We start from the raw sequence: 43,752 nt of genomic DNA, 5'->3' as shown, positions 1-43,752 counted from the left end.
GAACTATCACCTAAAAGAAGATACATCCTGAATTCCCGACGAATTATATCAAGGTCGGGGGATCAATATCCAAACCGGAATAAAGTGCTTTTTGCTTCTTTGTTACCTCACCAATGCGAAGCGTGCAACCTTGTTGTTCAAAACATTCAATCGTATCCCCTTTATATGGCCGATCCTGGTGGTAATCCCAGGACACTATAGCGGTATGGTAGTTCAATTCATAGTTGGACTGATAGTTGGCACGGGTTCGCATCGTATCTCTTACCGGGTCCAGTTCCTTCCTGACCCATTTGAGAGAAATTTTCGTTCCCATGAGAAACTTCAGGTGGTTCCGGTACAAGGCGTTGATGTTTGCTTCACTGTAGAAACCGCGATCCATAACCAGTTTAACAGTGCCGTATTTCAGAAAATCCATGTCGGCAATCAGATTTTTGACTGTTTTGACATCGGGAATATTTCCCGGAAGTTTCCGGTAATAAAAAGGCAGTCGGGACTGTTCTCCGAAAAGTAACGCAAGGTTGATTTGCGGGAGGGGGTCATGATCCTTATTCACACCATATTTAACCTGTATTAACGATTTTGAATAGGAAGATATGGAGGTTGTGTCATAGGCAAGATATTCCTTCTCAATACGCCGTTTCCCTTGTTGTGCAAAAAACTGTTCCTTTGCATCTGAAGTAATGGAAGCAAAGAGTTCACTGCTTCTCTGAGAGGGTATATTTTTACCAAAGGGATGTTTATGGGTGGCCGCCCACTTTGGAAAACGGCTGAGTGGATTTCGGTCCTCAAGAATCAGATAATACGCAAGTGACAGAATCTGCCGGTATGTATCCGGAAAGCACCTTTTCAGGTCATCCGTGATGCCAAGTTTCTTACCAATCGCATCAAATAGATAGGTTGCTCCGTAAAAATGATGCCGTGATTCTGTGGCCGGAACAGGGCCAGGCTTTGGTTTAAGAAGTTCCGGCTGATTCGATTCCAGGTGCTTCTTAGAAAAAATGATTTCACCGGTTAGTGGATCCAGCTTACCCACACACTTCCGATCACAGATACACATCTGTTTTTCTTTGTTCCAATGGCCGGTGGATTCATAAACATAAGTAGTCCCATTTTTCTTGTTCTTCAGATAAACATAGGTCATAATAGCCCTCCAATCCTTGATATAAAAGTCCGGGAATGCAGGTAACAACTATTTAATAATTGCATACAGCATAATATAATGTTCACAATTAAATGTCACTGAGTTTATGTTTTGTTTAAGATATGAAGGCTTCTGCAATTTTTTCAGGCTTAAATTCATTGCAAGGCAATGCTGTTTTTGGATAATTCTTAATGTTATTAATTGCATTAACTATACTTTCTGCTTCATTGTTACATATAATATATCGATTAAATGATTCTAAGTACTCCCTTATTTCATTCATATTATCTCCATCAAGCAAAATTAATATAGGCTTGTTTGTTGCTGCATAGTGATACACTTTACCCGGTATTTGTGTGCCACCTCTATTTAACATACAAACTAGTAAATCCGCTTCTCTTTCAAACCTACTAATATCACCCCTTGGATAAACTTTAATGTTATCTGTTTCTTCTAACACGATGTCTGAATTCCCAACAATGTTTACAATTATACTGTCTTTCATGAGCTTTCCGGCTTTGTACAGCGGAAAAATATTTCTTACCCTGTTAGTATACGCACCAAAATAACCTATTGTAAACTTCATATTTTGAGTTTCATCATATAATTTTTCTTGAATATACGGAGTTGGCAAGAAAATCATCTTTTGTGCTAATTTTGGAAATGCCTTTTTTTGTTTTTTCAAAGTAAAAGGTGAAACATAAATAATCTTGTCGGCTGATTTTAAAAGATCATTTTCTACTTTCTTGATAACCCATTGAGGATAAATTGATTTATTGGTTATATCCAATGCCATCGGATCACCCCAATATTGAATCCACTTTTTATACTTCAAACCTTGTTCAAATAATTGTTTCGCTGCTATATGAGCAGTTTTGGGATCTGAGGATGATATCACAACATCGTAATATTTAGTTTTTAAAAGGTTAATATCAACTCTTTTGGCCATCGAATATGTGTAATCGTATAATGAAAACTTGTGATATGTTTTTCTAAGAATATTTTCTATGCCTATTTTCACATTCTTGCTTTTATCTTTTTTTGAAGTTATAGAATCGTATCTAGTATTTTCTTTTGTCCTGATTATCCTTACATTCTCAAGGAAATCATAACATTTTCCTATAACATGGCACTCACTAATTGGAATCGTAAGAAAATCGACATGATGTCCCAAAGTTAACAAGCCTTTGGTTAGTGCTAAAGTCCTAATCATTGATGAACTTAGTCCTTCCACTGGGGATAGTTTTATTATTAGTATATTCATATTATTCACCTACCTACCTACCTATTTACTTAATTAATAAATAAAAACCAGCTACAAAAATTAAAACACCTGTAACGCCTACAAAGTAATTAATCCTTTGACCTTTTTCTGTTTCAAAAAACTCTCTAAACATAAGAATTACCATAAATGGATATAACATTATAAAATGTCTGAAAGTAAATGTTGTTATAACGATACCTACTAATGTAGTTGCAAAAGAAATAAAAATTTTATCAACTCTTTTTATGTTTTTGAATAAATATGGTAACATATAAATTTGGCCTATTACACCAAAACCAATTATTACTTGAAAAAATACCGTAACATTTTCAAAAATTCCACCAATTTTTAGTATAGTAATCGGAATCGGTGAAATAAGACCATATCCTAATCTCGCTAAAATTCCGAATGGAAATAAAGACATTGAAAAAACAATATTTGATAAGCCATCACTTAGTTCCATTTTATGAATAAAATATTTCTCATTGAACACTAAAATCAAGTCCCATATATTATAATAATTTATTAAAATGAATGCTAGAAAAACTAAAAAAATGAAAAGAATGGAATTTTTTTTTGAAAGAATATTGTCCTTCAACACCACACAAGTTAATATAATTGCGATAAGGAAAACCATACTTTCATTTCTTAACCAATATGAAATATATCCGAGTATTAGCGTTAATGCTATTGCTTTAATTAAACTGAAACCACCTTTTGACTTTGCATCAAAATAATTATCCCAAACAAATAAAACAGAAAAGAGTATGAGGCTAATTAACGTATCTCTAAATACATGTATACTAATATACTGTGAATTTGGAAATAACGCTATCACATATAACACAATTAAATTCTGTTTTGATGTAAACTGGTATTTCCTTTCAAAATACCTAAACACTAATATACTTAGAGCTAATAAAAAATATATGTTCAGTACCCTAAAGGCAATTGTATGATACTCACCAAACACATTTGACAATCGCATAACCCATGATAATATCCATATAAACCCTATTGAATTACTGTATGTAAATTGTGGATCTAAAATAATTTGTTCTGGCATCATGTAATGGTTCGCAATTACGTATTTTGAATAATGCTCAAAAGCTAAATCATCTGATCCTCCGCCAAAATATGGGATACCAAATTGATACATATATCCATAGTAGGCAGTCAAAATTAATATAACTGATATGATAAATATTAACGAAAGACAATAGAATAATTTATCGTTACCTTTTGGGACTAAGGAAACTACTAAAAATACTCCTATGAGGCCTACAGCAACTATGCTTGTCGTTTTAAATACAAGGCTTAATATTAATAAAACTGATATATTTATAAATAAAAACTGTTTCATCTTAAACCCCCTTTTCGTAATTTCTTAAACACTTTCTGAACTAAACAATCTGCAGCTTTTATATTGCCTATGTAAATCCCATATTCATACCTTTCACTTATCATATCCATTATTCATTTTTTCAATATTATGATATATTTCAATATATGTTTGAATTATATTATCCCAATCAAACTTATTACATAATTTTATACATTTATTTGATTGATTATCATAACTGTTTATTATATCAACTACCTTATTCGCTATATCATCAGCATCAAAACAATCCACACTATAACCAACTTCACCTTCTTCAAATTGACCATCAAAACCTTGCCCTCTTGTGTAAACGACTGGTAAACCCTGACTCATTGCCTCAGCATACACTAAGCCAAATGTTTCAGTTATAGATGGCATAATAAAAATATCATTATCTCGATATATCTGAATAAGTTCTTCCTTTGTTACTGGCTGAATATAGTTTATAAATGGCAAATCTTTTATTTGATCAAATATAAACTTATCCACAATCTTTCCAATTATTGTAAATATAATCTCATAGCCTTTATTCCTCAGAGTTTCGACCGCTTTTACTGTCATACCTATATTTTTACGCTTGCTTATTCCTCCCACATAAATTAACTTCAAAGCTTTATTATTTTCTAAATATTTCGTACAACCTTTATTTGTAAGCCAAAAATGATCTATTCCATTTGAAATAATTTCTGATTTGGCTAACAACTCTTTTCTTAATTTTCGAGGAATATACTTCTGGTTTAAAAAATCTTTATATGGTTCAGACAAGAAAATTATCTTATCAGCCTCTTGTAAAATTTTCAATCCCAGTCGTCTTAAATGAACCATATATTTGAAAAATATATTCAAGTCAGTATCCCTCACGGCAACAACATACGGCACTCCGAATTTTTCTTTTATTTTCATTGCTATAAAACCATTTGAAAATAGGGAGTGTGCGTGGAGGCAGTCAAAATCTTCAAGATTTATACATTGTTTAATATCTCTTAAAATCTTATAATGCTTAATATGAAAAATATACCTGTCAAATTTACCATAACATTCAGATATTTGAACATCATCTTCAATACCATATTGACATTCTTCTCTTGGTACATAATTCATTGTTAATGGAACATAAGTTTCCGATTCAATTCCCTGCTTGTGTAACGCACTTTGGAGTTGTTTATGAACTGATGAACTAAAATAATAGGAATTAATATTTAGTATCTTCATAACCTAATCTCTACTATACAAATCTCTTGTATAGACCTTATCTTTAACATCTTTTATATCCTCAACCATTCTATTTGCAACAATAATATCCGATATCTTTTTAAACTCATTGAAGTTTTTTATGACTCTTGAATTATAGTACTTATCTTCATGTAGTGCAGGCTCGAACACTACAACTTCAATACCCTTAGCTTTAATTCTCTTCATGACGCCTTGAATAGCAGATTGTCGAAAGTTATCCGAATCCATTTTCATGGTGAGTCTATAAATGCCCACAATCTTGGGCTTTCTCTTAATAATCATATCCGCAATATGGTCTTTTCGTGTTCTATTTGCTTCAACTATGGCAGACATAATATTCTGTGGTACGTCTGCATAGTTCGCAAGAAGCTGCTTGGTATCCTTTGGCAAACAATATCCCCCGTAACCAAACGAGGGGTTATTATAGTATGTTCCTATTCTGGGGTCTAGACTTACCCCCTCAATGATATGTTGAGTATTCAAAACTCTGACTTCAGCGTACGAATCTAATTCATTAAAATAGGCGACTCTTAATGCAAGGTACGTGTTAGCAAAGAGTTTGATAGCCTCCGCTTCTGTTGAATTGGTAAATAGGATTGGGATATCCTTCTTGATAGCTCCCGCTGCTAATAAATCTGCAAAGATCTTTGCCCTTTCAGACTGCTCTCCGACAACAATTCTCGATGGGTAAAGATTGTCATAAAGTGCTTTACCTTCTCTTAAAAATTCTGGGGAGAAGATAATGTTTTCTGTTGCAAATTTTTCTTTAACTTTCTCTGTGTAACCTACGGGAACTGTAGACTTAATTACCATTATTGCATGTGGATTAATTGATATTACATTATCTATAACTGATTCTACTGTATTCGTGTCAAAACAGTTTTTTTCAGGATCATAATTCGTTGGTGTTGATATAATGACGTATTCAGCATCCTTAAATGCAACGTATTTATTATCTGTTGCTTTTAGTGCTAAGTCTTTTGAGGTTAAATACTTCTCGATTTCAGTATCAATAATTGGCGATTTTTTATTATTAATCATATCAACTTTATCTTGATTTATATCCATAGCAATGACTTCATTGTGTTGCGCTAAAAGAACAGCGTTAGATAACCCTACATAACCTGTTCCAGCTATTGTAATTTTCATATCAATTACCTCTCTTATATTATCTTGTACTCTCTGCTTTTTCCCAGAAAAATTTGGCTTTTCCAGTAAATATTCTATATACACCAACCCATTGAGCAATAATAGTAACTGTGTAGTAGTAAATTAATGTAAAATACTTGTTCTTGGACTTTGTAATTGTCTTAACCAACGCTAATAAATAAAATATTACTTGTTCTACAAAGGTCAATATGAAAACCATTTGTATTTGAATATGTTTAAGATCCTAATATCCGGTAAGATTGTTGGCAGGGAAATCTGGTTGGTGGAATCCGCCGAGCATGCCAGTACCTTGATGCAAAAAACCCGTTTATCCGAAAAACATACCGGACAGACACCATTAGTGCTTCCTTCAGACAATGGCAGTCCCATGAAAGGCGCAACCCTTTTGGAAACATTGTATCAACTGGAAATTACCGGTTCCAGAAACCGAACCCTTGTCAGTAATGATAATGCCTATGCCGAATCGATTTTCAGAACCTGCAAATATTGCCCGAATTACCCCTACAAAGGGTTTTTGGACATCAGCGAAGCCAGACAATGGGTATTGAAATTCGTCCACGGGTACAATCATGAACAACATCACAGTGATCTTAATTTCCTTACCCCCAATCAACGACACACCGGCATGGATACCGTAATTTTTGAAAATCGGCAACGTGTTTATGAACAAGCAAAGGAAAAAAATCCGAATCGTTGGACACGACAGTGCCGGAAATGGGAACTTGATGTCAAAGTTTTTCTTAATCCTGTAAAAACAGAAGAGCAAGATTTAATGGATATTTCGATCGCATGAGTTTGCAACATGTATCGTAAAAAAAATTGGAAATGATGACAACTATCTTGGCAAACACCGACTTCGATGATATGTCAGATACTCATTTATTAAAACATAGAGCCCATAAAACCTGGCAGGTGTTGTCCTTCAGCGCCCTGTCTAATTAGTGAATAGCGTTGAAACATCCTGCTTTATAGCGCACTCTGCTACCAGAATTGCAAAAAACCTAGCTCTTCAGATTACTCTCTGACCACAATTATTGATTGGTAGAACTTGTCATAAAAACTTTTACTTCTCCTAAGAACTCTGGTGAATATGATATTCCTGTATTGAATTCATTTTTAAAGATTCTATACAGGTCACTATGGCTTGAGATTTAATTAAGATTCTGTTGATCCTTACTTTACGCCTAAATTCATCATCTTTACTTCTCTACCTTTGATAGCTTTTAAATCAAGATTTTCCTTCCACAGGTGGTAAGCTCTAGCTCAGTACTGCCTCTGAAAACAGAATAAAATGACTCAAACATTACAAAATTCTCTTTTACTTTTGGAGTTGGTAAATAATTATTTTTTTAAGAGCCATCATTAACCCTATACAACAATTGATTCAATCTGTTGACTCACTTGTTACAAATTATATGCTTCTAGTACATCTGCTATTCTCTTACATGCAAATCCATCACCATAAGGATTGCTTGCATGGCTCATTTTTTCATACTCATTTTCATCCTCTAATAATAATTTAAAAGTATTATAAATAACCTCTTCTTCAGTTCCCACTAATTCTAGTGTTCCAGCTTCTATTCCTTCAGGTCGCTCTGTTGTATCACGCATAACAAGTACCGGCTTTCCCAAACTCGGAGCTTCTTCCTGTATACCACCGCTATCAGTCAGGATCAAAAACGACTTTGCCAGGAAATTATGAAAATCAAGTACATCTAAAGGCTCTATAATTCTGATTCTCTCGCAATCACCAAGTATTCCTTTTGCAGCGTCTCTTACCACTGGATTCATATGTATCGGATATATTACCTTAATATCTGGCGTTTCATCCACTATTCTTTTTATTGCCCTAAACATATTATGAAGAGGTTCCCCAAGGTTTTCTCTCCTGTGAGCGGTTAGCATGATAAGTCTGCTATCAGATGCCCATATAAGCTGCTCATGGTTATAATCATCTCTAACAGTAGTTTTTAGCGCATCAATTGCGGTATTACCAGTTACATAAATTGTTTCTGAGTTTTTTCCTTCATTAACAAGATTTTGCTTTGATAATTTGGTAGGAGCAAAATTAAATTGTGCTACAATTCCTACAGCTTGACGGTTAAATTCTTCTGGGTATGGAGAATTGATATTATAAGTTCTAAGTCCTGCTTCTACATGTCCAACCGGTATCTGGAGATAAAAGCAAGCCAGTGCTGTTACAAATGTAGTTGATGTATCTCCATGCACTAGCACTACATCTGGTTTTACTTCCTCTAGTACTGCTTTTATTTTTTTAAGGATATTTATGGTTACATCAAATAATGTCTGCTTTGCTTGCATAATGGATAGATCATAATCTGGAACCACATCAAACGCAACCAATACTTGATCTAACATTTCTCTATGTTGACCTGTAACACAAACAATTGTATTTAATTTCTCCCTGGTTTTTAGTTCTTTTACCAGAGGGCACATTTTAATTGCCTCTGGTCTTGTTCCAAATACTACCAAAACATTTTTCTTCAATTTTATTTACCCTCTTATTTTATAATTTATATGCACCATCAAAAGTACATATATTTCTAGTATCAAGAACCAATTTATCTTTTATTAACTCCATATTTTTTTTAATATGATCATGTGCCACCATAATAATAATAATTTCTATTTCATTAATAAAATCCTCAAAATTCATAAACTGATGATCTACAATTCTTTCTTTGATAAATGGATCAAATACTTTAACTCCGAAGGCCAAATGCTCATCCATTCGTTCTAATAGTTGTAATGTTGGGCTTTCTCTTATGTCATCAACGTTTTCTTTATAAGTTAATCCATACAACCCCACTTTTGAAATATCTTTAATGTCATGTTCTCTCATGATATCCCTGATTCTTCTCAAAACATGTGTTGGCATGGCATCATTTGTCTTTCTTGCCATTAATATCATATTGGTTAAATCAGGATAATCCCCTACTAAAAACCAGGGGTCTACTGAAATACAATGACCGCCCACTCCTGGACCCGGTTGTAAAATATTTACGCGTGGATGCATATTTGCAGTCTTAATGATTTCATAGACATCCATATTATCAGATCTGCAAATCTTGGCCAATTCATTAGCGAATGCAATATTAATATCTCGGTATGTATTTTCAATAACCTTTGACATTTCAGCTGTCCTAATATCCGTCACAACAATTTCTTCCTTGCAGAAATTCGAGTATAATTCTTTTACTCTCTCACCAATTACCATATCATCTGCTCCAATAGTCCTTGAATTGTGCTCAAGTTCATATATCATATTCCCTGGTATAATTCTTTCAGGGGCATGGACTAAATGAACATCTTGACCTATGACAAATCCTCTTTTTTCTACTTCTGGTCGTACAAATCTGTCGATAGAGCCTGGTGATATCGTTGATTCAATAATTAATACTGCACCTTTTTCACAAACACCTAGAATACTGTTTACTGCAGATTTTACATATTTAGGATCAAGTTTTTTACTTACTTTGATATAAGGCGTTGGGACTGAAATAATATATGTATCTGTCTTTTGATACTCTGTGGTAAATTCGATGTCATTAGAAAGAGCCTCTTCAAAGAGCTGCCCTAACCCCTGTTCCTCAAAAGTTAATTCACTCTTTTGTAGTGAATTAACTAATTTTTCATTGTAGTCTGTTCCCACTACCTTAATGCCACTTTTTGCAAACATTAAAGCTGTAGGCAAACCAATGTAGCCTAATCCAACTATATTAATCATTCTTTTACCCTCTTTTCTTAATCAAAATCAATAATTATCATATTGTCCTGTCCTTTCCTGTCCTTTAACCAAAGAATACCTGCTCTAACTTGTCAGTCAGCACTTGAACTCGGTGATTTTCATTTATAAATGCACGACCATTTTCCCCAAACTTCGCTCGCTGACTTTCTGGCATTTGATATACTTCTTCAATACGTTGTGCCAGCTCTTGTGAATTAAAAGGTTCAATAACATATCCTGCCCCAGAAGTTGCTACAGCATCATCCTTATACAAAAAACCATATATCGTGCAAGCACCAGAATACAGATATTCATTTACTTTATTTTTTGATACCCCATACTGATAGGTTTCTTCATGGTCTTCAATTGCTAAATGGGCCAGACAAATTTTACTGGCTTTAAGTAATGCAGGTATGCTTTCCTTACTTATTCGCGAACCGATATAAACATTATCAAGCTTATTTTCTTTGGCATAGGCTTCCATTCCGTCCTTCTCTTGACCACTTCCGACAAACAACATTTTAATTGGACAACCTTTTTCTTTTAGTAGCTTAGCTACCTCTAACATCATATAAACGCCTTCATATTTCATATAGTATCCAGTAAAAACACAGGTAAAAGAATCTTTCATGAAGGTTCTAATTTCTTCAGGCACCTGGCTTTTTTTTGTTTCTGCATCTCTATCAAATCGTTCACAGTCCATAGGCTGTCCTATAAGAAAAGTTTTTTTCTTGCTAAACCCTAGTTTATCACAGATATATCTATCTCCATATGCCATGGAATATATAATTCTATCAGCTTTTCGATATGCCCATTTTTCTAAAGTACCAAAGAATAAAACCAAGGGATGATATTTAGACTTATCACCGTTCAATACCCAGATAGTTGGCCATAAATCCCTGACCTCCACACTGAATCTTGCTTGATATTTTTTAGAAGCTTCATAAGCGGCTACCCATGCAAAAGGATGCACTGAGCATCCATTAATCACATCTGGTTTACCAAATTCTTTCACAATCATATCGCTATTTTTTATCACTGCTTTTTTAAAAGAAAGCATATTTCGCAATCTAGAAATTCCATCATTTTCTGCATATGGAGATGTTTTTAAATATACATAATGCATATTATCATTAATTTTAGAAATATAATATGCATTCTCTGATATATAAGTATGCGTAAAATGTGAAAAAGCGGAAGAAATAATTACCACATTGTGTCCGCGTTCAGATAATTCAATAGCAAAATCATACTGCCTTGAAATACCACCATATTTAGGTTCAGAGGAATAGTGATCAATAATCCAGATTGTCTTCATATCTCTATCCTTCTGTTTCTTTAATACTACTTAATAAATCATTAATTTGATAACTTTTCTTATATCCACTCATACCTTGCTCATACACCAAATTTCCGAAAACCTTATTGAAAATCCCGATTTCTCCAGAAATTACTCGAATCATTGGATTAAAAACCTTCACCAGCCTCATCTTTCCCCCATGAGCCTCAGCAATCATCCTAACCATTTCACTAGTCTTGACATACTCTCCATTTTGCGGGAAAAACAACCCTTCCTCACCATTCTCAATCATAAGCCTTATAAACTCGCAAAGATTATCAATATGCAGCATACTTCGCTGATTGTCAATATCAGGAAAAATCGGCAGTTTCTGTGCAACTTTCGCCAGCCTCGGATAATTTCCCTTCGACCCTTTACCATAAATCATCGGTGGTCTTAGAATAACAACTTTGAATTCATCGCTCCCAAAATCTCTAATCCCCTCTTCGGCCTGAAGCTTACTATTCCCATAGAAATTAGTTGGCTGAGGTATGGTATCTTTGGTAATGACTCTTTTCTTATTGAGTTGGCTGCTGTCACCATAAACAATAATGCTGCTCATAAAGATGAACTGCTTAACCCCGTCATTTTTCGCCTTTACAGCGGTTTCTATGGTTAAGTCTCGATTCACCTTGGAGTAAAGGGCTTTCGTTTCTTCCGTTGCTTTTTTAACATCGACGTGGGCGATCCCCGCCGCATGAAAGACAACATCATACCCTGAAAAGTCATTCTCTTTCCAGGCCCCGTCCTTCATATCAACAGTATCAACCAGGTACTGTCCCGGATAGTTTCCAACCCATTTCTCAAAACTGGAGCCAATATAGCTATTGGCTCCGGTGATTAATATTTTTTTCATCTTATGTTTGTCTCCAGAGCAACGGATTTTTCTTTCTTTTCGAGTGTCCCGGTACCACCTTCAACAACACCGTCTTTTTTAAAGACGCAGACACAGGTCCCAAAGAAGCACTTAGCATCCAACCCCAGGCTCATCGACCTGACGTAATCTCCATCCAGTTTCGCCTTCTCCTCAATGGGAAGTTCATCTCGGCCATTAATCTGCGCCCAACCGGTTAACCCAACGGGTACATCATTTACACCATATTGATCTCTTTCTTCAATGAGATCAAACTGATTCCATAGCGCCGGGCGCGGGCCGATGATGCTCATCTCACCTTTGAGGATATTAATAATCTGGGGCAGTTCATCCAAACTTGTTTTTCTTAGAAACTTTCCCGTTTTTGTAATGTATTGAAGTGGATTCTCCATTTGATGGGTGGGAACATCTTTGGGTGTATCCATTCGCATGGTGCGAAATTTCAATATGTTAAAATGGGTCTTATGAATCCCCACTCTTTTCTGTTTGAACAGCACTGGTCCTTCGGTGTCAATCTTGATTGCGATAATCAAAATCAAGAAGATGGGTGAAAGTATGATTAATCCACTAAAGGCTATACCAATATCAATAACTCGTTTAATTTTTAAGTAGCTGATGATTTGCACCTCCAATTGTTATTAGTTCGGGCGGGTAATAATTGTTCGGTTAAAATGCAAACGCCGTAGTAATGCGATAGGTTTAAGGCGATTAATAATCGCCCCTACGGGGTTTTTTGAAATGTTCCAAATTCTTTGGCACCTTTTTCTCATTCTGCCATATATACAGTATACCAGAAGAAAGGAGGTGACACAATGCCAGTTACTACTGAATTCCTTAGCAATAAGCTCCAGGTTCGTTCGAACTACGGTTTGGTGGATGGGAAGGAAACGATTAAGTCTAAGACTTATTCGAATCTGAAAGCATCCGCAATTGATGATGATATCTACGCTGTGGCTCAGGCTCTTGCAAGTATGCAGGAACCCACCATGGAAGAAGTCATTAAAATTGAAAGCTCCCTGTTGATTCCAGGCGTATAACCTGAACCAAATCTAAGAGAAAGGAGATAACCTTTATGCCAGAAATTAAAGCGACCATGGCGTTTCGCCGGGCGGATGGTAAAAACTCTACCATTACCGTAACAGATGCCAATGCCAGTTTGACTGCAGCCGCACTGAACACTGTGATGGATACCATCCTGACAAAAAATGTGTTTGCACCAGAAGCTTCAGATTTTACTGAAAAGGTGAGTGGTAAACTCATCAGCACCACAACCCAGGACTTTGCCATGATCACCGTTTAGACAATCCGCTATGAACCATATGAGGAACCAGTGTATACACTGGTTCCTTTTTTCAAACACATTTTACCATATCTTATTAAAACATTAAAGGAATAACGGTAATTTTTTAAGAAATATCCCATTTATTTTTAAAAATAAATGGGATATTATAGTTTAAAACGGTTGCAATTTTTTGGAAAGTGTTTATAATAGAGAATAGAACATACGTTCTAAACTATTTTTCGAGGAGGGTTGTTATGAACCAGAATGAGGTATTGTCTTTGGTACGGGGTGCTAAACAAAAGGATCCCTATTGTCAGATGGCGTTGATTGAAGGGTTTCGTCCTTTAATTCTCACCATGATTCGCCGTTATGTGTATGATCGGGATGCTGTGGAAGATTTCTTAAGTGAAGGGGCGGTGGTTGTGCTGAAGGCTATTGAAAATTATCAGGAAGATTTGGGCGTGCCTTTTCCCGGGTATTTGAAAAAGGAATTATTTTATTATTTTGTAAATATTGCAAAGGCCCATCAGAATCTTTCATCCCTGGATGCAACCCTTCCCAATGGGAATTCAACATTGATGGAAGTCCTGGCTGATGATGCCACGCATATTGAAGGGGATTTTGTGCATCAGGAAGATTTAAATGCGTTGTTCGAGTATTTACCGCTGCTGCGGGAGCGGCAGCGCTGGATTATCGAGGAACATTATTTCAGAAAGCAAAGTTTTATCGCCATTGGTGAGAGAATTGGGGTGAGTTCCAATAGTTTAGTCAAGTTGCATCGCCGGGCGATCCAGGATTTGCGGACGCATTTTGGGATGGGGTTGGTGAATTGAAACATTTGTTTCAATTCCCCGTAGGGGCGATTATTAATCGCCCGCAAACGTTGGTGTGAATGTATTACGTTGTGGGCGGCAATACGTTGAAGGCGATTAATAATCGCCCCTTGTATTATGCGATATTTTTATTGTGACCCGCCGGGGTTTTATGTTTTATACGGTCGGTACGGGTATGCAATACCATCCACGCTATGGCAATGCCCACACAGGCGCCGGACACGTCGATGAGGACGTCACGGAGCTCGCAGCTTCTTCCGGGGACAAAACGCTGATGGAATTCATCACTGATGGCATAGAGTATACCGATCCCAAGAGCTATGAGACTTTGGGTCTGTTTTTTTTGCATTTTTTGAAGGGTGACGGTTTTGGCGGTTTGATTGACTGCCAGCATGGTGAACAACCCAAGTATGGCAAAAATGCTCATATGGGCTGCTTTTCTGATTATAAAACTGGCATCCCGGGTAATGACGTGCTGTTCATACCGGGTGAGGTTATCAAAATTGGAAACAATACTGCTCACCACAAACTCTGTTATGCCACCGCTTAAACGGGCGGATTCCGGGGCTGGCTGGGCTGAAAAACAAAAGATGACGATCATCCAGAAAAAAACGATTGCCCAGAGAACGCTGCGTCTGGTTATTTTTCCCATAAGCTTTTTAAGCTCCTCTTTCTTTTTTTGGATTCTTCATATCGCTTGGGTTCGGAAATGTTAATCGCTTCGTCCACCAGCACCCGGCCCGGGTTTTCTTTGAGCATTTGGCTGACCTTTTTTTCTCCGACAAGGTCGATGGCTCTTTCCCGGGCAATGGCAAACTCTTCGTAACTTTTGGGTTTGTGGGCGTCGCTGGCAAGGAAATGAACCATGTTGTGGGTCAGGAGAATCTCTGCGCATGCCTGGGCTCTGGTTCCGTAAAACCCGGTGAGACTTAAAATATTCATCTGGGCCAGGGAACCCTTAGCAACCAGATTTCCCAGGACGTTGGGGTCTTTCTGAACAAAATCGTAGCGTTCGGGGTGGGCAATGATTGTCGTGTATCCCTTTAACTGAAGCTTGAAAAGAAAGGCCTCGAAATTGAAGAGATCCGGTAAATGGGACTTGGTTTCAATGAGAAAATAGCGGCTGCCGTTCATGGTTGTAAAATCGCCGTTTTCAATGAGCTTAAGGATTCCGACCCGATAACAAACCTCATTACCCAGAAAAAGAAAGAGGTCGATGCCCTGGTCCTTTACTGTTTTTTTCAGAGCTTTAAAGAGTGCTTTATTTTCTTTGACTCTGGATTGGTAATCCGTATTGGCAATGTAATGGGGGGTGAGAATAATTCCTCGGAAGCCCTGATCTCTGGCCGCCCGGATCATGTCCATACTTTCTTCAATGGTCCGGGCACCGTCATCAACCCCCGGTAGTATATGCGAGTGTAAATCAATCATCATTTATTTCCTTTCGGGACACGTTTTTATGCCTGGCGGTCAGGGGTATAATCCGGGACCATGCCTTGCAGGAGTCGGACCACATCATCGTCACTGCCGGTTTCTGCTGCCTGTCTCAGAGTTTTCAATTGGTCATCCATCCAGTTTTTTTCAAAGTGCCGAATTTCTTCGACAAAAATATCTTTGTGCTGGGTACTGTCGAAGGCTTTGAGGTTATAGGATAATTCTTCATAGAGCTTCTCTCCCGGGCGAAGCCCGGTGAAGACAATGGGTATTTCGGTATAGGGCACAAGTCCTGACAGCCTGATCATCTTTTCTGCCAATTCAACAATTTTCACCGGGTTGCCCATATCCAGAACAAAAATTTCTCCGCCTTTGGCTATACTTCCTGCCTGGAGCACCAACTGGGTGGCTTCGGGAATGGTCATAAAAAACCGGGTAATGTTTTTATCGGTAACGGTAACCGGTCCGCCATTGGCGATTTGTTCTTTAAATATGGGAATAACGCTGCCATTACTGCCGAGAACATTACCAAAACGCACGGCCACAAATTCGGTGTGGTTGCTTTCATTGTATGTTTGGATGAGCATTTCGCATACCCGCTTGGTGGTTCCCATAACATTGGTGGGCTTCACGGCTTTGTCGGTGGAAATCTGGACGAATTTTTCAACATGATGACGGACACAGGCATCCAACAGGTTTTTGGTTCCGAAGATATTGTTTTTGACGGCTTCCTTAGGGGTTTTCTCCATCAGCGGCACATGTTTATGGGCTGCTGCATGAAAAACAACCTGGGGTTTATAGGCTTCAAATAAATCCTGAATCCGTATTTCATCACGCATTGAGGCAATTTCCAAATCGATGGTGGTAACGACCTGAATCTGTGTTGCCAGTTTTCTGAGGAAGCGCTGAAGCTCCAGCTCAAGGAAATACAGGTCATTTTCATTGAAATCCACAATAATGATCTTTTTGGGATTGTAGTGGATAATCTGTCGGCAGAGTTCTGAACCAATGGAGCCGGCGCCCCCGGTGACCATAATCACTTTGTCTTTGATGAAGGCAGAAATCTGATCTTTATTAAGAACCACAACATCCCGATCAAGCAGATCTTCAATTTTCAAATCTCTTAATCTGCTGAGTTTCACATCATAATTAAGAATTTCACTGAAACTGGGAAGAATTTTTACCGCAACCCTGGTGGCTGTGGCCAGCTCTGCCACCTCTTTGATATCCTGATTGCTTGAGGCCGGGCAGGCAATAATAATAAGGGTTATCTGTTTGTCTTCAACCAACTGTTGAAGCTTACTTCTGCCCCCGAATATGGGAATACCATTCAGGCGCTTCCCCTGTTTACTGGGGTCATCATCCAGAAAGCCAATGATTTTATAGCGTTTGCGGCTGTCCATCAGTTCTTTCAGCATTTTAACCCCGGCTTCCCCGGCACCAAAAATCAGGGTCCGTTCCTCTCCGGGATTCTTTTCGGTATGCATTGAATGATTAAATCGTCGCAGCACCCGGTAAAACATCCGGATGCCGCCGATAAAAAGAACATCAATCATGGCGGTCAGGATGATGACTGACCCCGGGATTCTGATATTCACAGCAATGAACATGAAATTCGCCAGAACATTTGCAAACAGCACCGCCGCCATAATCTGGACAAGTTCCCGCATCCCGGCGAACTTCCATAGGGTGCGGTACATCCCGGTCATCATAAACACCACTATTTTAATAAAAATGGCCGCCACCAGAAAAATGCCAAGATTCCAAAAGACATTCGATGGCATGTCAAAATTGTATCGGAGCAGATAGGCAAAATAATAGGACAAAAAGAGTGCGGCAATGTCCATGACCACCAGAATGATCGTCGCTAATATCCAATCTTTTCTTTTATTGTTTGTATTCATAAATAGTCTCCATATTCCTTATTAGTAAATAAAGCCCCAGTTGGCGCATTGAATTATTATAGCGATCCACTCTATTTTAGTCAAGCGATTTGGCATCTTCGATAATTCTCTTCCCGCTTGTATTTGTTTTTTATTTCATTCTCAGTTCTTCCGCCAATTGGTTTAATTTCTTCAACCGATGATAAACCCCGGATTTTCCCACCGGTGGATCCAGCCGTTCTCCCAGCTCTTTAATGCTGGCATCCGGGTAGTTAAGCCGGACCTCGGCGATGTCGTACAGGTTTTTGGGAAGATTGTTCAGCCCCAGGGTGTCTTTGAGAAATAAAATGGCGGCAATCTGATCATAGGAAGCCACAATGGTTTTATTGAGGTTGGCGGTTTCACAGTTTACCTGGCGGTTAATATCATTACGCATTTCTTTGACGATCCGGATATTTTCCATTTCCAGCAGCCCGCGGTGGGCACCAATGACGTTTAGAAAATTAACCACACTTTCCCCTTCTTTGAGGTAAAGCACCCAGTGGGATTTCCGGTGAATGAGATTGGATTTAATTGCAAATTCGTCCAACAGTGCTTTAATGCTCTGGAGATAGGTGGATGGTTCAATTCCCTCTGGGGATGGGTCGTTCTGGCTGGCTTTGGATTGAACCTGGGTTTTCTTGCCCACCAATTCCAGGTGATAGGTTTTTTCGGGGTTTGACACGGACCCGCATCCTAAAAAGGCACCGCGAATATAGGCCTTGATCCGGGGCCCCTGCTTTTTGATATTTTCCGGGACCTGATTGGTGAAAAACGCTTTTCCCATGGCATTATAGGTCGAAATTTCAAGTTCCTGAAGGATTCTTTTGACCTGGACCGGATCTTCCACGGCCACTAAATAGGCGCGATGTTCTTTGAATTTCTTTGTTTTTTCGATTTTCAGTTTCGGTTTGATATGGTACAGGCCTTTGATGAGCTGATAACACCGGGTGGCCACTGCCGGGTTTTCGGTTTTCACCCCAAGGGTCATTTCGTCCGCCTCGTTCACTGCAATAACGGCAATGGCGCCGATGATGCCTGACAGCTCGGCCCGCTGGCATACCTTACTCCCAAAGGGAAGCTTTGAAATATCTTTCTTTAACAGGGCTGAAAATGTCATGGCTTCTCCTTTGGGTTATATTTGAATCAAAGTATTGTGGTGACCGACCTTCCCAGGCCATTGTTTATGGTTGTGTGCTGCAAGATCGGACAGGCTAACGCCTGTTCGCCTTGAGGCACACAACTTCATAAACAATTGTCCTGGGAAGGTCGGTCTATTTACTTTTTGGCTTTATGCAATGATACACATGGTGGGTCGAAAACCTTAACTTTCAGGCCTTGACGTTTGGTTGTGTGCTGCAAGATCGGACAGGCTGACGCCTGTTCGCCTTGAGGCACACAACTTCATAAACAATTGTCCTCGAAGGGGTGGTCTATTTACTTTTTGCTATTTCATATAAATTTCAAAAATGCGACGTGCTAACAGGTGGGCATCGTGGCGGACGGTGCCGTTTTCCATGCTGACAAAGTCATCCATGATGTACTCATACCCTTTTACCGGGGTTCCTAAGGGTACCACGGTGGCGTTGTATTTATTGTATTTCTCTTCGATGCTTTTTGGTAAGAATCCGTTATTAACAATCACATAATCAAAAAGATGACCTTCATCCTGGTCCAGGTGTTTTTCAATGGCGCGGATGTGGTCTGCCTGGGTGTACCCGGTGGTTTCTCCGGGCTCGGTCATAATATTGCCAATATAAAAACGTTTGGCACGGCTGTCAAAAATAGCCCGGGCCACATCGGCTACCAGCAAATTTGGAATGACACTGGTGTAAAGGCTTCCTGGCCCAAGTATAATAAGATCCGCATTGCAGATGGCCTCAATGGTTTCCGGCAGGGGCTTAATATCTTTTGGTTTTAAAAATATTTGAGAAATAGGGCTGTGTCTCTCTATGGCGGCTAAAGGGATTTTAGATTCGCCTTCAACAATGTCGTCATTTTCCAGAGAGGCCATGAGGATCATTTCACAAAGGGTTACCGGAAGGACTTCGCCTTGTATCTGAAGGACATCCGAGGTTCGGCGCACGGCATCGTAAAAATCCTGGCTGATGCCGTTCATGGCGGCGAGAAAGAGGTTGCCGAAGCTTTGGCCTTCCATACTGCCGGCTTTAAAACGGTAGTTGAAAAGATCCTGCATGACGTTTTCGTCATCGGCCAATGCCAGAATACAGGATCTGATGTCTCCGGGTGGGAGGATTCCCAGATCTTCTCTGAGCATGCCTGAGCCGCCACCGTCGTCGCCAACGGTGACAATGGCAGTGAGGTTTTCGGTATATTTTTTTAATCCCCGCAGGATCACCGAAAGCCCGGTGCCGCCGCCCAGGGCAACGACTCTGGGGTTTCTGACTTTTACGATATCTTTCAGTGTAAACTCTCTGATGTATTCTTTCATATCCATGGAGATCACATCCTTTATTTTTATTGGGTTTTTTGAAATCAGGTTTGTGTTGACGAACCTTCCCGGGCCATTATTTATGGTTGTGTGCTGCAAGATCGGACAGGCTATCGCCTGTTCGCCTTGAGGCACACAACTTCATAAATAATTGTCCCTGGAAGGTTCGTCTAGTTACTTTTTGGTGTCCCGGGTAAGTCGAAAACCTGAACTTCCAAGCCTATGAATTATCGTTGAATGCTGAAGGATCGGACAGGCTATCGCCTATTCGCCATGAGGCACATAACTTAATAAAATAATTGTCCTTGAAAAAGTTTGTTTGTCTGAGTTTTATTGGGTTTTATTGCTCAAGCCGATTTTTTGTGATGTCCCGATGTCTCAGTCTGGTTTCATAGCCTTTTTCTTTAAGCGCTTCTGCAAGTAGCCAGGCAAAGGTTACTGACCGATGCTGGCCGCCGGTGCAGCCAATGGCAATTTCCACGGTGTTTTTAGAAACATTGGTGAACTGGGGAATGACATACTCCAAAAGATCGAGGAGTTTATCATAAAATACTTTTGCCTTAGTTGATGACATGACATAATCACGAACGGCCTGGTCTTCTCCGGTTAGCTCTCTGAGCTCTTTTTTATAAAAAGGATTGGGCAGGAATCGGACATCAAAAACAAAGTCGGCACTGGAAGGACTGGCATGCTTAAACCCAAAGGAATAAATATTGACCCAAGGCTTTGTCTGATGCTCTTCTTTTTTTAGAAGCGCACGGAGCTTCCTTCTCAATTCTGCTACTTTGATGTTTGAGGTGTCAATCACCACATCAGCAATTTCTCTGAAATGATCCAGGGTCCTTCGTTCTTTTTGAATGGCTTCCAGTAAATTTCCGCTGCACTCGGCTAAGGGGTGGGCTCGTCGTGTTTCCTGATATCGGGCCACTAAAACCTCGTCCTCCGCATCTAAAAACAGGATTTCCACATCTTTTTCATGATCTTTGTATTCTTCCAGCGGGGATGTTTTCCCGTCTAAAAATATATCGCCGCGTATATCCGTGACCAACGCTATTTTATCGATACCTGAGGCGGATTGTTTGCAGAGATTAAGAAAGGTGACAATGAGCTGTTCAGGCAAATTGTCAATACAAAAAAAACCAAGATCTTCTAAAATTTGGATGGCCTGGGATTTCCCGGCTCCGGACATTCCTGTGATGATAATAGTTTTCATGGGGTCTCCTTTGGTGGCGTTATTTTAAATTGGTTTTTTGCTGATAAACCTTCCAAGGACAATTATTTATGAAGTTGTGTGCATCAAGGCGAACAGGCGATAGCCTGTACGATCTTGCAGCACACAACCATAAATAATGGCCTGGGAAGGTTCGTCTATTTAATCGGCTATATTTACAATTCGCTCCAGGGGTAATCCGGCGGCGGTGACGATTTCCGGTACATTTCGCATGTCTCCCACAGCTTCGATGCAATGGGCATCGCTGTTAATGACAAAATTGCCATTGTATTTCATGGCAATTTTAAGTTCTTCCACATTCAGATGGTCATGTCTGGGGTTGATTTCCAGTAGCACCCCGTATTTTGCGGCGGCTTTGGCCACAGCGTCAATGTCAATGGGCATTTTATCTCCTGGATGGGTAATGAGTTTAACGTCATAGCGCTCCATCATTTTAACATAGGATTGGGTGTTCATCCGGGTCACCCTTTTTCGGATAAAGGGCAGTACCTTGGCGGTGTAATTGGGAATGGCGAACCGAAGGAAGTCTGAAAAGCTTGCTGCCACATACCCGTAATGATAACCGACACTGATCCAGTCACAATATTTCAGTTCTTCGTCTTTGATGTCAATGTCCCCATTGGCTCCGGTCAAATTGGATTCAACGGAAAGATATACGTCAATGTCGTCATATTTTTGATTCAGGGCGTCAATTTCTCTGCGCATTTTTGCAAAGCTTTTTTTCCGCACCCCGAATAATGGATGGCTCCGGCCATGGTCGGAAATCGTAATGGCCTTAAGGCCAATCTTCCGGCCCTGGTCCACCATTTCTGCAATGGTGTTTTTGCCATGGCTATAGGTGCTGTGCGTATGCATATCATGTGTTATTTTCATGTTGTTCCTTTATCCTGATCAGGGCTCACCGATGACAATCACTTCGGTCTTCAGATCAACCCCGAATTTCTCCTTGACCCCTGCCTGAATGGTCGAGATGAGCCCTAATATATCGGCGGCGGTGGCATCTCCTTTGTTAATGACAAAACCGCTGTGTTTTTCCGACACCTGGGCTCCGCCAATGGAGTAGCCTCTGAAGCCTGCATCCTGAACCAGTTTTCCGGCATAATAACCTTCGGGACGACGGAAGGTGCTTCCGGCGCTGGGGTATTCTAACGGCTGTTTATCCTGTCTTCTTGTGTTAAAGTCCAGCATTTTATCTTTAATTTCATGATAGTCGCCCTTGCTTAATGCCAGGTTAATGCCTACCAGAACCCAGTTATACTTCTGCAGCACACTTTTTCGATAGCCGAAGTCACAGGCCTCCACAGGAATGGTATTAATATTGCCATTTTCGGTGATTACCTCAATGCTTTCAATGATGTTTTTCATTTCCCCGTCAAAGGCTCCGGCATTCATGGTTACAGCACCTCCCAGGGATCCTGGAATGCCTGATGCAAACTCCAATCCGGTAAGTTCTTCTTCCAATGCAATATCGGCCAGGTCTTTTAAACTAATTCCCGGTTCCGCCATCAGTGTTTCACCCTGAACCGTTACCTGTTTCAGGCCTTTGGTTTGAAGGATGATCCCGCGGACGCCGCCGTCCTGTACCAGAAGGTTGCTGCCGTTTCCGATAACATACAATGGAATGGCGGATTCCCGACAGATTGCCAGTGCCTCTCCCACTTCCTGCTTTGTCTGGGGCATCAGTAAAATGTCCACAGGACCTCCGACTTTAAAGGATGTGTGATTTTTCATAGGCTCGTTAAGCCTTATATTTTCTGCAGCCATTACAGCGTTTAATTTTTTTATTAATTCTTCCATCTATTCTTTTTTGTCCTTCCCATGTTCTGACCTTTTTCATTTTTTTCAAATCTATCATATCATTCTTTTATGGGATTCGCCACAAAAAAAAGTCCCCGACCCGATCAATTTAAGGTTTTATCTATTCCGCTACGGCACAAACTGTGGCAATATAAACCTGTTTTGCTCCTGCTTCCAATAGGGTTGCGGCTACTTCTGCCAGGGTTGCTCCGGTGGTCAGAACGTCATCCACGACAAGGACTTTTTTTCCCTGAAGGGACTCAAGCTGTTCTGCGCTAAAAGCGCCCAGGAGATTTGTTAATCGCTCTTCTCTGCCCTGACCGACCTGATGGGGAGTATTTCGGCTGCGTCTCAGGTGCTGGGGCTTAAGCTCCGGCAATTTGGTCTGACTTAATGCGAAACTTTCTTCCAAACCTGCCAGTATGCCCCGGGCAATTTTTTCACTTTGATTGTATCCCCGATCTTCTAACCGACTGGGGTGGAGCGGCACCGGGATGATCAGTTCAAGCTCTTTCGACCAGTGGATTTTGGCTAATTCCCGTCCGATTTGGGTGCCTGCCCATATTCCCAGGTTGGGCCGATTTTTAAACTTGATGGCATGGACCAGGGCCTTCCCGGATTGATGGTAAAAGAGCCAGGCATAACCTCCGGCAAATGGAAAATTGCCTTTCGCACAGGCCTTACACCGTGGGCGATCTGTGGCAAACACCAGACGGCCGCAACTTTCACAGGTCGGACCATTGATGACCGGAAGATCTTCGTCACAGCCGCTGCAAAGAAAATGATCGGTCATAAAAAGAACCTTGCCGCAGATTGGGCAGGTTCCATTTTTTAGAAAGAGGTTGTTTTCGAGAAAAGTAATAAGTTTTGCTATTATATCCATTGGGGTTCCTCTCGATTATAGGGTGGCGGGCGATTGATAATCTACAGGGGTTGTTCATTAGACATCAACATAGCCGGCAAACGTTGAATCATTCACATACAAATTCTATATCATGGGGTTGTTCATGTAATCGACAATCCGCTCCCGCAGGGCGGTTTGGCGTTCCTGGGTATCCCCTGATTTGATCATTTGTCTGAACACATAATTATTTCCCATCAGAATCAGGAGTTTTTTTGCCCGGGTGATGGCGGTGTAAAGGAGCTTCCGGTTGAGGAACAAGGGCGGGCCTCCGACAATGGGCATGACCACCACCGGGAATTCGCTTCCCTGGCTTTTGTGAACGGTCATGGCATAGGCGTGGGTGATTTCATCCATTTGATCGAAATTATAGTGGACGCGTTTTCCGTCGTTGAATAAAATGGTAAAGGTCTTTTCTTCTTCATCCATGGCTTCAAGAATGCCAATGTCGCCATTGTAAATCCCTTCCCCTTCTTCAAAGCCAGTGGCATCTTCCCATTTGAGATGGTAATTATTTTTAATCTGCATGACCTTGTCCCCTTCACGGTAGATCATCATGCCAAACTCCCGCTGGGCGCGGTTTTCAGACTGGGGATTCAGAACGGCCTGGAGCTCTTTATTGAGGTTAATCACTCCGACTTTTCCTTTTTTCATGGGAGAAATGACCTGGATGTCCTGGATGCTTTTAAAACCTTTGGCGCTTGGGATGCGATGGGTCACCAAATCCAAAATATCCCGCAGAAGTTTATCGTTGTCGTTTTTATTCAGGAATAAAAAGTCGCTTTCGTTGTTGATGTCCGGCATTTTCCCACGATTAATCTCAAATGCATTAACGGAAATCATGCTTTCTTCGGACTGACGATAGATGCGTTCCAGCTCTAAAACCTTCACGGCATCACTTTCTATGACATCTTTAAGCACATTCCCGGGACCTACGGAAGGAAGCTGATCGGCATCCCCAACCATAATGAGCCGGGTTCCGGGTTGAATGGCCATTAAAAGGCTATCCATGAGAAGGATATCAATCATTGAGGACTCATCCACGATAATGGCATCGGCTTCCAGTGGATTGGCTTCGTCTTTGGAAAAACTCGGGAAATCGTCGTTTTGGCTGAACTCATATTCCAGCAGACGGTGGATGGTTTTGGCCTCGTGTCCGGTGGTTTCGGTGATGCGTTTGGCGGCCCGGCCGGTGGGGGCTGCCAAAACGGTTTTTAAACCGATTTCTTCGAAAATCCGGACGATCCCGTTGATAATGGTTGTTTTGCCGGTGCCGGGGCCTCCGGTGATGATGATCACCCCATGATCAACTGCGGCGGTCACTGCTTCCCGCTGCTTGTTATCCAGGGTAATTGACATTTCTTTTTCATATTTCTTTATTTTTTCTTCGATGTTGATATTGGGAAGCTCATAAACCCCTTTGCTGATCCGGGCCATGGCCAGGGCCGTATTATCCTCGGCTTCAAAGAGGTTTCTCGGGTAATAAACCAGTTCATCTCTGACGGTTTCCTGAATGATTCCTCCCATTAAAATGAGTTCACCCAGCTGATAGACAATCTCATCGGTTTCCACCCCTAAAATCCGGGCGCTTGTTTTTATGAGCTCTGACTCGGTCATAAAGGTATTCCCGCGATTGTAGCATTCTCCTAAACAAAAATTAATCCCGGCCAGAATCCGGCCCGGGCTGTTTGTCTCAAACCCCAGCTGGGCGGCAATCTGGTCGGCAATTTTAAAGCCGATTCCGCGGATGTCTTCAATCATCTGATAAGGCTGATTCAGAAGAATTGAAATGGTATCGCTTTTATAGGTTTTATAGAGTTTCATGGCCCAGTTTGCAGAAATGCCATAGTCCTGAATCTGGATCATGATCTGGCGGACTTCTTTTTGTTCGCTGTAAACTTCTTTAATCCCGGCCAGGGTTTTCTTGCCGATGCCTTTTATTTCCCCTAGTCGCTCGGGATGGTTATCGAGAATATCCAGAGTATTTTCTCCGAAACGTGCCACAATGGCTTTGGCTGTTTTTTCTCCGATCCCCGGAAGGATGCCGGAGGCTAAATACCGGGTAATGCCTTCGGTGGAGGTGGGAATTTCCATGGCATAGCTTTCCATGGAAAATTGATCGCCATAGTTTTTATGCTCAATCCAAAATCCTGTCAATTTGAGGTATTCTCCATGGTTCAGCTCGTCAAAATTACCAACGACGGTGACCATGTCTCCCTCAATGTCAAAATGGGCCACGGTGTAGCCGTTGCTGCTATTTCTAAAGACGATGTGCTCCACCGTTCCCTTAATGGTTTCCATTGTTTTCTCCTGGTTTTTAAATATAGTACCTTAATTATAACACAAAAAAGGACCCATTATTGGGCCCTTTTTGTTCTATTTTACTGTTACACCAATTTTGGTTTTTTACAGTAAGTTGTGTGAAGAAGATGATGGGATTTCTCTCCGTTAGGTTCTCCGAGGTATTCGTCGTAAATACGAATAACCGATGGACTTTGGTGTGACTTGCGGTATTTCAGGACCTTTGCATCCGAGTGATAAAGCGCTTTGGCTCTCTGTGCACGAATATCGATGTCCATTTTTTCTTTCGCAGGTACGATGGATTGGCCCCCACCGTTGACACAGCCTCCCGGACATCCCATTAATTCAATGAAATGCACGTCGTCCAGTTCTCCGGCTTTTAATTGCTGCATAATGGTTTCGATATTGCTTCCGCCGCTGGCAACCACTAATTTAACCGCCAGGTCTGGAGTTATGTCTACTGTTGCTGTTTTGATACCTTTAACCCCACGGAATATTTCATAATCGATTTTCTGGACGTCTGTTTTATTAAGGATATCCGCCAGGGTTCTTACCGCAGCTTCCATAACACCACCGGTTGCGCCGAAGATAACGGCTGCCCCAGTGGATTCGCCGTAGTAATCGTCAAAGTCTTCTTTTGGCAGTTTATTGAAGATAATTCTTGCCTCTTTAATCATACGTGCCAGTTCACGGGTTGTGATGGAGATGTCAACATCCTGGATGCCGTCAACTTTTAATTCTTCCCGCTTCAATTCATATTTTTTAGCGGTACAGGGCATGACTGAAACAACAACCATGTCTTTGGGATCGATGCCATTGGCTTCTGCATAATGGCTTTTGAGTAATGCACCTGTTATGTTCTGTGGTGATTTGCAGGTTGACAGATGTTTTAGAATCTCTGGGTGATAGAGTTCAGCATAGGTGATCCAGCCTGGTGAACAGGATGTGATCATCGGAAGCACTCCGCCCTTGTTAATCCGGTTAAGAAGCTCTGTTCCTTCTTCCATAATGGTAACATCCGCCCCGAAACCGGTATCGAAAACTTTATCGAATCCAAGTCGTCGAAGAGATGCTGCCATTTGATCGGTTACAGGAGTTCCCATCGGATATCCGAATTCTTCTCCCAATGATGCTCTGACCGCAGGTGCCACTTCAACAATAACCGTTTTGGTTTTGTCGCCAAGGGCATCCCAAACACGTTTGATGTCTGATTTTTCCTTCAGGGCACCGACGGGACAATTAATGATACATTGACCGCATCGGATACAACCGACATCCGCCAGAGATTTTCCAAAGACAGGCTGAACCTGGGCTGTGAATCCACGGCCGACAGTTCCGAGAACAGAAGCGTTTTGCACATCTGAGCAAACGGAAACACACCGCTTGCAAAGAATACATTTGCTTTCGTCTCTTACAATGGAGTCGGATTTATCATCAATTAATTTTCCGGATTTTTCCCCTTCAAAAGGAATTTCGGAAACGCCAAGTTCTTCTGCCATGGTCTGGAGCTCGCAGTTGTTATTACGAACGCAGATGGTGCATTCTCGGTTATGATTCGAAAGAATCAACTCCAAATTGGTTTTTCTTGCTTTACGCACATTTGGGGAATTTGTTAAAACATCGATACCATTCGCAACCGGATAAACACAGGCTGCTTGAAGGGCTCTTGCTCCTTTGATTTCGACCAGACACATTCGACAGGCACCAATCTCATTGATTCCTTTTAGGAAACAGAGTGTCGGGATGTCGATATTATGCATTCTGGCCGCTTCAAGGATCGTGGTTCCTTCAGGGACAGTAATATCTTGATTATCAATTTTAAAAGTTATTTCTTTCATATTTTTACTAATCTCCTAACCTAAGCCTTTGATATGGCGCCAAATGGGCAGGCCTCAAGACAGGCGCCGCACTTAATGCATTCCTCGTTATCAATGTTATATACTTTTTTCTTTTCACCGGAAATCGCTTGTACCGGACATAACTTAGCACAAATGCTGCAACCTGTACAGGTTTCTTCATCTATGGTGTAGATTAATAAGGCTTTACATACCTTAGCTGGACATTTTTTATCTCTGATATGGGCTTCATATTCATCTCTGAAATAACGAATGGTTGAAAGCACAGGATTTGGAGCCGTTTGTCCCAAACCACAAAGCGCTGACGCTTTAATGCCTTCTGCTAAGTCCTGTAAGCGCTCAATATCGCCTTCGATTCCTTCTCCGCCGCAGATCCGTTCAAGAATTTCAAGCATTCTTTTGGTACCAATACGGCATGGAGGGCATTTACCACAGGATTCGTCCTGGGTAAAGTCAAGGAAGAAACGGGCAACATCGACCATGCAGTTGTCTTCATCCATAACGATGAGACCGCCGGAACCCATCATCGAGCCAATGGCGATCAGGTTATCATAATCGATGGGTGTATCTAACAGTGCCACAGGAATACAACCGCCGGATGGACCACCGGTTTGAGCAGCTTTAAAGGCTTTACCGTTTGGAATACCACCGCCGATTTCATAGATGATTTCTCTCAGGGGTGTTCCCATTGGAATTTCCAATAAACCGGTATTGTTGATTTTTCCGCCTAATGCGAATACTTTTGTTCCTTTTGATTTTTCAGTTCCCACAGAGGCAAACCATTCAGCACCGTTTAAGATGATTTTTGGAATATTTCCGAAGGTTTCAACGTTGTTTAAAACCGTTGGCTTTCCGAAAAGGCCTTTGTTCGCCGGGAATGGCGGACGCGGACGCGGTTCCCCACGTTTACCTTCAATGGAGTTCATCAGAGCGGTTTCTTCGCCGCAGACAAATGCCCCGGCACCTAAACGAATTTCCAGATCGAAGGAGAAATCTGTTCCGAAAATTTTCTCGCCCAATAAGCCAAATTCTTTTGCGTCATCAATTGCGATTTGAAGACGTTTTACGGCAATTGGATACTCGGCACGTACATATACATAACCTTTGTTGGAACCAATGGCATAAGCTGCAATGGACATCGCTTCGATAACAGCATGTGGATCGCCTTCTAATACGGAACGATCCATGAATGCTCCCGGATCTCCTTCATCAGCGTTACAGCAAACATATTTTACGCCGTCAGGTGAAACAGCGTCATGTGTAAATTGCCATTTCATACCGGTTGGGAAACCTCCGCCGCCACGGCCGCGAAGACCGGAGGCTTTAATTTCGTTGATAACATCCTGTGGTGTCATGGTCAACAGCACTTTTTCAAGAGCCATGTAACCGTTAACGCCAATGGATTCTTCAATGTTTTCCGGATCGATAACACCGCAGTTTGCTAAAACAATACGTTTTTGTTTTTTAAAGAATCCCAGTTCATTTATTGATAATGGATGCTCGCCATCGCCTTTTTCTGTGTAAATCAGTCTGTCCAGAGGACGACCTTTTACTAAATGTTCCTCAACGAGTTCGGCAATATCACTGGCTTGAACTCGGCTGTAGAAGGTTCCTTCCGGGTAAACTATTACAACTGGACCCAGTTCACACAAACCAAAACAACCGGTTCCAACAACTTCGACTTCTTCGAGAATATTGTTTTTAATTAATGCCTTTTTAAATTCTTTCGCTAATAACCTGGAACCAGAGGAAGTACATCCTGTGCCTCCACAAATCAGTATCTGTGACCGTTTATATGCCATCTGTTCTTTTCCTCCTCTATTAAGACTTAACTTCAGGACTGATGATTTTACCATCGACAACTGTCATGGTATATTCATCAACAACTTTTCCTGAAGTCAAGTGTTGTTCAACAACTTTTTTTACCTTTTCAGGGGTCATATGAATGTATGTAACTTTTTCGCCATCTGGATTGTAAACTTCAACGAGTGGCTCTAAACGACAAGAACCGATACATCCGGTTTGAGCTACAGTGACATCATTTAAACCATGAGCAGCAACTTCTTCCATGAGCGTAACCATGACCGGACGGGCGCCGGCGGCGATTCCGCAAGTTGCCATTCCGACGACAACACGGTAGCCATTTTTGCCTTTTCGTAAATTTATTTCATCTTGTTTTTTTTCTCTTATCGCTTTTAATTCATCTAAGGACTTTGCCATATTATTTTTCCTCCGTTATTTCTTTAAGACCGTTTTCCACAAACTCGCGTATCCAGTTAAGAATATCGATTTCATTAAGGGAAATGACTCCCAGGGCCTCTTTTAATTCTTTGCCATCAAAAATAAATGATCGATCATCATAGTGATGTTCGTAAATAAGATCCGCCACTCCAAAAGACATCACCATACAGACAATCGTATCCGCCATGTTTCCAAGGGGTGCACAGTCAATATGGTCTCTCTGAAATAAAACATCAACCTTTGTTCCAACCCCGACCTCTGATGTAATCTCCAGAAAACCTTCACAGGCAACTGCTGCGGCTTTAAACAGGGATAACCCCAAACCCACTTTCCTGGTGGTTCTGGATGTCACAAAGGGATCGGTTATTGTCCGAAGCTTATCCGCCGGAATACCGATGCCATTATCCTCAATAATAATGGTCAGGGTGTTTTCAGCCTTTGATTCAATGATCTTCAGCGTCACCAGGGTTGCTTCCGCTTTGATTGAGTTTTGAGTAATGTCCAGTATATGCAGTGCTAACTCTTTCATTCTGTTAAATTAGTATTTCGACAGGATACCGGGGATATCATTAACCCGTAAACTACCAAACACATCTTCATTAATCATCATTACCGGTGCCAAACCACAGGCGCCGATACAACGTGTTGCGTCAACTGAGTATTGTCCGTCTTCGGTTGTTTCACCGAGGACCGTTCCAAGAATACTATTGACTTTGTCAATAATAGGCTGGGCTCCTCTGACATAACAGGCAGTTCCCAAACAAATTGCGATCTGATATTTTCCTTTTGGTTTCAGTGTAAACTGTGAATAGAATGTTGCCACGCCATAAACTTCTGTCAGGGGAATCCCTAATTCATCCGCTATGGTTCTTTGTAGTTCAAGGGGCAAATAACCGTATTCTGTCTGGGTTTCCTGCATAATCTGCACTAAACACCCTGGTATATCTTTCTGTTTAGCCACAATTGCCTTAACTACATCCAAATTTTCAACCGGTATTAATTCAGCCAATTTTTAAAACCTCCTAAATAAGTAGTGCAAACCTTTACGCTTTTGATTGCATATTTTTCTAACGTGGTCATTATAACACATAAAAATACGTTCCGTGTTATGTTTAACAGATAATTTTTTACCATTTGGCACTTTTTTTTTTACGGAAACCTTAAAATCCACTCTGAATACGGGTGGAATTTTTACCCAAGATACTGAATGAGGGTTGATCGCCGCATATCCTTGAGATTTAAGAAGTATTCTCTTTCCGCCATGTCTTCCAGCCGATGGGCATCTGAGCCATGGATAAACTGATAGTCTTTAAAAAACAAAAACTTCTTTTTAATCCCTTCAATGGGTTCGTTCTTAGAAACTTCACAGGTTTTGATGGCTAATTCCGGTGGTACAAACCCCAGGGAAGCAATGATACTGTAGGATTTTCTGTCAATGTGGGCCGGAACAATAATCCCGCCAATGGCGGTGACTGTTTCCCATAGTCTGTTGATGCCAATGTCTGTGGCCGAAATCAGGAGTTTGTCCACTTCACCGATGATCCTGTCGTTTTCGTCCATGATGGTCTGACTCCCAAAATATTCCTTCTTATTCATAATGTTCGGAAGATGGGCATAAAGGATTTCATCCAGTTCCATGGCACCTTCCAGTGTTGGAAAATAAGCCAGTACATGGGCTTCTTCTTTTGTTGTGACCTCAATCCCCGGGAGAATGCAGATCCCTTCTCCAATTTTCCTGGCGACGGTCATAACAGCAGGTAGATTTTTACTGGAATTATGATCAGTCACTGCAATAAAGTCAATGTTTTTTATCAGCGCCATATTCACAATATTATTAGGGGTCATTTCATCTTCCCCGCAGGGGGAGAGTGCGGAATGAATGTGCAGATCAACGGCTACCCGTTCCATTTCCTATACGCCGGCTTTTCCCAGAACTTTACAGGTCTCATAAGCATTGAGATCAGTGGTAATAATGGGAATTTTTTCGGTGGTGCCGCGTTCGATGGTACCGGCTTCCACCTCTGCACCTTCGGGAATAATCACACAGGTCATTTCCAGGAGGGTTGCCACCGCAATAATGTTCACATGGGTTTGGATGGTGACCCAGGCACAGTTGTTTCCGGCATTGGCCATAACCCAGCTTAACAAATCCCCGACATAACCACTTTTAATGTCACCCTCGATCCCAACCTCTGCATTGAGACATTTAAAATCACTGTTTTCTAATAATTCACTAACCTTCACTGTTTTTCTCCTTTACTCCACGTTATTTGTATCGTTGGTTTTTCCGGTGGGATGTCCCACCTGCAACAGCTCATTGGTTAAAACGGATAGCTCCAGAACTCGATCTTTGAGGATAAAGACACAATCGATTTCCCTGGCTTTTCCGGTCACAATATCCTCTGCCAACGCCCGGCAACCCGGAGCACCGCAGGATCCGCAGTCCAAACCTGGAAGTTTGCTTTCCAGTACTTCGATCTCTTTCATTTTTTCAATGGCTTTATGCATGTCCGGATCCAGTGGTTCAGAACTTCTTGGGTTGATGAGCTCTTTAATATGCATCATCCCGGAATTGTAAACCTTTTTTACATACTCCTCGGGCATATGAATAATCGAGGTCTGTTTAGCCTGTTTTGCCCGTTCCTCGATATACATTTTTGCCACGTAGTTATTTTCCACGGTTAAGCACCCTCCGACGCAACCGCCGATACAGGACAGGCCTTCAAAGAACTCAATAGTGTCCAGTTTTCCGCATTCGATTTCCTCAAGGACGTTAATGACGTTTTGAATCCCATCCACATGGAGGATATTTTTATTTTTTAAATAGTTGCTTTCTCCCCCCGAAAGGGCCCAGCTAAAGGATTCCGGGGTTGAATTGTGAAAGCCTTCCACAAGCTTACAATCTTTCAGATAGCTCGAAATGTCGTTGTACACATCTTTAATGGCAATGGCTCCATCAATATTAGCAAATAAATCATCTTTGCTGGGTGAGGGGTTATTGACCATGGTGGCCTTTGCAGCGCAGGGGGTTAAGAAAAAAATGCCCACGTCACTGTTCTTAATCTTTGTCTGTTCCTTTAACCGTTTTCTGACTAATCTGGCGGTTAATGCCATGGGCGATTTCAGGCGGCAAATGTTTTTGGTCAGTTCCGGAAATCGCACTTGAATGAGCTTGACCACTGCCGGACATGCGGATGATATGAGTGGTTTGGGATATCGCTTGGCATAATATTCATATTTCAGGGCTCGACCCACCACTTCTGCACCAAAGGCGACCTCCACCACCTCATCAAACCCAAGGGCTTTAATGGCTGATAAAATCTGATCCATGGAATATTTGAGTTTAAATTGCCCGATAATAGCAGGGGCAGGAATTGCCACCTTGTATTTATACTCATTGATCATTGATATCGGATCGGTTTTTGCTAACTTAGCGTCATGCGGGCAAATGCGAATACATTCCCCACAGTCAATACACTTGGACTCCGTGATGAATGCTTTCCCGCCGCGAACCCTGATCGCCCCGGTTGGGCAATTCCTGAGACAGGTGGTGCAACCCAGGCATTTTTCCTCATCCAGATAAACAGAGTGGAGTAATTTTTCCATAATCAGTCACTTTCCTTTCTGAAATTATTTAGATGAAAAAGTTCATGACAATTTTTGTTCCCACATCAATTTTCGAGCTTATTTCAAAATTATCGGCGTTCCTTTCCATGTTCGAGAGCCCCATCCCGGCACCAAAGCCCATTTGACGAACTTCATCACCGGCGGTGGACCACCCTTCTGTCATGGCCGTCTGAATATCCGCAATCCCCGGGCCATCATCCTCAATGGTCAGGGTTAATATTTTTTCACCGACAACCAGTAAAATCTTTCCCCCCTGAGAATGAATGGCAAGATTCATTTCGCCTTCATATCCGGCAATGGATATCTTTCGGATGATTTTATTGCTGACTCCCAGCTGCTGAAGGGTACTTTTGATTTTCCGTGAGGCTTCTCCGGCTTTATCAAAATCACCCCGTTTAACTTCAAAGACCTGTTCATAGCTCATCTAACGTACACCCAGCCAATCCATTTTTATATAATAATCCACAGGATTCAAAAAGAATGAGTCGTGTGGTCATCACCAGAATATCCATTTCCCTTGCCATAGTCAATACATCCTCGTTTGGAATCTTGCTTCTTACAAAAACAATGCTCCTCATATTTGCCATCTCAACAGTATTGAGTACCTGTTTATTCACAAGGCCTGTCAGCAGAATTGTGTCCTCTCTGGCAAAGCACAAAACATCACTCATGAGATCACAGCCGAAGCCCGAAAAAACTTCATCTTCAAGATGGGTTTCGCCTGATAAAACAACGGCATTGAGTATATCTCTTATTAGGCTTAATTTCACAAATTCACTCCCCTTCATATAGCAATCTTTCTTCTTAATTCATTGTAAAGGATTTCCTTTAATTTAAGTGATAATTTTAGGGTAAATTATCACTATTTTTTTTCTCTTGTCAGGATTTTTACCGGTTTATCCGAAAAGGTAATGATGTCCTGGCAAAGCCGTTCAATTTCTTCCCGATTGTGACTCACAAAAACCACCGTACGCTGGTTTCTTTTCCATATTTCCAGGAAATCAGTCATGAGTTTATTTTTTAGCGCATAATCCAGGCTGCTAAACGGTTCATCCATCAGCAAAATTTCAGATGGGTAGAGGAATGCCCTTGCAATGGACACCCGTTGCCGCATGCCGCCGCTTAGCTCCCGGGGATAAAGTTCCCCTACGGTTCCGAGACCCACCACCTGGAGCATATCGTTGATGACCTCTTCGTAGGGTCCCTTTTTTTTAATCGATTTTTGTTTGAGTACAAACCGAAGATTTTCTCGAACGGTTCGCCATGGCAACAAACGGGGCTCCTGAAAAATATAGGAAATAGCCTGGAAATTAACCCCTTCAATCGTTCCTTTGTCCGGGGTTTCCAACCCACTGCAAAGGTTAAGTAGGGTGGATTTCCCGGACCCTGATGGTCCTAAAATACCGGTAATTTTATTTTTATCAAGAACCAGATTGAAATTTTCAAAGATGACCTGGTCTCCGTAGGCTTTGCTTAAATTCTTTATGGTAATGGACATTAGTCTACCTCCCCTCTTCTCGAACGCCTGATAAAATATAAGGTTACTTTTTCAATAACGTAACTGCATATTACAATGACCAGGGTCCATGAAAAAAGCAAATTGGTTTCTAAATAAATTTTTGCATAGTAAAGGTTCATTCCCACCGATGGCAGGGCATTGGCCAAAACCTCGGCGGTGACGGTAACCTTCCACCCCAAACCAATGGCACTCATCAGTGCGGATACCCAAAAAGGTTTGATGGATGGAATATAAATATCCCTTATTTTTTTACTTTTTGAAACATTATAAACTTTTGCCATTTCCAGAAGATCCGGGTCGGTGGAGCGTACGCCCTGAACCACGTTTGTCCAGGCCACGGGAAAACAGATGAGGAAAGTGACTACCAAAGGCACCAACCCGGAGGCAATCCATAAATTAATCAGAATGATTACCGAAACTACCGGCAGGGATTTAATGGTGGTCACAACGGGATTCATAATCTCGTAGAAAAGCTCATTAAGCCCTCCCACCAAACCAAGGACCATTCCTAAAAGCATGGAAATAGCAACGCCTCCGAAAACCCGGAGCAGGGTAATGCCAATGCTGACAAAAAACTGAAAATCCCCTGCCAGGGTAAAAACGCCCTCCAGGGTTTCCAGTGGGGACGGCAGCACCAATGGGCTGTTTACCCACTGGGCTGCCAATGCCCAAAGGAGCACCCAGAAAAGGGCGACTCCTGTTTTAAAGCTTGCTTTTTTGAGCTTTATTTTTTGTTTATTTTCCAAAACTGTAGAAATCTTCACCAGGAACGTTTCCTCCGATGGATTTTGGTTCAAAGCTTGCTAAAATAGTGTAGTATTCATTCAAAGAGGCCTTTGCGTCCTTGGCTGAAATAAAGACAATGTTACTTCTGGGAATGGCTTTTTCCGCCAGGGCTGGGTCCGTCATAATCCCGGCGGCCACAATGTTTTTGGCACCTTCCACAGGATTCTCATTCACACTCTTCACGGATTTTTCATAGGCGGTCATGAATTTTTCAACCGCTTTCGGATTGGCGACTGCCCATTCTTTATTCACAACCAAACAGCCCATTTCAAGTTGAGAGCCGTTGTTTGCATCGGCCCATGCCTTTGTCATATCAACGACTGACTTAACACCTGGGTTCTTTGTGGTAACCGTGGTTACAAAGGGTTCCGGTATCATGCCAATGGTCGCTTGTCCTGATGCTAAAAGAGTTGCAGCCTCGCTATGCTCTGCCACGTAATTAATGGTAACATCCACCCCTGGTGTCAACCCATTTTTCTGCAGAAGATAGTTCAGAACGTATTCCGGGGTAGAGCCCTGGCCGCTGGCCACGATGGTTTTCCCTTTCAGGTCCGCGATGCTGGTAATGCCTTCAGATTCATCCGCTGCAATATAAAGAACCCCCAGGGTATTCACGGCGCCTAAAATAATTTTACCTTCGGTTTTATTATAAAGCACTGCTGCCAAATTGGTGGGAACCGCCGCAATTTGAAACTCACCGCTGATCACACCGGCGGTCACTTGATCCGGAGCACCGGCGACCGTAAATTCCGTGGTAATGTTTTCTCCAAGATCCACACCGCCTACAATCATTTCTGCCATGCCCATACCTGTTGGGCCTGCAAGGGTTGCGACCTTCACGGTTTGTGGTTTCGCTGGAGCCGATTGACATGCACTCAGACCAAGGGCAAACACAAGTAAAACGCCTAAAACTGCCATCCATTTTTTAGTATTCATTTTCTTTCCTTTCTGAATTAACCTTAAACATCATGATTTAATTTTTTCACAACTGAATCGTATGGTAATCAACCCCTAGATCATCCAGGATTTTACCTTCGTCCTGGCCGCAGGTAAACAGAATCACCTGCTGCCTTTGACTCAGTCCTGCCAATAATTTAAGGGCCTGGGTTTTTCGTTCATTATCATACCGTGCAAAGGGTTCATCCAGAATAAAGGGCATATCCCGGTCAAGAACATCGCTGATACCATAACGAAAAGCAAAGTGTACCTGATCCATGGTTCCGGCACTTAACTGTTCGGCATCCCTAAAATCCCCGACCAGCGGATCCACAACCTTCACCTTCATGGTTTCGTCAATTTTGACCCCCTCGTAATGTTGGGTAATATCTCCTAGAATGGTTCCAATGCGCTGGTTAAGCTCTGGCGCTGATTCCTGGTGGGTTTCTTTTTGAATTTTTTCAAGGATTTCAAGCGCGGCGTCACAGGCCCGGATTTCTAAATCGCAGGTATCAATTTGGGCATTCAATGTTTTAAGGGATTCACTGGTTTCTACGGGAAGACTGACGCCTTCCATCAACGAATTGTTTTCCCCTTCCAGGCGGGCAATTTCTTTCCCCAGTCTCAGCAGTTCTTCTGCCTGTGGTGCGGCATTTTCCCAAAGGGGTTTTCCCGCCGCATCCTTTTTAGCGTTCACTGTTTCATAAAGACCTTTGAGCAACTGAAGATTGGTGTTAAAACGGATCTTAAGCTCTTCCAAATGCTGGCTTTTCTGGCAGCCTTCGGCGTACTCCTTCACTGATTTAACGCCGACCTTTGACAATTGGACACAAAGCTCTTTTATGATTCCCCGGCGTTGCTCAAAAAGAACTTCGAACCCTGCCTGACGCCGGGATTGCTGAACCGTTAACAGTTCACCTTCGTTTTTCATTTGCTCCAGTTCTTTTTGGATTCGGGATGCTTTATTAAAATAATTGTTGAATTCTTCCGGTGTGTTAACATGATATTTTTCAAGAATTGACAGCTGAATCCAACTATCTGATTGATCCAACCGGTCTTTTCTATTTCCGGTAATGATAACTGCCACAAAAACAGCGCCGATGACCCCAACCAGGGTCATGGCAATTCCAAGGGTCAGCAAAACATTTTCAAGACTCTGACTTAGGCTCAGGGTGCCATTCATCATGGATCCGGCCAGCCCGATGCCGCAAATGATTAATGCTGCCAGAAGAAAACCAATTCCTTTTTTTGATTTTTTTTTGGTGTCTTCCGGCAATTGTATATTTTCTTTAATTGTTTCGTAGTCTTCGGTAATATCTTCCCAGGTGTTCCCGTTGAGATAGCCGCGTTTGGATTCTTCTTTTTTTCGAATTGTTTTAAGATGGGATTCCAGATCATTCATTTCTTTCTCAATATAATTCATCTGATCACTGAGGCGCTCAATTTGATTTTGAAGGGCCTTGAGACCTTCTAATTTCTCATAGCTGAAACATTCCAGTTCTTCCCAGCCTTTGATTTCTTTTGAAATCCGGGCATTTTCTTTTTCGAGTTCGGAAATTTTTTCATAGTTCTGGAGTAGTTCTCTTTTATGATTCACTTCTGTTTTTTGATATAAAGAATCATTTTCTGATTCAATTTTTTCCATTCTCTTTTGATAAAGGACGATCAGTTCCTGATTTGCCGCCACTTTCAGGTAAGCCTCGTCGCCTTCTTTAAGTGCCAGAAGAAGTTCGTCGCGTTTGCGAATGGCCAGGCCAACCTTTGACTTGCTTTGACCGGACCGGCCAATGTTTTTCTTTTTTTCTTCAAGACGACGGACAATGCCTTTAAGGTTCATGTCTGTGCCGTCTGACTTGAGCATTTTAAGATAGCATTCTCTGATTTCCTCTTGAGGACCGGGTTCTAATTCCACTGGCAGCTGCCTTATGTTTACGGTATTGTTGTAAATGCCGGGGGTCATTTCAAGTTCTGCCAGCGGCAGGTGCTGGCGGATGACGCTATCGTATTTAAAGCTATCGGTAATGTTTTCACCGGTGGCATTGTCATAAATAGTCAGGCTGTCTTTTCCTCTTAAAAAGTTTCGTTCCAGTCGAATTTCCCGGCCATCAACTTCATAAATCAGGGAACCGCTATAATCGAATAGCTCCCATGGCAGGTATTTTTCATATTCGGATGCGTAGGTTTTCTTTTTTCGATAGGGCTTGTAAAAGCCAAAATACATACCTTGAATAAAGGCTTGAGCGGTTGTTTTCCCGGCTTCATTATTCCCCTGAATCAGGTTTAATCCAGGCTCCAGAGCAATGGTTTTATTATTGAATTTTCCGAAGGCTTTCATTGTCAGTTTTGTTATTTTCATCTTAAAACACCTTCTCCCACCATAGCTTCAATGCTGTAAACCAGGGCTTTTTTTCTGACTTCCGGATCCGGAATGCTTTCCAGGGCTTCTAAAAACTGTCCCACTGAGTTGTTCTTATTTTCCCGTAGAAATTGTTCAATATCAATTTCCAGCTCGAGCATTGATGTATCTGTTTCCACATAATAAAAGTCATCCTCTAAATCATCGTTAATCCATTCGAGCTGTATTTCCGGATCAATAAAGCCGGTGAAACAAATCCGGTAGAAGTCCTGATGCCTCTTTTTCTCATTGTCACAATTCAATACTTTTTCGATGATATCATTGTATGAATTTTCCGGTGTGACCTGTATTTCTCTTCTTTGATAGCTTCTGGAAGGAATGGGGTTTAACCCACTGGTTGTGGTGAACTGACGGTTGACGTAATCGGTTTTTATCCGGGAAACCAGAAAGCCATGGTCGCCGGTTTCGCCAAAATGCAGGGGTACCGGAGAACCGCAATAGGCGACGTTTCCCGGTGCCATACCCGGCTTATGAATGTGGCCTAATGCAATGGCATCAAACCCTTTGCTTTCCAATAGCTTCAGGTCAAGGGGCAGATAGGTTCCCTGACCTCCGATTTCGCCGTGAACCAATAAAATGTTGTACCTGGTATCTTCAAGCTTTAAAGAATTAAAGGATCCTTCCGGAAACTGCCGATACTGGTTTCGCACCCAGGACATTCCGAATATTTCTGTGTTTAATGTTTCAATATAAACAGAACTGAACCGGTCTTCTTTAAATATAAAAACATTTTTCGGCCAGATTGCCTTATTATAAGGAGAATTATCTCCGTGATAATCGTGATTTCCGGTGATAATCACCACTTGTGTTTCTACCAGTGAACCAAAGGCTTCTGCTACCCGTTTGACATCCATGGATAAAACGTTGACTGAATCAAACAGATCTCCGGCAATTAAAATCAGTGGTATTTTCATTTCTTTTGCAAACTGAATCGTAAATTCAAAGGCTTTCCAAAGTTCTTTACGTTTATTTTTACCATAATAATTTCCCTGTTGTTTAAAGCTAAAGGGCCGACCCAGGTGAAAATCACCGGTGTGTATAAATGTTGTTAGCATCCTTTATGCCTCCTCTATGTAAATTTCATAACTTTTAAAATTTGTCGATATTTAATTATATCACTACTTACAGGAGGATACAGTGAATTTCTGTGATTATCCTTAATTTACCAAAGGTTTCTTGAAAAATAGAGAGGTTTTAAAAAGCGGCTTTGTAAAGGGCCATGATCTCTTCTTTAGTGGGAGTCTTGGGATTGCCTCCGGTGCAATAATCATTCAGGGCCATATCGGCAAGAACATCAAGATCTTCTTCTTTGACCCCAATTTCACCAAGACGTGAGGGCATGCCAACATCATTGGAAAGCTTTCTAATGGCGTCAATGACCAAACCATTAATTTCTTTGAGTTCCCGATGGCTGACATCAATTCCCAGGGCAACAGCAATGTCTTTCAGGCGATTTCCGAGGACATCTGCATTAAAAGCCATCACATAAGGAAGAAGGATGGCGGTACAGAAACCATGAGTAAGGTCATAAAACCCGCCTAATGGATGTGCCATGCCGTGAACAATGCCGAGCCCACTGTTGGAAAATCCCATTCCGGTGACAAATTGGCCATAGGCCATTTGATCCCGGGCATCCAGATTATGTCCATCGGCCACAACCGTCCTCAGGTTGGCTGAAATGACTTTAATGGCTTCCAGATTGAAAAGATCGGTGAAGGCGGTTGCACCGGCGGCGGTGTAACCTTCAACCGCGTGGGTAAGGGCATCCATTCCTGTTACCGCTGTTGGCGTCGCCGGTATATTGAGCATGAGTAAGGGATCATCAACGGCAACGGTTGGCATACAGTTGGGATCAGCAATAAACATTTTTATCTGTCGTTCCTCGTCGGTAACAACATAGTTCATGGTTGATTCACTTGCGGTTCCGGCTGTGGTATTTATGGCAACGATGGGAATGGATTTGTTGACTGTTTTGCCAAAGCCTTCGTAGTCACGTATATCTCCGGGGTTTGTTGCGAGAATCGCAATCCCTTTCCCTGCTTCCTGTGGCGAACCGCCGCCGATGCTAATGACATAATCGCATGCGTTATCAAGGAGCGCCTGATAACCATCATTGATATTGTTAAGGGTTGGGTTGGGTTTTACATCCGAGAATATGGCGTATGCAATCTTTGCAATATCTAAAATATCAAGTACCTTTTGAACCACACCGAATTTGATGAGCCCTTTATCTGTTACGATCAGGGCCTTTTTAACGTTGATGCGCCTGATTTCAGGAACGATTAATTCGATTGCACCGGGGCCCATAATCACGATGGGTGGGAAATAATAGGTTTTTGCCATAAGAGCACCTCCAAGTTTTATTCATATAAGGTAATTGCTAGGGTATCGTGAGCTTCGCTGTCTAGTTTACATAAACAATTTTTCCACTATACGTCGGACAGTTCTTTGAACTGTTCGCCTATACGTTACAAAACTGTTTATGTAAACTGACATCAAAGCAATTTACGATTGTGTATATAAATTTTGCAATTATCGGTTATTCATATACTTGATTATATGCCAAAGCATTCCGGGAATAAAGGAATTTTTATCAACTATCTTGTGTTTATATTTCATTAACATGAAATTATGATATAATACATTAAATTAATTGTTTGATTTTAATAAGTCGAACAATAGTAGAACGGAGTAAAATGATGAAAAGTATCAGTATTATCGGCTCCACCGGTTCCATTGGAACCCAGGCTCTGGAGGTTGTTTCAGAAAACAGTGAATCCCTGAATGTGGTTGGATTGTCCACCAATACCAGTATCGGTTTACTGGAAAAGCAAATTGAAAAATATCATCCTGTTTTGGTGTGCGTCATGAATAAAGATTGTGGCCTCATTCTTGAAAAGCGTCTCCGGTCCAAAGGTAATACCGTTGCGGTGGTCACCGGCATTGAGGGACTCATTGCTGTTTCTACGGCACCCGGTATTGATATGCTGCTGACGGCTGTTTCCGGAATGGTTGGCCTGCAGCCAACTCTTGCTGCCATTGATAAAGGCATTGATATTGCCCTGGCCAATAAGGAAACCCTGGTGGCCGCGGGAAAAATCGTGATGGAGGCAGCGGCGGCTAAGGGTATTGCCCTTCTTCCGGTGGACAGTGAGCACTCTGCCATTTTCCAATGCCTTATGGGTAATAAACACGAGGAAATCAGTCGGATTATCATTACGGCCTCTGGAGGACCTTTCCGTGGAAAAACATGGAAGCAGCTTCAATCGGTTTCCCTTGATCAGGCTCTTAAACACCCCAACTGGTCGATGGGACAAAAAATCACCATTGATTCCGCCACTTTAATGAATAAAGGGTTGGAAGTGATTGAGGCCAAGTGGCTTTTTGATTTACATAATGAGCAAATTGATGTGGTGGTTCATCCCCAGAGCATTATTCACTCAATGGTGGAATATGTGGATCACTCAACCATGGCTCAGCTTGGAATGCCGGATATGGCTCTTCCCATTCAAATCGCTTTTTTCCACCCGAATCGCATTCCCAATGAACGTCAGTCCCTGGATTTTCACCAGATTCGTGAATTAACTTTCGAGGAACCGGATCTTAAGACATTTCCCTGTTTGCAGTTAGCCTATGATGCCTTGGAAGTTGGCGGTTCCATGACCTGTGTTCTTAATGCTGCCAATGAGGTGGCGGTGGCTCGTTTCTTAAATGAAGAAATCCGTTTTGTGGATATTCCCCGTATTAACCGCATGGTTATGAATAAGCATTCAGTGATTGCCAACCCATCTCTTGAGGATGTTCTGGCTTCGGATGACTGGGCCAGACAGATTGCCATGGGAATAAAATAATCCCACGCAACCATAAAGGGCAATTATTTATCTTTGTGTGCTGCAAGATCGGACAGGCTACGCCTGTTCGCCATGAGGCACACAATTAGATAAAATAATTGCCCTTTATTACTTTAATCTGTTGATAACTGGAATTTCGAAGGCTATTATCAATCGCCTGCTAACCTTGAGCTTAAACACTGCCGTAGGGGCGAATAATATTCGCCCCTACGGC

The 43,752-nt window shown here is 41.6% G+C and carries 40 protein-coding genes and 1 pseudogene; 5 read left to right on the top strand and 36 right to left on the bottom strand.

Annotated elements, in window-relative coordinates:
- Positions 1–145 precede the first annotated feature (145 nt).
- The 5 genes and pseudogenes from VIK44_RS00825 to VIK44_RS00805 all read right to left on the bottom strand — a co-directional run.
- Positions 146–1,141 (bottom strand): annotated as a pseudogene (locus VIK44_RS00825) (IS1634 family transposase); the annotation flags it as partial.
- Between the two features lie 115 nt (positions 1,142–1,256).
- Positions 1,257–2,405 (bottom strand): hypothetical protein, encoded by a 1,149-nt coding sequence (locus VIK44_RS00820; protein ID WP_331551927.1) that lies wholly within the window; start codon positions 2,403–2,405, stop codon positions 1,257–1,259.
- Between the two features lie 25 nt (positions 2,406–2,430).
- Positions 2,431–3,768: a hypothetical protein gene (locus VIK44_RS00815; protein ID WP_331551926.1), complete on the bottom strand. Its 1,338-nt coding sequence runs from the start codon at positions 3,766–3,768 to the stop codon at positions 2,431–2,433.
- A 93-nt stretch (positions 3,769–3,861) separates the two neighbouring features.
- Complete coding sequence (locus VIK44_RS00810; RefSeq protein ID WP_331551925.1) at positions 3,862–5,001, bottom strand: glycosyltransferase family 4 protein; 1,140 nt, start codon at positions 4,999–5,001, stop codon at positions 3,862–3,864.
- A 3-nt stretch (positions 5,002–5,004) separates the two neighbouring features.
- Positions 5,005–6,171, bottom strand: coding sequence for a nucleotide sugar dehydrogenase (locus VIK44_RS00805; RefSeq protein WP_331551924.1), 1,167 nt, complete (start codon positions 6,169–6,171; stop codon positions 5,005–5,007).
- Between the two features lie 232 nt (positions 6,172–6,403).
- Between VIK44_RS00805 and VIK44_RS00800 the strand changes: the two genes are divergently transcribed.
- On the top strand, positions 6,404–6,985 hold the full coding sequence (locus tag VIK44_RS00800; protein WP_331551932.1) for an integrase core domain-containing protein: 582 nt from the start codon (positions 6,404–6,406) through the stop codon (positions 6,983–6,985).
- Between the two features lie 611 nt (positions 6,986–7,596).
- Here VIK44_RS00800 and wecB read toward each other — a convergent pair.
- The 5 genes from wecB to VIK44_RS00775 form a co-directional block, all read right to left on the bottom strand.
- Entirely contained in the window at positions 7,597–8,700 is a 1,104-nt protein-coding gene (gene wecB / locus VIK44_RS00795; RefSeq protein ID WP_331551923.1) for a non-hydrolyzing UDP-N-acetylglucosamine 2-epimerase, read from the bottom strand.
- A 19-nt stretch (positions 8,701–8,719) separates the two neighbouring features.
- Complete coding sequence (locus tag VIK44_RS00790; RefSeq protein WP_331551922.1) at positions 8,720–9,940, bottom strand: nucleotide sugar dehydrogenase; 1,221 nt, start codon at positions 9,938–9,940, stop codon at positions 8,720–8,722.
- A 64-nt stretch (positions 9,941–10,004) separates the two neighbouring features.
- Positions 10,005–11,258: a glycosyltransferase family 4 protein gene (locus VIK44_RS00785; RefSeq protein ID WP_331551921.1), complete on the bottom strand. Its 1,254-nt coding sequence runs from the start codon at positions 11,256–11,258 to the stop codon at positions 10,005–10,007.
- A gap of 4 nt (positions 11,259–11,262) precedes the next feature.
- Entirely contained in the window at positions 11,263–12,135 is an 873-nt protein-coding gene (locus VIK44_RS00780) for an NAD-dependent epimerase/dehydratase family protein (protein ID WP_331551920.1), read from the bottom strand.
- Positions 12,132–12,770 carry a sugar transferase gene (locus VIK44_RS00775; protein WP_331551931.1) on the bottom strand — a complete coding sequence of 213 codons (639 nt, stop codon included), beginning with the start codon at positions 12,768–12,770 and terminating at the stop codon, positions 12,132–12,134. Before VIK44_RS00775 ends, VIK44_RS00780 begins: the two co-directional genes overlap by 4 nt.
- Before the next feature lie 195 nt (positions 12,771–12,965).
- Between VIK44_RS00775 and VIK44_RS00770 the strand changes: the two genes are divergently transcribed.
- The 3 genes from VIK44_RS00770 to VIK44_RS00760 all read left to right on the top strand — a co-directional run bounded on the left by VIK44_RS00770 (position 12,966) and on the right by VIK44_RS00760 (position 14,268).
- Positions 12,966–13,190, top strand: a complete 225-nt coding sequence (locus tag VIK44_RS00770) for a DUF1659 domain-containing protein (RefSeq protein ID WP_331551919.1) — start codon at positions 12,966–12,968, stop codon at positions 13,188–13,190.
- 35 nt (positions 13,191–13,225) lie between these two features.
- A complete protein-coding gene (locus VIK44_RS00765) occupies positions 13,226–13,453 on the top strand; it encodes a DUF2922 domain-containing protein (protein WP_331551918.1) in 228 nt (75 codons plus the stop codon).
- Positions 13,454–13,689: 236 nt separating this feature from the next.
- Positions 13,690–14,268, top strand: coding sequence for a sigma-70 family RNA polymerase sigma factor (locus tag VIK44_RS00760; RefSeq protein ID WP_331551917.1), 579 nt, complete (start codon positions 13,690–13,692; stop codon positions 14,266–14,268).
- Positions 14,269–14,383: 115 nt separating this feature from the next.
- Here VIK44_RS00760 and VIK44_RS00755 read toward each other — a convergent pair whose 3' ends face one another.
- The 26 genes from VIK44_RS00755 to VIK44_RS00630 all read right to left on the bottom strand — a co-directional run bounded on the left by VIK44_RS00755 (position 14,384) and on the right by VIK44_RS00630 (position 42,030).
- Positions 14,384–14,920 (bottom strand): VanZ family protein, encoded by a 537-nt coding sequence (locus VIK44_RS00755; protein WP_331551915.1) that lies wholly within the window; start codon positions 14,918–14,920, stop codon positions 14,384–14,386.
- Positions 14,908–15,702, bottom strand: coding sequence for a tyrosine-protein phosphatase (locus tag VIK44_RS00750; RefSeq protein ID WP_331551914.1), 795 nt, complete (start codon positions 15,700–15,702; stop codon positions 14,908–14,910). Before VIK44_RS00750 ends, VIK44_RS00755 begins: the two co-directional genes overlap by 13 nt.
- A gap of 23 nt (positions 15,703–15,725) precedes the next feature.
- Positions 15,726–17,606, bottom strand: a complete 1,881-nt coding sequence (locus VIK44_RS00745) for a nucleoside-diphosphate sugar epimerase/dehydratase (RefSeq protein WP_331551913.1) — start codon at positions 17,604–17,606, stop codon at positions 15,726–15,728.
- A 130-nt stretch (positions 17,607–17,736) separates the two neighbouring features.
- Entirely contained in the window at positions 17,737–18,744 is a 1,008-nt protein-coding gene (gene whiA, locus VIK44_RS00740) for a DNA-binding protein WhiA (RefSeq protein WP_331551912.1), read from the bottom strand.
- A 327-nt stretch (positions 18,745–19,071) separates the two neighbouring features.
- A complete protein-coding gene (locus VIK44_RS00735; RefSeq protein ID WP_331551911.1) occupies positions 19,072–20,082 on the bottom strand; it encodes a gluconeogenesis factor YvcK family protein in 1,011 nt (336 codons plus the stop codon).
- A 334-nt stretch (positions 20,083–20,416) separates the two neighbouring features.
- The gene (gene rapZ, locus VIK44_RS00730; protein WP_331551910.1) at positions 20,417–21,289 is read right to left on the bottom strand and encodes an RNase adapter RapZ; all 873 of its coding nucleotides are present in this window, start codon (positions 21,287–21,289) and stop codon (positions 20,417–20,419) included.
- 159 nt (positions 21,290–21,448) lie between these two features.
- Positions 21,449–22,180, bottom strand: coding sequence for a PHP domain-containing protein (locus VIK44_RS00725; protein WP_331551909.1), 732 nt, complete (start codon positions 22,178–22,180; stop codon positions 21,449–21,451).
- 18 nt (positions 22,181–22,198) lie between these two features.
- Positions 22,199–23,104 (bottom strand): UDP-N-acetylmuramate dehydrogenase, encoded by a 906-nt coding sequence (murB, locus tag VIK44_RS00720; RefSeq protein WP_331551908.1) that lies wholly within the window; start codon positions 23,102–23,104, stop codon positions 22,199–22,201.
- 121 nt (positions 23,105–23,225) lie between these two features.
- A complete protein-coding gene (locus VIK44_RS00715; RefSeq protein WP_331551907.1) occupies positions 23,226–23,987 on the bottom strand; it encodes a ComF family protein in 762 nt (253 codons plus the stop codon).
- Between the two features lie 105 nt (positions 23,988–24,092).
- Positions 24,093–26,306, bottom strand: a complete 2,214-nt coding sequence (locus VIK44_RS00710) for an ATP-dependent RecD-like DNA helicase (protein WP_331551906.1) — start codon at positions 26,304–26,306, stop codon at positions 24,093–24,095.
- Positions 26,307–26,392: 86 nt separating this feature from the next.
- Positions 26,393–28,144: an NADH-dependent [FeFe] hydrogenase, group A6 gene (locus VIK44_RS00705; protein ID WP_331551904.1), complete on the bottom strand. Its 1,752-nt coding sequence runs from the start codon at positions 28,142–28,144 to the stop codon at positions 26,393–26,395.
- A 20-nt stretch (positions 28,145–28,164) separates the two neighbouring features.
- Complete coding sequence (nuoF, locus tag VIK44_RS00700) at positions 28,165–29,964, bottom strand: NADH-quinone oxidoreductase subunit NuoF (RefSeq protein WP_331551903.1); 1,800 nt, start codon at positions 29,962–29,964, stop codon at positions 28,165–28,167.
- Between the two features lie 19 nt (positions 29,965–29,983).
- Positions 29,984–30,382: a (2Fe-2S) ferredoxin domain-containing protein gene (locus VIK44_RS00695; RefSeq protein ID WP_331551902.1), complete on the bottom strand. Its 399-nt coding sequence runs from the start codon at positions 30,380–30,382 to the stop codon at positions 29,984–29,986.
- A gap of 1 nt (position 30,383) precedes the next feature.
- A complete protein-coding gene (locus tag VIK44_RS00690; protein ID WP_331551901.1) occupies positions 30,384–30,932 on the bottom strand; it encodes an ATP-binding protein in 549 nt (182 codons plus the stop codon).
- A 9-nt stretch (positions 30,933–30,941) separates the two neighbouring features.
- Positions 30,942–31,412: an NAD(P)H-dependent oxidoreductase subunit E gene (locus tag VIK44_RS00685; protein ID WP_331551900.1), complete on the bottom strand. Its 471-nt coding sequence runs from the start codon at positions 31,410–31,412 to the stop codon at positions 30,942–30,944.
- A gap of 182 nt (positions 31,413–31,594) precedes the next feature.
- Positions 31,595–32,311, bottom strand: coding sequence for a PHP domain-containing protein (locus tag VIK44_RS00680; RefSeq protein ID WP_331551899.1), 717 nt, complete (start codon positions 32,309–32,311; stop codon positions 31,595–31,597).
- 3 nt (positions 32,312–32,314) lie between these two features.
- Complete coding sequence (locus VIK44_RS00675; RefSeq protein WP_331551898.1) at positions 32,315–32,647, bottom strand: AraC family transcriptional regulator; 333 nt, start codon at positions 32,645–32,647, stop codon at positions 32,315–32,317.
- 12 nt (positions 32,648–32,659) lie between these two features.
- Entirely contained in the window at positions 32,660–34,009 is a 1,350-nt protein-coding gene (locus tag VIK44_RS00670) for a [Fe-Fe] hydrogenase large subunit C-terminal domain-containing protein (protein ID WP_331551897.1), read from the bottom strand.
- A 28-nt stretch (positions 34,010–34,037) separates the two neighbouring features.
- Positions 34,038–34,454, bottom strand: a complete 417-nt coding sequence (locus VIK44_RS00665; protein WP_331551896.1) for an ATP-binding protein — start codon at positions 34,452–34,454, stop codon at positions 34,038–34,040.
- Positions 34,444–34,800, bottom strand: a complete 357-nt coding sequence (locus VIK44_RS00660; protein WP_331551894.1) for a hypothetical protein — start codon at positions 34,798–34,800, stop codon at positions 34,444–34,446. The genes VIK44_RS00665 and VIK44_RS00660 overlap by 11 nt, the downstream gene beginning before the upstream one ends.
- Before the next feature lie 92 nt (positions 34,801–34,892).
- Entirely contained in the window at positions 34,893–35,528 is a 636-nt protein-coding gene (locus VIK44_RS00655; protein WP_331551893.1) for an ABC transporter ATP-binding protein, read from the bottom strand.
- A complete protein-coding gene (locus VIK44_RS00650) occupies positions 35,528–36,313 on the bottom strand; it encodes an ABC transporter permease (protein WP_331551892.1) in 786 nt (261 codons plus the stop codon). The genes VIK44_RS00655 and VIK44_RS00650 overlap by 1 nt, the downstream gene beginning before the upstream one ends.
- On the bottom strand, positions 36,285–37,271 hold the full coding sequence (locus VIK44_RS00645) for an ABC transporter substrate-binding protein (RefSeq protein WP_331551891.1): 987 nt from the start codon (positions 37,269–37,271) through the stop codon (positions 36,285–36,287). Before VIK44_RS00645 ends, VIK44_RS00650 begins: the two co-directional genes overlap by 29 nt.
- Positions 37,272–37,317: 46 nt before the next feature.
- Entirely contained in the window at positions 37,318–39,627 is a 2,310-nt protein-coding gene (locus VIK44_RS00640) for an ATP-binding protein (protein ID WP_331551890.1), read from the bottom strand.
- Positions 39,624–40,742 (bottom strand): DNA repair exonuclease, encoded by a 1,119-nt coding sequence (locus VIK44_RS00635; protein WP_331551889.1) that lies wholly within the window; start codon positions 40,740–40,742, stop codon positions 39,624–39,626. Before VIK44_RS00635 ends, VIK44_RS00640 begins: the two co-directional genes overlap by 4 nt.
- Before the next feature lie 139 nt (positions 40,743–40,881).
- A complete protein-coding gene (locus VIK44_RS00630) occupies positions 40,882–42,030 on the bottom strand; it encodes an iron-containing alcohol dehydrogenase (RefSeq protein WP_331551888.1) in 1,149 nt (382 codons plus the stop codon).
- 353 nt (positions 42,031–42,383) lie between these two features.
- Here VIK44_RS00630 and VIK44_RS00625 point away from each other — a divergent pair, with 353 nt between their 5' ends.
- A complete protein-coding gene (locus VIK44_RS00625; protein WP_333783789.1) occupies positions 42,384–43,538 on the top strand; it encodes a 1-deoxy-D-xylulose-5-phosphate reductoisomerase in 1,155 nt (384 codons plus the stop codon).
- The last annotated feature ends 214 nt before the right edge of the window (positions 43,539–43,752 follow it).

It is taken from the genome of Acetobacterium sp. (assembly GCF_036508315.1).
GTDB lineage: Bacteria > Bacillota > Clostridia > Eubacteriales > Eubacteriaceae > Acetobacterium.
Note: the sequence above shows the minus strand (reverse complement) of the source record. Positions and strands in the feature narration are given on the sequence as shown.

Excerpts from the sequence above, each read along its gene's own strand:
- VIK44_RS00805 (WP_331551924.1), bottom strand. The coding sequence starts at position 6,171 with ATGAAAATTACAATAGCTGGAACAGGTTATGTAGGGTTATCTAACGCT.
- VIK44_RS00765 (WP_331551918.1), top strand. The coding sequence starts at position 13,226 with ATGCCAGAAATTAAAGCGACCATGGCGTTTCGCCGGGCGGATGGTAAA.
- VIK44_RS00635 (WP_331551889.1), bottom strand. The coding sequence starts at position 40,742 with ATGCTAACAACATTTATACACACCGGTGATTTTCACCTGGGTCGGCCC.
- VIK44_RS00735 (WP_331551911.1), bottom strand. The coding sequence starts at position 20,082 with ATGGATATGAAAGAATACATCAGAGAGTTTACACTGAAAGATATCGTA.
- VIK44_RS00820 (WP_331551927.1), bottom strand. The coding sequence starts at position 2,405 with ATGAATATACTAATAATAAAACTATCCCCAGTGGAAGGACTAAGTTCA.
- VIK44_RS00640 (WP_331551890.1), bottom strand. The coding sequence starts at position 39,627 with ATGAAAATAACAAAACTGACAATGAAAGCCTTCGGAAAATTCAATAAT.
- murB (WP_331551908.1), bottom strand. The coding sequence starts at position 23,104 with ATGGAAGAATTAATAAAAAAATTAAACGCTGTAATGGCTGCAGAAAAT.
- VIK44_RS00715 (WP_331551907.1), bottom strand. The coding sequence starts at position 23,987 with ATGGATATAATAGCAAAACTTATTACTTTTCTCGAAAACAACCTCTTT.
- VIK44_RS00755 (WP_331551915.1), bottom strand. The coding sequence starts at position 14,920 with ATGGGAAAAATAACCAGACGCAGCGTTCTCTGGGCAATCGTTTTTTTC.
- VIK44_RS00655 (WP_331551893.1), bottom strand. The coding sequence starts at position 35,528 with ATGTCCATTACCATAAAGAATTTAAGCAAAGCCTACGGAGACCAGGTC.
- VIK44_RS00690 (WP_331551901.1), bottom strand. The coding sequence starts at position 30,932 with ATGAAAGAGTTAGCACTGCATATACTGGACATTACTCAAAACTCAATC.
- VIK44_RS00645 (WP_331551891.1), bottom strand. The coding sequence starts at position 37,271 with ATGAATACTAAAAAATGGATGGCAGTTTTAGGCGTTTTACTTGTGTTT.
- VIK44_RS00750 (WP_331551914.1), bottom strand. The coding sequence starts at position 15,702 with ATGATGATTGATTTACACTCGCATATACTACCGGGGGTTGATGACGGT.
- VIK44_RS00630 (WP_331551888.1), bottom strand. The coding sequence starts at position 42,030 with ATGGCAAAAACCTATTATTTCCCACCCATCGTGATTATGGGCCCCGGT.
- VIK44_RS00760 (WP_331551917.1), top strand. The coding sequence starts at position 13,690 with ATGAACCAGAATGAGGTATTGTCTTTGGTACGGGGTGCTAAACAAAAG.
- whiA (WP_331551912.1), bottom strand. The coding sequence starts at position 18,744 with ATGACATTTTCAGCCCTGTTAAAGAAAGATATTTCAAAGCTTCCCTTT.
- VIK44_RS00745 (WP_331551913.1), bottom strand. The coding sequence starts at position 17,606 with ATGAATACAAACAATAAAAGAAAAGATTGGATATTAGCGACGATCATT.
- VIK44_RS00670 (WP_331551897.1), bottom strand. The coding sequence starts at position 34,009 with ATGGAAAAATTACTCCACTCTGTTTATCTGGATGAGGAAAAATGCCTG.
- VIK44_RS00725 (WP_331551909.1), bottom strand. The coding sequence starts at position 22,180 with ATGAAAATAACACATGATATGCATACGCACAGCACCTATAGCCATGGC.
- rapZ (WP_331551910.1), bottom strand. The coding sequence starts at position 21,289 with ATGAAAACTATTATCATCACAGGAATGTCCGGAGCCGGGAAATCCCAG.
- VIK44_RS00815 (WP_331551926.1), bottom strand. The coding sequence starts at position 3,768 with ATGAAACAGTTTTTATTTATAAATATATCAGTTTTATTAATATTAAGC.
- VIK44_RS00705 (WP_331551904.1), bottom strand. The coding sequence starts at position 28,144 with ATGAAAGAAATAACTTTTAAAATTGATAATCAAGATATTACTGTCCCT.
- VIK44_RS00790 (WP_331551922.1), bottom strand. The coding sequence starts at position 9,940 with ATGATTAATATAGTTGGATTAGGCTACATTGGTTTGCCTACAGCTTTA.
- nuoF (WP_331551903.1), bottom strand. The coding sequence starts at position 29,964 with ATGGCATATAAACGGTCACAGATACTGATTTGTGGAGGCACAGGATGT.
- VIK44_RS00665 (WP_331551896.1), bottom strand. The coding sequence starts at position 34,454 with ATGAGCTATGAACAGGTCTTTGAAGTTAAACGGGGTGATTTTGATAAA.
- VIK44_RS00695 (WP_331551902.1), bottom strand. The coding sequence starts at position 30,382 with ATGGCAAAGTCCTTAGATGAATTAAAAGCGATAAGAGAAAAAAAACAA.
- VIK44_RS00785 (WP_331551921.1), bottom strand. The coding sequence starts at position 11,258 with ATGAAGACAATCTGGATTATTGATCACTATTCCTCTGAACCTAAATAT.
- VIK44_RS00800 (WP_331551932.1), top strand. The coding sequence starts at position 6,404 with ATGTTTAAGATCCTAATATCCGGTAAGATTGTTGGCAGGGAAATCTGG.
- VIK44_RS00625 (WP_333783789.1), top strand. The coding sequence starts at position 42,384 with ATGATGAAAAGTATCAGTATTATCGGCTCCACCGGTTCCATTGGAACC.
- VIK44_RS00770 (WP_331551919.1), top strand. The coding sequence starts at position 12,966 with ATGCCAGTTACTACTGAATTCCTTAGCAATAAGCTCCAGGTTCGTTCG.
- VIK44_RS00810 (WP_331551925.1), bottom strand. The coding sequence starts at position 5,001 with ATGAAGATACTAAATATTAATTCCTATTATTTTAGTTCATCAGTTCAT.
- VIK44_RS00710 (WP_331551906.1), bottom strand. The coding sequence starts at position 26,306 with ATGGAAACCATTAAGGGAACGGTGGAGCACATCGTCTTTAGAAATAGC.
- VIK44_RS00780 (WP_331551920.1), bottom strand. The coding sequence starts at position 12,135 with ATGAAAAAAATATTAATCACCGGAGCCAATAGCTATATTGGCTCCAGT.
- VIK44_RS00680 (WP_331551899.1), bottom strand. The coding sequence starts at position 32,311 with ATGGAACGGGTAGCCGTTGATCTGCACATTCATTCCGCACTCTCCCCC.